This window comes from Isoptericola sp. Y581, from assembly GCF_059445475.1.
In genome coordinates, this window is record NZ_JCAIUK010000004.1 from 213,544 (window position 1) to 271,214 (window position 57,671).

At 73.7% G+C, this 57,671-nt stretch carries 43 protein-coding genes and 3 tRNA genes (2 of these 46 only partly in view); 14 read left to right on the forward strand and 32 right to left on the reverse strand.

What is annotated here, in order from left to right; genetic code table 11:
• The 8 genes from AC1C2W_RS09605 to AC1C2W_RS09640 all read left to right on the forward strand — a co-directional run.
• On the forward strand, positions 1-822 hold the 3' portion of the coding sequence (locus AC1C2W_RS09605) for an ABC transporter permease (protein WP_495412967.1). The gene continues 102 nt to the left of window position 1, outside the view; the window shows 822 of its 924 coding nt (coding positions 103-924); its start codon lies beyond the left edge, outside the window; its stop codon occupies positions 820-822.
• Positions 809-2,113 carry a sensor histidine kinase gene (locus tag AC1C2W_RS09610; protein WP_495388644.1) on the forward strand — a complete coding sequence of 435 codons (1,305 nt, stop codon included), beginning with the start codon at positions 809-811 and terminating at the stop codon, positions 2,111-2,113. The genes AC1C2W_RS09605 and AC1C2W_RS09610 overlap by 14 nt, the downstream gene beginning before the upstream one ends.
• Positions 2,110-2,757 carry a response regulator gene (locus AC1C2W_RS09615; RefSeq protein WP_495388645.1) on the forward strand — a complete coding sequence of 216 codons (648 nt, stop codon included), beginning with the start codon at positions 2,110-2,112 and terminating at the stop codon, positions 2,755-2,757. The genes AC1C2W_RS09610 and AC1C2W_RS09615 overlap by 4 nt, the downstream gene beginning before the upstream one ends.
• A gap of 170 nt (positions 2,758-2,927) precedes the next feature.
• Entirely contained in the window at positions 2,928-4,001 is a 1,074-nt protein-coding gene (locus tag AC1C2W_RS09620; protein ID WP_495412968.1) for an adenosine deaminase, read from the forward strand.
• Positions 4,002-4,117: 116 nt separating this feature from the next.
• A complete protein-coding gene (locus tag AC1C2W_RS09625) occupies positions 4,118-5,347 on the forward strand; it encodes a sensor histidine kinase (RefSeq protein WP_495388647.1) in 1,230 nt (409 codons plus the stop codon).
• A complete protein-coding gene (locus AC1C2W_RS09630; protein WP_495412969.1) occupies positions 5,344-6,009 on the forward strand; it encodes a response regulator in 666 nt (221 codons plus the stop codon). The genes AC1C2W_RS09625 and AC1C2W_RS09630 overlap by 4 nt, the downstream gene beginning before the upstream one ends.
• 142 nt (positions 6,010-6,151) lie before the next feature.
• Positions 6,152-6,448, forward strand: coding sequence for an SHOCT domain-containing protein (locus AC1C2W_RS09635; protein ID WP_495412970.1), 297 nt, complete (start codon positions 6,152-6,154; stop codon positions 6,446-6,448).
• Between the two features lie 256 nt (positions 6,449-6,704).
• Positions 6,705-7,724, forward strand: a complete 1,020-nt coding sequence (locus tag AC1C2W_RS09640) for a L,D-transpeptidase family protein (protein WP_495412971.1) — start codon at positions 6,705-6,707, stop codon at positions 7,722-7,724.
• A 19-nt stretch (positions 7,725-7,743) separates the two neighbouring features.
• Here AC1C2W_RS09640 and AC1C2W_RS09645 read toward each other — a convergent pair whose 3' ends face one another.
• On the reverse strand, positions 7,744-8,988 hold the full coding sequence (locus AC1C2W_RS09645) for a UDP-N-acetylmuramate dehydrogenase (protein WP_495413054.1): 1,245 nt from the start codon (positions 8,986-8,988) through the stop codon (positions 7,744-7,746).
• A gap of 2 nt (positions 8,989-8,990) precedes the next feature.
• The gene (locus tag AC1C2W_RS09650) at positions 8,991-10,271 is read right to left on the reverse strand and encodes an MFS transporter (RefSeq protein ID WP_495388651.1); all 1,281 of its coding nucleotides are present in this window, start codon (positions 10,269-10,271) and stop codon (positions 8,991-8,993) included.
• Positions 10,272-10,371: 100 nt separating this feature from the next.
• Here AC1C2W_RS09650 and AC1C2W_RS09655 point away from each other — a divergent pair, with 100 nt between their 5' ends.
• Both AC1C2W_RS09655 and AC1C2W_RS09660 read left to right on the forward strand, forming a co-directional pair.
• Positions 10,372-11,586, forward strand: a complete 1,215-nt coding sequence (locus tag AC1C2W_RS09655; RefSeq protein WP_495412972.1) for a LacI family DNA-binding transcriptional regulator — start codon at positions 10,372-10,374, stop codon at positions 11,584-11,586.
• Between the two features lie 201 nt (positions 11,587-11,787).
• A complete protein-coding gene (locus tag AC1C2W_RS09660; protein ID WP_495412973.1) occupies positions 11,788-13,107 on the forward strand; it encodes a C39 family peptidase in 1,320 nt (439 codons plus the stop codon).
• Between the two features lie 48 nt (positions 13,108-13,155).
• On the opposite strand, the gene AC1C2W_RS09665 is transcribed toward AC1C2W_RS09660, so the two are convergent.
• The 9 genes from AC1C2W_RS09665 to AC1C2W_RS09705 all read right to left on the reverse strand — a co-directional run bounded on the left by AC1C2W_RS09665 (position 13,156) and on the right by AC1C2W_RS09705 (position 17,871).
• The gene (locus tag AC1C2W_RS09665) at positions 13,156-13,473 is read right to left on the reverse strand and encodes a GNAT family N-acetyltransferase (RefSeq protein ID WP_495412974.1); all 318 of its coding nucleotides are present in this window, start codon (positions 13,471-13,473) and stop codon (positions 13,156-13,158) included.
• Positions 13,470-13,775, reverse strand: coding sequence for a hypothetical protein (locus AC1C2W_RS09670; protein WP_495412975.1), 306 nt, complete (start codon positions 13,773-13,775; stop codon positions 13,470-13,472). Before AC1C2W_RS09670 ends, AC1C2W_RS09665 begins: the two co-directional genes overlap by 4 nt.
• Positions 13,776-13,915: 140 nt before the next feature.
• Positions 13,916-16,141, reverse strand: coding sequence for an N-acetylmuramoyl-L-alanine amidase (locus AC1C2W_RS09675; protein WP_495412976.1), 2,226 nt, complete (start codon positions 16,139-16,141; stop codon positions 13,916-13,918).
• A gap of 98 nt (positions 16,142-16,239) precedes the next feature.
• The gene (locus AC1C2W_RS09680) at positions 16,240-16,674 is read right to left on the reverse strand and encodes a MaoC/PaaZ C-terminal domain-containing protein (RefSeq protein WP_495388655.1); all 435 of its coding nucleotides are present in this window, start codon (positions 16,672-16,674) and stop codon (positions 16,240-16,242) included.
• On the reverse strand, positions 16,674-17,144 hold the full coding sequence (locus AC1C2W_RS09685) for an FAS1-like dehydratase domain-containing protein (RefSeq protein ID WP_495388656.1): 471 nt from the start codon (positions 17,142-17,144) through the stop codon (positions 16,674-16,676). The genes AC1C2W_RS09680 and AC1C2W_RS09685 overlap by 1 nt, the downstream gene beginning before the upstream one ends.
• 29 nt (positions 17,145-17,173) lie before the next feature.
• Positions 17,174-17,344 (reverse strand): 50S ribosomal protein L33, encoded by a 171-nt coding sequence (rpmG, locus tag AC1C2W_RS09690; RefSeq protein ID WP_495388657.1) that lies wholly within the window; start codon positions 17,342-17,344, stop codon positions 17,174-17,176.
• Positions 17,345-17,434: 90 nt separating this feature from the next.
• Positions 17,435-17,508: transfer RNA gene (locus tag AC1C2W_RS09695), tRNA-Met, on the reverse strand.
• 64 nt (positions 17,509-17,572) lie between these two features.
• Positions 17,573-17,645 (reverse strand) — tRNA-Thr (locus tag AC1C2W_RS09700).
• A 144-nt stretch (positions 17,646-17,789) separates the two neighbouring features.
• Positions 17,790-17,871 (reverse strand) — tRNA-Tyr (locus AC1C2W_RS09705).
• Between the two features lie 135 nt (positions 17,872-18,006).
• Between AC1C2W_RS09705 and rarD the strand changes: the two genes are divergently transcribed.
• The 3 genes from rarD to AC1C2W_RS09720 are packed head-to-tail and all read left to right on the forward strand — an operon-like array spanning position 18,007 to position 20,431.
• A complete protein-coding gene (gene rarD / locus AC1C2W_RS09710) occupies positions 18,007-18,945 on the forward strand; it encodes an EamA family transporter RarD (protein WP_495388658.1) in 939 nt (312 codons plus the stop codon).
• Positions 18,946-18,966: 21 nt separating this feature from the next.
• The gene (locus AC1C2W_RS09715) at positions 18,967-19,464 is read left to right on the forward strand and encodes a YajQ family cyclic di-GMP-binding protein (RefSeq protein ID WP_495388659.1); all 498 of its coding nucleotides are present in this window, start codon (positions 18,967-18,969) and stop codon (positions 19,462-19,464) included.
• A gap of 7 nt (positions 19,465-19,471) precedes the next feature.
• Positions 19,472-20,431 carry an HAD family hydrolase gene (locus AC1C2W_RS09720; RefSeq protein ID WP_495388660.1) on the forward strand — a complete coding sequence of 320 codons (960 nt, stop codon included), beginning with the start codon at positions 19,472-19,474 and terminating at the stop codon, positions 20,429-20,431.
• Here the strand turns inward: AC1C2W_RS09720 and AC1C2W_RS09725 are convergent.
• From AC1C2W_RS09725 to AC1C2W_RS09825, 21 genes are all read right to left on the reverse strand, one after another.
• Entirely contained in the window at positions 20,404-21,291 is an 888-nt protein-coding gene (locus AC1C2W_RS09725) for a potassium channel family protein (RefSeq protein ID WP_495412977.1), read from the reverse strand. The genes AC1C2W_RS09720 and AC1C2W_RS09725 overlap by 28 nt on opposite strands.
• 90 nt (positions 21,292-21,381) lie before the next feature.
• Positions 21,382-22,275: a zinc metalloprotease HtpX gene (gene htpX, locus AC1C2W_RS09730; protein WP_495388662.1), complete on the reverse strand. Its 894-nt coding sequence runs from the start codon at positions 22,273-22,275 to the stop codon at positions 21,382-21,384.
• Between the two features lie 142 nt (positions 22,276-22,417).
• On the reverse strand, positions 22,418-23,836 hold the full coding sequence (locus AC1C2W_RS09735) for an FAD-dependent oxidoreductase (protein ID WP_495388663.1): 1,419 nt from the start codon (positions 23,834-23,836) through the stop codon (positions 22,418-22,420).
• Between the two features lie 154 nt (positions 23,837-23,990).
• Complete coding sequence (locus AC1C2W_RS09740) at positions 23,991-24,572, reverse strand: hypothetical protein (RefSeq protein WP_495412978.1); 582 nt, start codon at positions 24,570-24,572, stop codon at positions 23,991-23,993.
• Between the two features lie 117 nt (positions 24,573-24,689).
• Positions 24,690-24,986, reverse strand: a complete 297-nt coding sequence (locus tag AC1C2W_RS09745) for a WXG100 family type VII secretion target (RefSeq protein ID WP_495388666.1) — start codon at positions 24,984-24,986, stop codon at positions 24,690-24,692.
• Between the two features lie 123 nt (positions 24,987-25,109).
• On the reverse strand, positions 25,110-25,406 hold the full coding sequence (locus tag AC1C2W_RS09750) for a WXG100 family type VII secretion target (protein WP_495388666.1): 297 nt from the start codon (positions 25,404-25,406) through the stop codon (positions 25,110-25,112).
• Positions 25,407-25,558: 152 nt separating this feature from the next.
• Entirely contained in the window at positions 25,559-30,031 is a 4,473-nt protein-coding gene (locus AC1C2W_RS09755; RefSeq protein ID WP_495412979.1) for a type VII secretion EssC family protein, read from the reverse strand.
• Between the two features lie 44 nt (positions 30,032-30,075).
• Positions 30,076-30,336, reverse strand: coding sequence for a hypothetical protein (locus AC1C2W_RS09760; protein ID WP_495388668.1), 261 nt, complete (start codon positions 30,334-30,336; stop codon positions 30,076-30,078).
• A complete protein-coding gene (locus AC1C2W_RS09765) occupies positions 30,333-31,046 on the reverse strand; it encodes a hypothetical protein (RefSeq protein ID WP_495388669.1) in 714 nt (237 codons plus the stop codon). The genes AC1C2W_RS09760 and AC1C2W_RS09765 overlap by 4 nt, the downstream gene beginning before the upstream one ends.
• Positions 31,043-32,647 (reverse strand): serine/threonine-protein kinase, encoded by a 1,605-nt coding sequence (locus tag AC1C2W_RS09770; RefSeq protein ID WP_495412980.1) that lies wholly within the window; start codon positions 32,645-32,647, stop codon positions 31,043-31,045. Before AC1C2W_RS09770 ends, AC1C2W_RS09765 begins: the two co-directional genes overlap by 4 nt.
• 4 nt (positions 32,648-32,651) lie before the next feature.
• Entirely contained in the window at positions 32,652-34,445 is a 1,794-nt protein-coding gene (locus AC1C2W_RS09775) for an FHA domain-containing protein (RefSeq protein ID WP_495412981.1), read from the reverse strand.
• Positions 34,442-35,278, reverse strand: coding sequence for a PP2C family protein-serine/threonine phosphatase (locus AC1C2W_RS09780; RefSeq protein ID WP_495388672.1), 837 nt, complete (start codon positions 35,276-35,278; stop codon positions 34,442-34,444). The genes AC1C2W_RS09775 and AC1C2W_RS09780 overlap by 4 nt, the downstream gene beginning before the upstream one ends.
• Positions 35,275-36,873, reverse strand: coding sequence for an RDD family protein (locus AC1C2W_RS09785; RefSeq protein ID WP_495412982.1), 1,599 nt, complete (start codon positions 36,871-36,873; stop codon positions 35,275-35,277). The genes AC1C2W_RS09780 and AC1C2W_RS09785 overlap by 4 nt, the downstream gene beginning before the upstream one ends.
• On the reverse strand, positions 36,870-39,431 hold the full coding sequence (locus AC1C2W_RS09790; protein ID WP_495412983.1) for a transglutaminase-like domain-containing protein: 2,562 nt from the start codon (positions 39,429-39,431) through the stop codon (positions 36,870-36,872). The genes AC1C2W_RS09785 and AC1C2W_RS09790 overlap by 4 nt, the downstream gene beginning before the upstream one ends.
• Positions 39,424-40,794 (reverse strand): DUF58 domain-containing protein, encoded by a 1,371-nt coding sequence (locus AC1C2W_RS09795; RefSeq protein WP_495412984.1) that lies wholly within the window; start codon positions 40,792-40,794, stop codon positions 39,424-39,426. The genes AC1C2W_RS09790 and AC1C2W_RS09795 overlap by 8 nt, the downstream gene beginning before the upstream one ends.
• Positions 40,795-40,821: 27 nt before the next feature.
• Complete coding sequence (locus AC1C2W_RS09800) at positions 40,822-41,796, reverse strand: AAA family ATPase (protein WP_495388676.1); 975 nt, start codon at positions 41,794-41,796, stop codon at positions 40,822-40,824.
• Positions 41,797-41,859: 63 nt separating this feature from the next.
• Positions 41,860-47,874, reverse strand: a complete 6,015-nt coding sequence (locus AC1C2W_RS09805) for an Ig-like domain-containing protein (RefSeq protein WP_495413055.1) — start codon at positions 47,872-47,874, stop codon at positions 41,860-41,862.
• Positions 47,875-48,057: 183 nt separating this feature from the next.
• Entirely contained in the window at positions 48,058-54,048 is a 5,991-nt protein-coding gene (locus tag AC1C2W_RS09810) for an Ig-like domain-containing protein (RefSeq protein WP_495412985.1), read from the reverse strand.
• 190 nt (positions 54,049-54,238) lie between these two features.
• Positions 54,239-55,264, reverse strand: coding sequence for an NAD(P)/FAD-dependent oxidoreductase (locus tag AC1C2W_RS09815; RefSeq protein ID WP_495388678.1), 1,026 nt, complete (start codon positions 55,262-55,264; stop codon positions 54,239-54,241).
• Positions 55,261-55,809 (reverse strand): isoprenylcysteine carboxyl methyltransferase family protein, encoded by a 549-nt coding sequence (locus AC1C2W_RS09820; RefSeq protein WP_495412986.1) that lies wholly within the window; start codon positions 55,807-55,809, stop codon positions 55,261-55,263. The genes AC1C2W_RS09815 and AC1C2W_RS09820 overlap by 4 nt, the downstream gene beginning before the upstream one ends.
• The gene (locus tag AC1C2W_RS09825) at positions 55,806-56,945 is read right to left on the reverse strand and encodes a type III polyketide synthase (protein ID WP_495388680.1); all 1,140 of its coding nucleotides are present in this window, start codon (positions 56,943-56,945) and stop codon (positions 55,806-55,808) included. The genes AC1C2W_RS09820 and AC1C2W_RS09825 overlap by 4 nt, the downstream gene beginning before the upstream one ends.
• Before the next feature lie 148 nt (positions 56,946-57,093).
• Between AC1C2W_RS09825 and AC1C2W_RS09830 the strand changes: the two genes are divergently transcribed.
• Positions 57,094-57,671 carry the 5' portion of a UbiA family prenyltransferase gene (locus tag AC1C2W_RS09830; protein ID WP_495412987.1) on the forward strand. 289 nt of this gene lie beyond the right edge of the window, so only the first 578 of its 867 coding nucleotides appear in the window; its start codon is at positions 57,094-57,096; its stop codon lies beyond the right edge, outside the window.

The following is a 57,671-nucleotide window of genomic DNA, read 5'->3' on the forward strand; positions in this document are numbered from 1 at the left end:
TCAGCCGGCGGGCGCCTGCCCGGCATCGTGCGGCTCGCTCTCGTACGCGCCGGGGTGGAGCTGCGCCAGTTCTGGCGGGAGCGGGACGCGGTCGTCTTCGTCTTCGCCTACCCGATCCTCATGCTGGCGATCTTCTCCTCCGTGTTCAGCGGCGAGAACCAGGGCGACGCCGCCGCCTCGGTGGACTTCGCGCGGTACTTCCTGCCGGGCATGATCGCCACCGGCATCATGCTCACCAGCTTCCAGTCACTGGCCATCTCCATCGCGGTGGAGCGGGACGACGGCACGCTGCGCCGGCTGCGCGCCACTCCCTTGCCCGCGACCTCGTACTTCGGCGGCAAGGTGCTGCTCACGCTCACGACCTCCCTGGTGCAGACGGCGCTGCTGCTCGCCGTCGCGGCGCTCGCCTTCGACGTGCCGATGCCGTCGGACGTCGGGGACTGGGCCACGTTCGCCTGGGTCTTCGTGCTCGGCACCGCCACCGGGACGGTGTGCGGCGTCGGGTTCTCGTCCCTGCCCCGCTCGGGCCGGTCCGCGAGCGCCGTCGTGACGCCGGTGGTGCTGGTGCTGCAGTTCATCTCCGGGGTGTTCTTCGCGTTCTACGCGCTGCCGTCGTGGATGCAGTCGATCGCGTCCGTCTTCCCCCTGAAGTGGATCGCGCAGGGCATGCGGTCGGTGTTCCTGCCCGAGGAGATGGTGGTGCTGGAGCCGAGCGGGTCGTGGCAGCTGGCGGCCACCGCTGGTGTACTGGTCGCATGGCTGCTGATCGGGCTGGTCGTCGGGGTGCGGACCTTCCGCTGGCGGCGCCGTGACGACGGCTGATGGCGCCCGCGAGGACGCCCCGGGCGACCCCGGCGAGCCGTACGACGCCGAGGACGTCGCCGCGTGGGACCGGCAGGTGGTCTGGTGGGACCGGACGTTCGTCGCGATCGTCCTGCTGACGGCCGTCGCCCTCCCGCTCGCGGGCCAGCGCGGCGCCGAGCTGTGGGTGGCCTACGCCGCGATGGCGGCGATCCTGCTGGCGTACGCCGTCTGGGGCGGCCCGGCGACGCGGTCGCGCGACCAGCGCAAGGCCGCCGCGTACGTGGTCGTCCTGATCGCGGGCACCGCGGTGACGGTTGCCCAGAACGGCATCGCGACGCTGCTGCTGTTCGGCGCGTTCACGCAGCTGTGGATGCTGCTCGAGCCGTCGCGCCGGGCGATCGTCGCCTCGGTGGTCCTCGCCGCCGCGACCTCCTTCGGCATCGCCTTCCAGGAAGGCTTCGACCTGCCGACGCTCCTGGAGGCCGCGCCCCAGATGGCGGTCGCGCTGGCCTTCGCGATCGTGCTGGGTATGTGGGTCGCCACGACGATGCGACGCTCCGACGAGCGCGCCCGGCTGCTGCGCGAGCTGCGCGACGCGCAGGCGGAGCTCGCCGAGTCGCACCACGCCGGCGGCGTCGCCGCGGAGCGCGAGCGCATCGCCCGCGAGATCCACGACACGCTGGCGCAGGGCTTCACGAGCGTCGTGACGCAGGCGCAGGCGGCGACCGCCGCGCTCGACCGCGGCGAGCAGGACCGTGCCCGCGAGCGCCTGCTGCTGGTGGAGCAGACGGCGCGGGACAACCTCGCCGAGGCGCGCGCCCTGGTGGCCGCGTTCGCCCCCGTGCCGCTGCAGGGCTCGACCCTGGCCGAGGCGTTGCGCCGGCTCGCCCAGCGGTTCACCGCCGAGACCGGCACCCGGGTGCTGCTCGACGTGAGCGGCGTGACCGACCCAGCCGACTCCGGCGCCGCGGCGACCGGCGTCGCGGCCACCGACGCGGCCACCGACGCGGCCGCCGACGTGGTGCTGCTGCGCGCCGCGCAGGAGGCGCTGGCCAACGTGCGGAGGCACGCGGGGGCCGGCGCGGTGACGATCCGGCTGGAGCGGACGGGCGCCGGCGCGGGTTCCGCGGACGTGCGGCTCGAGGTGACCGACGACGGACGCGGCCTGCCGCCCGACCACACCGACGGCATCGGCCTGGCCGGCATGCGCGAGCGGGTGTCCGCGGCGGGCGGCACCCTGGACGTCGTGCCGGGCGATCGCGGCGGCACCCGCGTCGAGGTGCACCTGCCGGCCGGGAGCGCGTCGTGACCGGTCGGGCGGCGGACGGCACGGCGAGCGGCACTGTGCGGGTGCTCGTCGCCGACGACCATCCCGTGGTGCGCTCGGGGATCATCGGCATGCTCGACGGCGAGCCGGACCTCGAGGTCGTGGGCGAGGCCCCGGACGGCGAGGCCGCGGTGGCGCTCTCCGAGGAGCTCGCACCCGACGTCGTGCTCATGGACCTGCGCATGCCGCGCCTCGACGGGGTGGGCGCGACCGCCCGGATCGTCGGGACGGGCCCGTCCGTCGTCGTGCTCACCACCTATGACACCGACGCGGACATCCTGCGCGCCGTCGAGGCGGGGGCCACCGGGTACCTGCTCAAGGACACGCCGCGCGACCAGCTCGTGGCCGGGGTGCGCGCCGCCGCACGCGGCGAGACCGTGCTGGCCCCGGGCGTCGCGACGCGGCTCGTGAGCAGCGTGCGCACGGCGTCCGACCGGCCCACCGCGCGCGAGGCCCAGGTACTCGCGCTCGTGGCCCGCGGGCTGTCCAACGCGGCCGTCGGGCGGGAGCTGTTCATCGCGGAGGCCACCGTCAAGACCCACCTGCTGCGGGCGTTCGCCAAGCTGGGGGTCGACGACCGCACGGCCGCGGTCACCGTCGCCCGTGAGCGCGGCTGGCTGACCTGACGCCCTCCGCTCCCGAACTACCTCGCGAGAATCCGCACTACCTCGGCGATCTCGGCACTACCTCGGCCAGATCCGAACTACCTCGCGGAAATCCGCACTACCTCGCGAGATCTGGGACTACCTCGGCGGCTGCCGGGGTGTCGGCGGCCGTGGCGGGGCAGACTGGCGCCGTGCGCGATCTGGCGAAGCTCCCCAAGGCACACCTGCACCTGCACTTCACGGGCTCGATGCGGGTGCCCACGCTGCGCGACCTGGCGACGCAGCACGGGCTGCGGCTGCCCTCCGCCCTCACCGACGGCGACCCGCTGCGGGTGCCCGCGGACGAGCGGGGCTGGTTCCGGTTCCAGCGCCTGTACGACGCGGCCCGCGCCTGCGTGCGGTCGGAGGCGGACATGCGCCGCCTGGTCGACGAGGCGGCCGCGGACGACGCCGCGGAGGGGTCGCGGCGCCTCGAGATCCAGGTGGATCCCACGTCGTACGCCCCGTTCGTGGGCGGCATCACGCCCGCCGTCGAGATCGTGCTCGACGCGGCGAAGGCCGCGAGCGCCGCGCACGACGTCGAGGTGGCGGTGGTGGTCGCCGCGTCGCGCACCCGCCACCCGCTCGACGCGCGCACGCTCGCCCGCCTGGCCGCCCGGTACGCGGGGGACGGCCCCGGCGAGGTGGTCGGCTTCGGGCTGAGCAACGACGAGCGGCGCGGCGACACCACCGAGTTCGCCCCCGCCTTCCGGATCGCGCGGCGCGCGGGCCTCGCGTCGGTGCCGCACGGCGGCGAGCTCCTCGGACCGGCGCACGTGCGGGAGGTCGTCGACGCGCTCCACCCGGACCGCCTCGGCCACGGGGTGCGCGCCGGAGAGGACCCGGCGCTGCTGCACGAGCTCGTGGACCGCGAGGTCGCCCTCGAGGTGTGCCCGGCGTCCAACGTGGGGCTCGGCGTGTACGCCGACACGGCCGCGGTGCCGCTGCGCCCGCTGGTCGACGCGGGCGCGCGCGTGGCGCTGGGCGCCGACGACCCGCTCCTGTTCTCCTCACGGCTGCTCGACCAGTACGTCGCCGCGCGCGAGGTGCACGGGTTCACCGACCCCGAGCTCGCCTCCCTCGCGCGCTCCTCGGTGCTGGCGAGCCGGGCGGCCGACACGACCAAGGCCCGCGCGCTGGCCGACGTCGAGGCCTGGCTCGCGACACCGGACCCGGTGCCGGGCGCGGAGTCCCTCTCCTCTGCGTCTCATCCGCCCGCGGGATGATGGGGTCAGGCTGATCGGACGTGCGGCGCCGGTGGCGCGCCGTGGTCCCCCAGGACCACCCACGACGGCACCACGGGCGGACGCGGTCGCGCTCGGCGCGGCGTAGCGTGCCGGACATGGACCGCGGGCCCCTCGACCGATGGCGTCCCCGGCTGTTCCTCGCCGCGACGCTGGCCGTCGTGGTCCTGGTAGGCACCGCCGGCGCCTCGCACTGGCAGCCCGGCGCCCGCGACCTCGACCTCCTCGGGCTGGCCCTGGCCCTCGTGGGGCCCGTGGTGCTCGCGACCCTCCCGCGCCGCCCCGTGCTCGCCGTCCTGCTGGCCGTCGGGGCGATCGGCACGTACCTGCTGCTCGGCTACGCCTGGGGGCCGGCCCTCGCGGGGCCGGGCGGCGTGCTCGTCATGGTGCTGCTCACCGGGCCCGCCGGGCGCGCGCGGGTGCTCGCGTGGTCCGGCGCCGCCCTCATGTGGGGGGTCGTCCTGGCCTCGGCGGCGTTGCGGGACGACGCCCCGGGCCCCGCCGGGCTCATCGGCGGCGCAGCGTGGACCGCCGTCGCGCTGCAGATCGCCACCGGGATCCGCGAGCGCCTCGCCCGCTCGGCCGCGTGGCGGGCCGCCCGCGCCGAGCGCGAGCGCACGGCCGTCGCGACCGAGCGGCTGCGCATCGCGCGCGAGCTGCACGACGTCCTCGCCCACTCGCTGTCCGCCATCAACGTGCAGGCCGGGGTGGGGCTGCATCTGCTCGACCGGGACACCGAGCAGGCCCGGTCGGCGCTCGCGTCGATCAAGACCACGAGCCGCGACGCGCTCGACGAGGTGCGCGCGGTGCTCGGCGTCGTGCGGGGAGAGGACGTCTCCGGCGGCTCCGGTCCCACGGGTGAGCCGCGGACGCCCACCTGGGACCTCGCCGCGCTCCCCCGCCTGGCGGACCCGCTGCGCGCCCGCCACGTCGACGTGCGTTTCGATGTCGACCCGGCGCTCGAGCCGGACGGCGCGGTGCCGGCCCACCTGGCAGGCGTCGCGTACCGGGTGGTGCAGGAGGCGCTGACCAACGTGGGCCGGCACGCGCCCGACGCGCGCACCGTCGTCGTGCGGGTGCGGCGCGACGGGCCCGCCCTGCGCGTGCGGGTGACCGACGACGGCACGCTCGCCGCCGGCGTCCACGAGCACGGCCCCGGGTACGGGCTGCGTGGCATGCGCGAGCGGGTCGAGGGAGCGGGCGGCACGCTGCGTGTGGGGCCCGGCGCCCCCGGGTTCGTCGTCGACGCCACCATCCCGCTCTCGGGGCCTGCTGCCACCCCACCCGACGCACCGGACCGCCACCACGACGAGGGAGACCACGCATGATCCGCGTGCTGCTGGCCGACGACCAGGCCCTGGTGCGCGGCGGGTTCCGCGCACTGCTGGACGCCGAGGACGACATGACGGTCGTGGGCGAGGCCGCGACCGGGGACGAGGCGGTGCGGCTCGCGCTCGAGCTGCTGCCCGACGTCGTGCTCATGGACGTGCGCATGCCCGGGCTCGACGGGCTCGAGGCGACGCGGCGCATCGTGGCCGAGCCGCGCGCCGCCGGGGTGCACGTCGTGGTCGTGACGACCTTCGAGCTGGACGAGTACGTGGCCGAGGCCATCCGCGGCGGCGCCACCGGCTTCCTCGTGAAGGACACGGAGCCGGCCGACCTCATCCGGGCTGTGCGCGTCGCCGCGGCGGGCGACGCGCTGCTCTCCCCCGGCGTCACCCGGCGCCTGCTGGCCCGGGTCGCCGCCGCCACCCGCGACGTGCCGCCACCGCCCGGCCTCGACGACCTGACCGCCCGCGAGCGCGAGGTGCTCGTCGAGGTCGCGGGCGGCCTGTCCAACGACGACATCGCGCGGACGCTGTACCTGTCGGAGTCGACCGTCAAGACTCACGTGTCCCGCGTGATGGCGAAGCTCGGCGCCCGCGACCGGGCGCAGCTCGTCGTCGCCGCGTACGAGGGCGGCGTCGTGCGGCCGGGCTGGTCCGCCTGACCCCGCCGCACAGGCGCACGAGTGCAGTACGAGGGGACGACACAGGTCGGTACGGCGGGCTGACGACGCGCCTGCCCCCGGCGGGCGACCGTGGTGGTCGAGGGCCCGCACCGGGCGGACCCACCGTCACGAGGAGTCCACGATGCTCACCACCGCCACCGCGATCGCCGTCCCCGCGGTCGCCTCTGCAGCCGCCATGGGGCACCCGTACGCCGGCGGCGGGGGGCCGGGCTGGTGGATCGTCTTCCCGATCCTGTGGTTCGCGCTCTTCGCCACCGTCGTGTTCCTCATCGCCGGCCGTGCCCGACGGTACGGCCCGCCGTGGGCTCGCGGGGGCGCCGGCGGCGTCGACGTCCTGGGCGAGCGCTTCGCCCGCGGCGAGATCGACGAGGCCGAGTACCGCCAGCGCCTCGCCGTCCTGAAGGCGGACCGGCGCTGACGCACCCCGTCGAGAACGCGATCCGTCCCGTCATCCTCCGGGTTGGCGGGACGGATCGCGTTCTCGACCGTGCTGACCCGAAGGTGCTGACCCAACGATTCGGCGCCGTCGCACGTCAGGAGTCGTGACAGGTCACGAGACGGTGACGATCAGGACACGACCGGAGTGCTGCGGTCGCGGTCGGGGCGACAGCGGGGCACGGTGGTACCTCGCAGCGCGCCCCTCCGCACGCTGCCGCCGGCGCGAAAGGGACGCGATGCGTACGGTTCCCAGCTCGTCGCGACGCCGTGCGGCGTCGCTCGTCGCCGTGCCGGTGGCGCTCGCGCTGCTGCTCGCCGGGTGCGCGCCGCTGTCGGACGACACCGAGCCCACTCCCGGCGCCGCGCCCACGGCGTCCTCCCCGGACACGTCCGACGAGGCCACCGCCTCGCCCGGGTCGACCGCCTCGGACTCCGAGGACTCCGAGGACTCCGACACCGAGGCCCAGGCGCGCGCCGACCAGGAGGCCACGGAGAAGAAGGCCGCCGCGAAGAAGGCGAAGAAGGAAGCGGCGGAGCAGAAGGCCGCCGAGGAGAAAGCCAAGGAGAAGGCCGAGGAGAAGGCCGCCGCGAAGGCGGCGCAGAAGGAAGCCGCCGAGCAGGAGGCCGCGGAGAAGAAGGCGGCCGAGGAGCGCGACAAGATGCTCGAGTACGGCGACGCGGGTGACCGGGTCGTCGCGCTGCAGGAGCGCCTGCAGGAGCTGGGGTACTTCCTCCAGGACGCGGACGGGAGCTTCGGGCCCGCGACGCAGCAGGCCGTGTGGGCGCTGCAGAAGGTGGCGGGGCAGTACCGCGACGGCGTCGTCGGGCCGAAGACGCAGGCCGCGCTGGACGACGGGATCCGGCCCCGGGCGCAGTCGTCGTCGGGCAAGGCGATCGAGATCGACCTCGACAAGCAGCTCCTCATGACGGTCGAGGGCGGGAAGGTCACCCGGATCGTCAACGCCTCGTCGGGCAACGGCGAGACGTTCGAGGCGAAGGGCCGCAGCTACCACGCGTCGACGCCGCGCGGGTCGTACGCCGTGTACATGGAGCGCAACGGCATGCACTCCTCGACGCTCGAGCTCGGCGAGATGTGGCGGCCCAAGTACTTCACCGGCGGTTTCGCGGTGCACGGCTCCGGGTCGATCCCGCCGTACCCGGCGTCGCACGGCTGCGTGCGCGTGTCCAACGCAGCGATGGACTGGCTGTGGGACACCTGGGGCATGCCGACGGGCACGCCCGTCGTCCTCTACTGAGACCGCGCGCTCACACGGGTCAGAGGGCGGTGCCGACCAGCACGGGCTCGGGCTCCAGCTCGATGCCGAACGTGTCGCGCACGCCGTCGCGCACGGCGCGGGCGAGCGCCACGAGGTCGGCCGCCGTCGCGCCGCCGCGGTTGGTGAGCGCCAGGGTGTGACGCGTCGACAGGCGAGCCGGGCTGTGCTCGCCCGCGAGGCCGAAGCCCTTGGTGAACCCGGCGTGCTCGATCAGCCATGCGGCGCTGGTCTTGACCAGCGCGGGGTCGACCACGCCGAGGCTCGGGCCGGTCGTCGTCTCGGGCGCGGGCGAGCGCACGGGGAAGCGCGGTGCGTCCGGGGGCAGCAGCTCGTCGGCCGCCTCGACGGGCAGCACCGGGTTGGTGAAGAACGACCCGGCGGACCACCGGTCGTGGTCGGGCACGTGGTCGGGCACCTGGCCGGGCACCTGGCCGGCGGCAGGGGCGACGCCGACGCCGTCGAGCAGCATTCCCTTGCCCCCGCGCAGCTCCAGCACGGCCTCCCGCACCGCGGCGGACGGCGCCCGCTCGCCCACCTCGACGCCCAGACGCCGCGCCAGCTCGCCGTACCCGATGGGCGCCGACAGGCTGCCGAGGCGCATCTGCAGGTGCACCTCGAGCACGACGAACCGGGGCGTCGGGTACCAGGGTGCGCCCTCGCCGCCGTCCGACCGCATGGTCCGCTTGAGCAACGACGTGCGGTAGCCGAAGCCGAGCTCGCTCAGCGGGAAGGTGCGCCGGCCGCCCGTGGCCCGGTCCCAGGTGCGCACCGCCGCGACGACGCCGGCGACCTCCTGGCCGTACGCGCCGATGTTCTGCACCGGGGCGGCACCGACGGTGCCGGGGATACCCGACAGCGCCTCGACGCCCACCCACTCGTTGGCCACGGCCTCGGCCACGAAGGCGTCCCAGTCCTGCCCGGCCGGCAGCTTCAGGCTCGCGCCGCCGCACGCCCCGTCGGTGCCGCAGGAGTCCTCGAGGTCGGCGTCCAGACCCTGGCGCGCGTCCCGCACGACGAGCCCCGCGAACCCCTCGTCCGCGACGAGCAGGTTGGAGCCGCCGCCGACCACCAGCACCGGCTGCCCGGCGTCGTCCGCGGCCCGCACGGCGTCGATCAGCTCGGCCTCCGACTCGGCCTCCACGTAGGCGTCGACGGGGCCGCCGACGCGCAGCGTCGTGAGCTCGGAGAACGCTGGGGGCGACGAGGTGTTGTCGTCGGCGGACGAGGTGGGCAGGGTCGACAGGCTCACTCGCCCAGCGTACGCGCCGGGTCAGGGGCGGCCGGCAGCGGGCGGGCGGCCCCGGCCACCAGCAGCCCCACCGCGACGGGCACGGCCAGCACCAGCAGGGCGCCGCGGTAGCCCACGTGCTCGGCGAGGAAGCCGATGAGGGCCGGGCCGACGAAGAAGGCGGAGTAGCCGATGGTCGCGACCACGGACACGCGCAGGGCCGCCTTGCGCGGCTCGTCCGACGCGGCGGACATGCCCAGCGGGAAGCCGAGCGCGGCGCCCGCGCCCCAGATCGCGACGCCGACCAGGGCCGCCCACAACGACGGCACGAGCGCGAAGAGGCCGACGCCCACGAGGGCGGCCACCCCGCACGCGCGCAGCATCGGCACCCGCCCGTACCGGTCGATCAGGGAGGTCCCGGCCAGCCGGGTGAGCGTCATGGCGCACAGGAAGACGGCGAGGGCGACCGCGCCCATGGCGTCGCCGGTGCCGAACCCGTCGACGACGGCGAGGCTCACCCAGTCGTTCGCGGCGCCCTCGGTGAGCGCGGCCGCGAGCACGACGAGCCCCACGAGCAGCGTCCGCGACTCGCGCCAGGTGGCCAGGGTGTCGCGCAGCGAGTGCCCGGTGCCGGCGTCGACCGCCGTGGCCGGGTCGGCCTGCGTGTCCGCGCCGTGCGCGCCCTCCGCGGGCGCGCCGGCACCGTGCGCCGTCGGCTCGAAGAACCGCACGCAGACCACGACCACCAGCAGGTCGATCACCATCACGGTGATGACGTGCCCCGACAGCGACGCCCCGGCATGGGCGGCGAGCGCGCCGATGCCGGCACCCACCACCGTGCCGAGCGAGAACCCGGCGTGGAAGCGCGGCATGATCGAGCGCCCGAGCCGCTGCTCGACGACCGCGCCCTCGAGGTTCATCGCGGCGTCCCAGATGCCCACGCCCATGCCGCCGAGGAACAGCCCGACGCGCACCAGCAGCGAGTGGTCGGCGTCGACGGCGAGGGTCGTGACGGCGAACCCGGCGGCCGCCAGCGCGGCGAACGACACGCAGGTGCGGGCCGCCCCGATGCGCGAGGCGATCATCCCGGACAGCGGCAGCGCGACCAGCGACCCGATCGCACCCGTGAGCAGCAGCACCCCCATCTGCGACTCGGAGTAGCCGAGCCCGTCCCGGACGGCGGGGATACGCGACGCCCAGGTGGCCATGCCGACCCCGGCCACGACGAAGACGAGGAAGACGGCCCAGGCGGCGCGCACGGCGTGCGGCGGCGCGGGCGGGCGCGGGGCGGGGGTCACGGTCCGACGCTTCCCGCTCCCGGCCCACCGGTCAAATCGTTTCGGGCGACCGCCTCGCCCCGCAGGTAGGCTGGCGCCCCTCATCGCCGGAAGGAGCCCCATGGGTCGCAGCCACGGCACCCGACCGACCCTCGCACGGGTGGCCGGGCTCGCCGGCGTCTCGATCTCCACCGCGTCGCTGGCGTTCTCCGGCGCCGGGCCGATCACCGCCGAGACCCGCGACAAGGTGCTCGCCGCGGCCGCGGAGCTCGGCTACTCGGGTCCCAACCCGCTGGGGCGCCAGCTGCGCTCCGGCCGGTCCGGGATCGTGGGGGTCGTCATCGGCGACCAGCCGGGCCGCGCGTTCCGCGACCCCGTGGCGGTCAAGCTGCTCGACGGGCTGGTCGGCGTGCTCGGCGCCGAGGGGCTCGGGGTGCTGCTCATCCCGGGCGTCCGGGCGGCCGCCGTCCCGCCCGCGTCCGCCGTCCCGCCCGCCTCCGGCGACGCCTCCCACCTCACGACCGACGCCACCTCCCACGACGACACCGCCGCCCGCCTCGCGCCCGTGCCCGCCGTGGACCCGCTGCTGGAGTCCGCCGCCATGGACGTCGCTGTCCTCGTGTGGGGCGTGCTCACCGACGACGCGACCCTCGCCGCGCTGCAGCGGCGCGACGTGCCCGTCGTCGTGGGCGAGGGCGGCCGGGTCGATGGCGCCCCGCTCGTGGCGCTCGACGACCGGGCCGGCACCGCGCAGGCCGTGCGGCACCTGCGCGAGCTCGGGCACACCCGCATCGCGGAGATCACGCTCCCCCTCGACGCGGCCGAGCGGTCGGGCCCGATCGACCCGGCCCGCCTCGCGCAGGCGGACCGCACCTCGACGCGGCACCGGCTCGAGGGCGTGCGCGACGAGATCGAGCCGGTGATCTCGTGGGAGACGCCCGCCTCCCTGGTGGAGCACGGGCGGGACGCCGCCACCGAGATCCTCGGCGCCTGGGTCCCGGAGACGGAGCGGCCGACGGCGATCATCGCCCACTCCGACCTGCTCGCCGCGGGCGCGGTCATCGCCGCGCGCGAGCTCGGGCTGCGCGTACCCGACGACGTGTCGATCGCCGGGTTCGACGGGATCGACCTGCCGTGGCTCTCCCCCGACGTGCTCACCAGCGTCCACCAGCCGCTCCAGGCCAAGGGCGCGGCGCTCGGCCGCGCCGTGCTGGGCGTGCTCGCCGGCGCCGAGCCCACCCGCACCACGCTGCCCGTCGAGCTCGTGCCCGGCACCACCACCGGTGCGGTGCCGGACGTCGTCCGGCCGGCACCGCCGAGCGGGCCGCAGGAGTAGGGCAGCCGCCTGCGGCCGACGCCGACTGGATCCGTGACTTCAAACGAGATCCCGGAGCGCGCCGAGATGCCGCAAAGTCGTGACATGCACCACAGGATCTGGGAATGTCGTCGCCATCAGGGCGGTGGGACCGTCCACCGCCCCCGCCTGTGGGGAGGACCCATGAGAGGCACGACGAGTGGCATGGTGCGAGGGAGCTGGATGCGAGCGACGACGGCAGCCCTGGCAGCGGGGGCGGTGATCGCCCCGACCGCGGGCGCGGCGGGGGCCACGCCCCCGGACGACCCGGCGCCCTCGGGCAACAAGATCACGGCCACCCACTGGGAGGGCACCTCCGACCTGCGCAAGGGCGACCTGCAGAACTTGCGCCCCGGCGCCGGCGGGTCGCTCGTCGTGCGGGGGCACGGCGGCCCGACCACCGAGTACACCGACCCGTTCGGCGACGGCACCCCGGTGGAGTACGAGACGGGCACGTGGACGTCGCCGGTGGTCGAGACCGGGTACGCCGTCGACGAGTCCGTCACGTCGTGGAACGCGACCACGCCCACCGGCACCTGGGCGGAGATCGAGTTCCGCGGCCGCAAGGCCGACGGCGCGTGGACCAAGTGGTTCGTCATGGGCAGGTGGGCGTCCGGGGACGACTTCGCGCCCGCCGACGGCTCGGTCGGCGACATCCACCGCACGTCGGTGGACGGCCAGGGCGACGACGACGCCGCCCTGTACACCGACACCTTCGTGGCGAAGACCGGCCACGAACCCGAGGCGTTCCAGACCCGCGTCACCCTGTTGCGCCCGGCCGGGTCAAGGGCGACCCCGCGGCTCGAGGGCGTGACCACCATGACCAACGAGTACCTGCCCGACTCGGCATACCAGGGCACGAGCGCCTTCACCCTCGGCCGGCATGTGGAGCTCGACGTACCGGGATACTCGCAGCTGGTCCACATCGGCGAGTACCCCGAGTTCGGCGGGGGCGGGCAGGTGTGGTGCTCGCCGACGTCCACCACGATGGTCCAGTACTCCTACGGCCGCCGGTTCCAGGTGCCGCAGCGCGAGCTGTCGGACATCGTGGCGCCGAACGGCGACCCGCAGGTCGCCTACGCCGCGATCAACGCGTGGGACTACACGTACGAGGGCGCGGGCAACTGGCCGTTCAACACGGCGTACGCCCACCGGTTCGGGCTGGAGTCGTTCGTGACGCGGCTGCGGTCGCTGGCCGAGGCGGAGCGCTTCGTCGCGGCGGGCATCCCGCTGGTCGTGTCGATCAACTTCGCCGAGGAGGAGATGCCGGAGGCGGGCTACGGCACCGACGGCCACCTCGTGACCATCGTGGGCTTCACCGCCGACGGCGACCCGATCATCAACGACCCCAACAAGGCCACCGACGCCGACGTGCGAAGCATCTACACCCGCGAGAACTTCGAGCGCGTCTGGCAGACCTCCACCGACGGCCTCACGTACGTCGTCCACCCGCACCACGTGAAGCTGCCCCGCAACGTCCCGGGCGCCACCCCCAACTGGTGACCACCCGCGAGATAGAGAACCCTTCGCGCCGAGATAGAGAAGGGTTCTCTATCTCGCTCTGACCGAGGGCCAGTCACGGCGCAGCACGCCCAAGACGACGGAGTCGTAGCGGCGCCCGCGCACCTCCCGCGCGGCGCGGAAACGAGCCTCTTCGACGAACCCGAGCCGGCGCCCGACGGCCAGCATCCGCTCGTTGCCGGACCAGGTCGCAAAGTCCAGCCGGAACGCGTCGGTGGTGGCGAAGAGGTGGTCGGTCCAGATGCTGAGTGCTGCGGTTCCGACGCCGCGGCCTCGGGTGTCCGGGTCGTAGACCGAGATACCCATGCGGCGCCAGCCGGAGACCTCGGACTCCCAGTACCAGCTCACCGTACCGACGAGAATCTCAGGGTCGTCGGCCAGCGCGATGACAGCCCGGGGGGCGATGTCTGCGCATGCACCGTGCCGTCCTCGAGCGCGCTGCGAAGCCGCGCGGTCGCGGCGTCGACCTCCGCCGCCGTCGGCCGGGGGAAGTACGACCCGTCCCAGCGATGCCACTCCCGCTCGGGGTGCAGCCAGTAGCGATACCGCTCGACGTCCGACGGCGTGAAACGGCGGACGACCACCTGGCCCTCAAACCCGATCACGCCGGTCCCCGCGGGCGAGATGTCGTTCAGGGCGGGAGGTGTCACGGACACATCCTGCCCGACGACCGGGCCTGCGAGATCGAGAGGCTCGGGCGAGGCCGCAGCCAGGTGCGGCCTCGCCCGAGCTTCTCTATCTCGCGCTGAGGGGTTCTCTATCTCGCGCTGAGGGGTTCTCTATCTCGGCGTCAGTGCGAGCGCACCGGGCCGACGGTGTCGGAGACGAACGTCGCCGACGAGTACCCGCGGGCCGAGACGGTCACCTCGACCGAGACCTCGGCACCCCGGTCGCGGCCGGTGAGGTGGTACCGCTTCCCGTCCGCCCCGCGCACGGGCTCACCGTCGCGCAGCCACTGGACCTCGACGTGGAGGCGGCGCGAGTCGGGCAGGTACTCGCCCCGGTCGACGGTGAGTGTGCGGCCGATCTTCGCCTTCCCCTCGATCGTCGGCCCCTCGACGTCGGTGACCACCGGGTCGTGCAGGGTCAGCTCCGCGGCCCGGGCGAACACCTGCCGGTGGGCGTACCAGAGCTGGTAGTACGGGTCCTCGCCGCGCACGTCGGTCCGGTCGTCGGCGACGGAGCCGTCGAACGACGTGGCGTAGTAGTAGTCCGCCTGCACGTCGTCGTCGGACACCACGTAGCTCTGGTCGGCGCCGACGGTGTACTCGATCGGTGTGACGGCCTGCGGGGTGATGCCCGGGTAGGGCTCGTACGCGGCGGCCTCGGGGTACGCCCGGCCGTAGATGCCGGCCGCCTCGTCCCCGCTCACGGTCACCGTCTGCCCGGTGCTGGGCACGACGACGGGTCGCGAGGCCGGGTTGTGGATCCAGGCCAGGGAACCGGCCCACCACACGCCGAGCCACTCGCCCTCGACCTGCGCCACGACGAACTTGTGTCCGGACAGCACGCGTGCGCTGACGTCGCTCGCGTACGTCGTGCCGTCGGCACCGTCGGGCTTCCAGCCGGGGTCGCGGGCATACGACGCGTCGAGCGACGGCCCCTGGTAGGCGAGCGTGAAGTTGGTGCCCGCCCCCGCGACGCACTCGCCCGAGCCGGGCGACGCCTGCTCGCACCCGGTGACCGGGTTGGCGTTGCCGTCGTAGCCCGCCACGACCTCGACGACGTCGCCGGGTGCGACGTCCGTCGTCGGGTCCAGGCCGTCGCCGATCGGCTCGCCGAGCAGCTCGAAGTAGTGCTCCCAGTCCCAGTAGGGCCCCGGGTCCCAGTGCACGCTCTTGGTGTAGCCGGGCAGGATGCCGGGAACCTGGTCGTGCCCGATCACGTGGGCGCGGTCGAGGGGGACGTCGTACTTCTTTCCCAGGTACCGCACCAGCTCCGCCGACGACTGGTACATCGACTCCGTGAACCACCCCGACGAGCCGGCCCAGCCCTCGTGCTCGATGCCGATCGAGTGCATGTTCACGTACCAGTTGCCCGCGTGCCAGCCGACGTCGGCCGGCTCGAGGTGGTTGGCGACGTGTCCGTCGGACGAGCGCAGCGTGTAGTTCCACGCCAGGTAGGTCGGGTCCTGCACCAGGTTCACCGTCGGCTCGTACGCCGTCTCCGTGTCGTGGATGACGATGTAGTCGATCGACGGCCCGCCCTTGCCCGTGCGGTCGGCCTGGTCGTGGTTGCCGTAGCTGCCGGTGTCGTCCGGCAGGTCGGCGCTCGCCTTCTCGTACGGCGCGGGCAGCCACTCGCAGCTGAGGCCGCGCGGGCAGTCGGCCGCTGGGTCGCCGGCGGAGTCACCCGCGGCCCGGGTCGTCGACTCCGGCAGGACGGCGTCCGGCCTTGCGGCGAGGGTGACGCTCCCGCCGTCGTCGGTGGTGCTGGCCTCGCCCTGGCGCAGGGTGGTGAACACCCGGTCGGCGAACGTCGGGGCGTCGCTCATGCGGGCGACCGCGGTGCTCCAGGTCACGAGGGCGCCGTCGGCGCCGCCCCCGGCCGCCTCCTGGTACGAGGCGAGGAGCGCGGCGCCGCCGCACGTGTTGGCCGCGGCGTCCGACCTCAGCTCGGCGACCGTGAGCCCGGTCAGCGCCGCGGCACGGTCCAGCTCGCTCACGCCTGTGCGCGACCCGGTGTCCTTGCCGGCCCCGTCGGGCGTCTCGGGGGCGTGGTCGAGCAGGTTGAAGAGCCCGTAGCCTCCGTCCGCGCTGGGCTCGCCGGCGTGCTGGTCCCAGCGGGACTCCATGTAGGAGACGGCCTTGAGCAGGTCCGCCGGCACGCCGGTGGCCTCGCTCGCGGCCGTGAACGCGGACTCGCGGTCGGGGGCCGCGACGACGGTGTCGCAGGCCACCTCGGACGTGGGCGCGGTGGAAGGCCCGGCGCCCGCGGTGATGGCGGGGACCGTGACCAGGGGGATGAGGAGGCCGGCTGCTGCCAGGCCGGTGGTGCGTCGTCGTACGGATCTCACGGGGAGTGCTCCTCTCGAGGACGGTGTACGTCATGGCGTACAGCGTCATCGAACCGTGAAATCCCCTTTCAGGGGAAGTGGAAGAGCGAAAGTCTCCGTCAGATGCGGACGACGGCCTGGGCGCGGCCGAGCACCTTCACGCCCTCGTGGGTCACCGTGAGGTCGACGCGGGCCGTGCCGGCGGCGGGGTCGATCGCGCCGACGGTGGCCGTGACCTCGACGGACGCAGCCCCGCGGGACGGCACCGGGACCGGCTTGGTGAAGCGGGCCTGGTACTGCACCACCGCGCCCGGGTCCCCCGCCCAGTCGGCGACGATGCCGACGACGGAACCCATGGTGAGCATGCCGTGCGCGATGACGCCCGGGAGGCCGACCTCGGTGGCGAAGGACTCGTCCCAGTGGATCGGGTTGAAGTCGCCGCTTGCCCCGGCGTATCGCACGAGGCGGGCGCGGTCGAGCTCCACCGTGCCCGTGGCGACGACGTCGCCGACGGACAGCTCCGCGAGAACGGGCCGGGTCTGCTCGTGCGGCATCAGGAGCCCTCCCCGCGGATCACGAGGCTGGAGGTCACGGTGGACACCGGCTCGCGGGCACTCTCGTCGGACCCGTCGTCGAGCACCGCGAAGATCTCGCAGCGGGTGGTCACCATGGCGATGCCCCCCCGCGCGGTCACCGAGTCCACGTGCAGCACCGTGACCAGCTCGTCGCCGGCGACGATCGGGCGGTGGTGGGTGAACTTCTCGTCCGCGTGCACCACGCGGGAGAAGTCGATGCCGGCCTCCGGGTCCTGCACGTACTGCGCCTCGGCGCGCTGCGCCACGACGACAGCGAACGTGGGGGGCGCGACGAGGTCCGGATAGCCAGAACCCCGCGCCACCACGATGTCGTGGTGGGCGGGGTGCATGGCACCGACGGCGGCGGCGAACTCACGAATCTTCTCCCGGCCCACGCTGTAGGGAGCCGTGGCCGGGTACTCCCGGCCCGCGAAGTCGGCGTTCGCCACGTCGGTGTGAAGCTCTCGAGCGGCCGCGGTCAGCGGGTCTCGCGGTGCGCCGTGTGCTTGCCGCAGCGCGGGCAGAACTTCGCCATCTCGAGCCGATCGGGGTCGTTGCGGCGGTTCTTCTTGGTGATGTAGTTCCGCTCCTTGCAGTCCACGCAGGCGAGCGTGATCTTCGGGCGGACGTCCGCGCTCTTGGAAGCCATGGTGTGTCACCTCTCGCGCCCCCGGAAGGCGCAACGTGCGTCAAGGAACAGGCCGGTCCGACGCCGGCCGTCGAACCGTGATGGTGTCGGTAGCGAGGGCGGGGCTCGAACCCGCGACCTCACGATTATGAGTCGTGCGCTCTGACCAGCTGAGCTACCCCGCCGCGCGTGACTGAACACGAGACCGTTCTTTCGAACTACGAAGAACGTTCCCGCGTCGCGTCACAGAGCCCCGAAAGGGAATCGAACCCTTGACCTTCTCCTTACCATGGAGACGCTCTGCCGTCTGAGCTATCGGGGCGGCGGGCAAGACTCTACACGGCTCCCGACACCTGGCGAAATCAGCGGGATACCCGCCCGATCGCGCCATGCACCGGGGTCGTGAAGACCTTCCCCAGACGTCGGGCGGGGCACCATCCGAAAGATGGTGCCCCGACCGTCGATGTGGCAGGTGAGGGATTCGAACCCACGAAGGCTGTGCCGTCTGATTTACAGTCAGATCCCTTTGGCCGCTCGGGCAACCTGCCGTGCGGGCTCGCGGACGAGCTCGCGGGTAGAACAATAACGCCCCGGACACCCTCCCGGGAAATCCAGTCCGCGTGGCCCCGGTCACGGCCGCCGGGCGCCGCAGCCGAGCCCCGCCGCCGACCTACAGTGAGGCCGTGACGACCCCTTCCTCTCCCGATCGCTGGGGCCTGCCGCTCGGGCTCTCCGCGTTCGTCCTGTGGGGCGCGATGCCTCTGTTCTTCCCGCTGCTCGTACCGGCGGGGCCGGTGGAGATCATCGCGCACCGGGTCGTGTGGAGCCTGTTGTTCTGCCTGCTGCTGCTCGTCGTCACCCGGACCGTCGGCTCCTTCGTCGCCGTGCTCCGAGACGCCCGGACGATGGCGGCCCTCGCCCTCGCATCCGTGCTGATCGTCGTGAACTGGACCACGTACGTGTACGCGGTGCTCGCCGACCATGTGCTGGACGCCGCGCTCGGCTACTTCATCAACCCGCTGCTCACCGTGCTGCTCGGCGTGCTCGTGCTGCGCGAGCGGCTGCGCGTTGCTCAGTGGATCGCGCTCGGCTTCGGCGCCGCGGCCGTCGTCGTGATCTCCACCGGCGTGGGTGGGCTGCCCTGGATCGCCCTCGTCCTCGCCGGGGCGTTCGGCCTCTACTCGCTGGTGAAGAACCGCGTGGGCCGCGGTGTGGGCGCCCTGCCCGGCCTCGCCGCCGAGACCGCGGTGGCGACGCCGTTCGCGCTCGCCTACCTCTGCTGGCTGAGCGCCACCGGGGCCGGGACGTTCACCACCGACGGCGTCGGGCACGCCCTGCTCCTCGCCACCTGCGGGGTGGTGACCGGCCTGCCCCTGCTGCTCTTCTCCGGCGCCGCGCGGCGTCTACCGCTGACCGTGCTAGGGATGCTGCAGTACCTGACCCCGGTGCTGCAGTTCCTGCTCGGCCTGCTCGTCTTCGGCGAGCACATGTCGCCGACCCGCTGGGCCGGCTTCGCCCTGGTCTGGGTCGCCCTCGTGATCCTCACCGCCGACGGCACCCGGCAGGCGCGGGCCGCGCGTCTCGTCGCGCGCGCACGCACTACGGTGGTTCCCGAACCCTGACCCGAGCCGAAGGAGACCGTCATGGCCGACTCGTCGTTCGACATCGTGAGCAAGGCGGACCGCCAGGAGATGGACAACGCCCTCAACCAGGCAGCGAAGGAGATCTCCCAGCGCTACGACTTCAAGGGCGTGGACGCCTCGATCGCCTGGAGCGGGCAGGACACCGTCGTCATCCAGGCGAACTCGGCCGAGCGCGTGCTCGCGGCGCTGGACGTGTTCCAGACCAAGCTGATCAAGCGGGGCGTATCGCTCAAGGCCCTCGACACGGGCGAGAACGAGCCGCAGGCGTCCGGCAAGCTCTACCGGCTGGCCGGCACCGTCAAGGAGGGCCTGGCCGGCGAGAACGCGAAGAAGATCACCAAGGTGATCCGCGAGGAGGGCCCCAAGGGCGTCAAGACCCAGATCACCGGCGACGAGGTGCGCGTGACGAGCAAGTCCCGCGACGACCTGCAGGCCGTGATGGCTCTCCTCAAGGCCGCGGACCTCGACATCGCGCTGCAGTTCACGAACCGCCGGTGACGGACCGGTGACCGACGGCGGCGCGGCGCGCACGTCGGGCGCGCTGCCGCGCGTGGTGGCGACGGACCTCGACGGCACGCTGCTGCGCTCGGACGGGTCCGTCTCCGTCCGGACCCGGCGCGCGCTGGCCGCCGCCGAGGCCGCCGGCGTCGAGGTCGTGTTCGTCACGGCGCGCCCACCGCGCTGGCTGCACGCCCTCGCGGACCTCGTCGGCGGGCACGGGCGCGTGATCTGCCTCGGCGGGGCGGCGGTCTGGGACCTCGCCGGCGACGGAGCGCTGGAGGTGTGCGGGTTCGACGACGACGTCCTGCACGCCATGGTCGCCGACCTGCGCGCTGCGGTGCCCGGCGTCGCGCTCGCCGTCGAGACCGTCGCGGGGCCCGCCTTCGACCCCTGGTTCCCCGACGGCGAGCCGGACCTGAGCCGGGACCTGCGCGCGGCCCCGATCGAGGAGTCCCTGCGGACGTCCGCCGACCGCGCCGCCAAGCTCCTCGCCGTACGCCCGGACACCCCGCGTCAGGGGTTCGGCGTCGTGCAGCGCGGCGCCGTGCGCGACGCCGCACAGGACGCCTTCTTCGACCGCGTGCGCGCCGCCGTGGACGGCCGGGCCGAGCTGCACTACTCGGGCGCCGCCGGCCTGGCCGAGCTGCTGCCGCCCGGGGTCACGAAGGACGTCGCGCTCGCCCGCTGGTGCGGGCGGCTCGGCGTGGACGCACGCGACGTGTGGACGTTCGGCGACATGCCGAACGACCTGCCGATGCTGCGCTGGGCCGGGCGCGGGCACGCCGTCGCCAACGCGCACCCCGACGTGCTCGCGTGCGCGGACGCCGTCGTCCCCGGCAACGACGAGGACGGCGTGGCGGCGGCGCTGGAGCATGTGCTCGAGGCCGCGCTCGAGCCCCGGTCCGAGGACGCGGTCGAGGATGCCGCGCGGCGCCCTCAGGCGCCCGTCGAACCGCCCCGCTGACGCCGCTCCTCGCGCCGCCGCGCGGCGACGAGCTCCGCGCGCAGGGCCTGCACCTCGGCGGTCAGGAGCGTCACCTGCTGCGGTGACGCCACCGTGCCGAGCGGCACGTCCCCGGGCGCGAGCGCGGCGGCCGCGTCCTCGGCGCCATCAGGGTCATCGGCGTCGTCCGGGATCCTGGTGACCCGCTCGACCAGCACCGACGCCAGGGTCGCCGTCACGACGCCGAGCAACGCCACCCCGCCGAGCATCAGGCCGACCGCGATGACCCGGCCCGCGGGCGTCACCGGCGCCATGTCCCCGTAGCCCACGGTCGTGATGGTCACCATCGCCCACCAGAACCCGTCGCCGAGGTTCACGATGCTCGCCCCGGGCGCCCCCCGCTCGGCCTGGGTCACGGTCAGCGCCCCGACGAGCACGAGGAGCGCCGTGCCCGCGACGGCGAAGCGCACCACCTTGCCACGCAGCCGCATCGCGTTGAGGCGGTTGAGGCGCGCCACCACCGAGATCAGCAGCAGCGGGCGCAGCACGGGGAGCACCACGACCGCCAGCTCGAGCGGGTGCCGGCGCACGTAGTCCCAGGTGCGCGGGGCCAGCCGCGCGCGCACCACGTAGTCCACGACGAACACCAGCCACGTGACCGCGAGGACGGCGGTGCACGCCGCCCGCACGCCCGCGGACGCCTGGGGGAAGGCGATCGGCACCCCGTAGGCCACCAGGAACAGCACCCCGATCGCGGTCAGCGGCCACTCCGTCGCGGCCTGCCAGCGCCGCAGGCGCTCCCTGCCGGCGTCCGGGTCCGGCGACGCGGACGGCGGGCGCTCGGGCGCGGCAGGCGCGCCGTCGGGCATCGGCTGGGACATCGCTGGTCAGCCTGCCAGAGCGGCCCCGCGCCCGCGCGTGCTGCGACCGGTGCCGACGAAGGGTGCCGAGCCGGGTGCCGGGCGGGGCCATCAGTACCGGGTGATGCCCCCGGGGCCGAAGCCGCTGCCGCCGGCCATCTTCTCGAGGCGCGCGATGCGTTCGGCCATCGGCGGGTGGGTGGAGAACAGCTTGGCCATGCCCGCGCCGCGGAACGGGTTGGCGAGCATGAGGTGCGAGACGTTCTCGAGCTCGCGGGTCTGGGGTAGCGGCGCCTTGGCCGTGCCGGACTCCAGCTTCCGCAGCGCCGAGGCGAGGGCCATCGGGTCACCGGTGAGCTTGGCGCCGTCCTCGTCCGCGTCGTACTCGCGGGTCCGGGTGATCGCCATCTGGATGAGCATCGCCGCGAACGGCGCCAGGATCGCGAGCGCGAGCGCCGCGAGCGGGTTGCCACCGTTGCGGCGGTCGCCGCCGCCGAAGATCAGCAGGAACTGGGCCAGCGACGTGATGACGCCCGCCATCGCCGAGGCGACCGACGACGTGAGGATGTCGCGGTTGTACACGTGCATGAGCTCGTGCCCGAGCACGCCGCGCAGCTCCCGCTCGTCGAGCAGGCGCAGGATCCCCTCCGTGCAGCAGACGGCCGCGTTCTTGGGGTTGCGCCCGGTCGCGAAGGCGTTCGGCGCCTGGGTGGGCGAGATGAACAGCCGGGGCATGGGCTGGCGGGCCGCGGTGGAGAGCTCGCGCACGATGCGGTACATCTCCGGCGCCTCGAGCTCGGTGACCGGATACGCGTGCATCGCGCGGATCGCGATCTTGTCCGAGTTCCAGTAGCTGACGAACGTCGTGATCAGACCGATCGCCACGAAGATGAACAGCATGCTCTGGCTGCCGCGGAAGAAGATCGCCCACAGGCCGAGGACGACGGCCCACATGACACCGAAGAGTGCCGCCGTCTTGAGACCGTTGAAGTGCTGATGGCCCATGTGTCCTGCTGTCTCCTTCCGCGCGTCCCCGACGCGTGCGCGCCCGACGGGATCCCACGGGTGGAACGCACCGGCGCCCCGCCCGGTTCCCGCGCGACGCTGGTTGAGCCTGTCGAAACCGTCGGACAGGGTTTCGACAGGCTCAACCAGCGGAGGAGGCGCGACGCTTGGCGACGTCCAGCATCTCGGTGCGCGGCACGACCTTGATGCGCTCGCGGCCGTGCGGCTCGCCGAGCGCGCGCTCGTGCGCGTCGAGCACCTCGAAGTCGGCCCACTCGACGACGTCCACGCCGCGGTCGGCGAGGAAGTCGAGCACGGCCTGTGGGTCCCCCTGCGGGGCGGTGCGGCCGCCGCCGAGGTCGCCCGTGGACACGTCACCGGCGTCGCCGACGCCCGTGACGTCCTCCACCAGGTGGCGGATCGTCTCGGAGGCGTCGGACTTGGTGTGCCCGATGAGGCCCACCGGGCCGCGCTTGATCCAGCCCGTGGCGTACACGCCCGGCAGGTGCTCGCCGTCCAGGTCGACGACGCGGCCCTCGCGGTTGGCAATGACGCCCTTGCGCTCGTCGAACGGGATCTCCGACAGGGGCGACCCGAAGTAGCCGACCGCGCGGTAGACCGCCTGGACCGGCCAGTCGTGGAATTCGCCCGTGCCCTTGACGGTGCCGTCGCCCTGCAAGGCGGTGCGCTCCGTGCGCAGCCCGGTCACCTTCCCGTCGGTGCCCGTGATCTCCACGGGCGAGTGCAGGAAGTGCAGGTGGATGCGCCGGGACGCGGACTGCGTCGACGGGTCGACGAGCGTCCAGTCGGTGAGCGTCTTGACGACCTGCTTGGTCTGGTTGGACGACTCGACGGCGGCCATCGAGCCCTCGTCGAAGTCGTAGTCCTCTGGGTAGACGACGATGTCGACGTCCGGCACGTGCCCGAGCTCGCGCAGCTCGAGCGGGGAGAACTTCACCTGCGCCGGGCCGCGGCGGGCGAACACGTGCACGTCCGTGACCGGCGAGGCCTTGAGGATGTCGTAGACGTTGGCCGGGATCTCCGTGGGCAGCAGGTCGTCGGCGTGCTTGGCGAGGATCCGGGCCACGTCGAGGGCGACGTTCCCGGCGCCCAGCACGGCGACCTCCTTGGCCTCGAGCGGCCAGGTGCGCGGCACGTCGGGGTGCCCGTCGTACCAGGACACGAAGTCCGCAGCCCCGTACGAGCCGTCCAGGTCGACGCCGGGCACCGTCAGCGCAGAGTCCTTGATCGCGCCCGTCGAGAAGACCACCGCGTCGTAGAACTGGCGCAGGTCGTCGAGCTTGAGGTCGATCCCGTAGACGACGTTGGCCAGCAGGCGGACGTCACCGCGAGACAGCACCTTGTGCAAGGCGCTGACGATGCCCTTGATGCGCGGGTGGTCGGGCGCGACGCCGTAGCGCACGAGGCCGAACGGCGCGGGAAGACGCTCGAAGAGGTCGATGCTCACGTCGAGGTCGGTCTTCGACAGGATGTCCGCGGCGTAGGTGCCGGCGGGGCCTGCGCCGACGATCGCGACGCGCAGAGGTCGGATGCTGCTCACTGCGAGGTACGCCTTCCGGATCGGGGGTGCGTGGCGTTCGATTCTAGGAGAATTCTCCTGCGAACTGGTGAGGGTTACCTCACTACTCAGGGTCCAGCCTTACCCAGAATGCCACAACCGTCTCATCAAACGAACGGCCCGTCTCGCCTATCGGTCAAGGCGCGAGGGTGAGCTCCTGCACGGCGCGCGCGACGTCCTCGTCGACCATGCCACCGGTCGCGCGCAGGGGCCGGTACGCGGGCACCACGGTGACGGCCGCGGCGTCGTCGGCCACCCGCAGCGCCGCCGTCTCGCGGGATCCGTAGACGGCGCGCGTCTCGGCCACCCCGCCCGGCACCCGGCGCACCGCCCAGCGCGGAGACTGCTCGCGGCGTACCCACACCTCGACCTGACCGCCCGCGACCGCGAGGGCCGCCGGGCTCCCGCCCATCGCCGCGATCCCCTGCACGTGGGCACCGACGGACCGTGCCTCGTCGAGCGTCTCGGACGTCGTGAACACCGGGACGACGCGGGCACCGGGCCGCTGACGCGCGACGTGCGCCGCGACCGCACCGGCGCGCCGCACGACCACCGCGAGCGTCACCACCACGATCAGCGCGACCACCAGGAGCGCGATCCACAGCGTGGCGTCCTCGAACCCGTCGCGCTGGACCGTGATCACCAGGCGCGCCACGGAGATCACGAAGAAGGCAACGAGAATGCCGAGGTACAACCTGCGGCGCGAACGGGGTTCCATGTCAGCCTCCCGGCCGGACGTCGGGGTGGAGGGACAGCACGACAGCGTCGAGGGGCGGCCCGGAAACCGGACCGCCCCTCGAGACACCAGCCCTAGGGCCGGCACAGCTGACCGACGTCAGCCGCGGATGCCCTGCGCCAGCTGCGAGTCCGCGTCGGACAGCGTCTGCGCAGCCTGCTCCAGGAACGACGCCATACCCTCGAGGCCCTCGATGGCCTGCGTGGTACCCGTCGTGAACTCCTGGTAGGAGGTCTGGAACGCACCCGACGCCTGATCGGTCACGAAGCCCGACGACACCAGGTTGTCCACCTGCGACTGCAGGTTGTGCAGGATGTCCTGCATCTGCTGCTGACCGTTGCGCAGCTGACCCGCCTGCGACCGCAGCTCGTCGTACGTGACGTTCATGTTCGCCATGAAAAGCTCCTCAGCTCTCGATCCATCGGCCGGCCCCCTTGCGGCCGATCCGTCGTCCTCGATGAGGACCCTACTGGGCGCGCCGACACCCGTCGATGGGGACTAGTCCCCATCGGTGCGACGTCAGCCGCGGATGCCCTGCGCCAGCTGCGAGTCCGCGTCGGACAGCGTCTGCGCAGCCTGCTCCAGGAACGACGCCATACCCTCGAGGCCCTCGATGGCCTGCGTGGTACCCGTCGTGAACTCCTGGTAGGAGGTCTGGAACGCACCCGACGCCTGATCGGTCACGAAGCCCGACGACACCAGGTTGTCCACCTGCGACTGCAGGTTGTGCAGGATGTCCTGCATCTGCTGCTGACCGTTGCGCAGCTGACCCGCCTGCGACCGCAGCTCGTCGTACGTGACGTTCATGTTCGCCATGAAAAGCTCCTCGACTCATCAGTGGTCCGGCCGGCCCCCTAGCGGCCGATCCGTCGTCCGCGACGACCCTAGCGGGCGCCCCGAGCACACGTCGATGGGGAGTCCTCCCCATCGATCGGCGTCCGTCTCGGTTGGTCGGCTCGTCGCTCGGCTCAGTCCTCCAGCACCAGCGGCAGCTGCACCCGCGCCTGCTTGCCCCGCGCGACCCACACGCCGCGGCCGACGGGGAACTCGCCCTTGCCCGAGCGCGGCAGCGACGTCTTGAGGATCGTGTCGCCGTCGAGGTTCTCCGGCTGCAAGATCAGGCCGCGGCGGCCGTTCTTCACCTCGCCGAGCAGGGGCCAGGTCGCCGACCAGCCCGCCGTCTCCGCCTCGGCGACGAGCAGGTGGTCGCTGCCGCGGATCGCCTTGGTGAGGTCCTGGATCGGCTTGTCCGCGGGCGACTGCAGGTACTCGTTGATGCCCTCGATCAGGACCACGATGCCCGGGTCGACGTCCTCGTCCTGGACGGCGGCGAGCAGGTCGGTCGCGAGCGCCTTGACCTTCTCCGCCCCGGTCGCCACCTCCGTCCACGGCAGCTTGTCGGCGATCGCCGAGCGCCCCTGCGCGAACAGGTACATCCGCGCGTCGGGGTTGGCGCGCAGCACCGCTCGGGCGATCGCGACGAGCGCATTGCTGCGCCCCGACCCGGGCGGGCCGGCCACGACCAGCGTGCCCGACGCCTCGAAGGGCACCGCGTCCAGGGTGATGCCGTCGAGGCCGAGCACGGGCCGCCCGTCGACGTGCGTCGGGAGCTGGTCGGCCCCGTACTCGGTGGGCAGCACCTGCACCGCAGGCGCAGGACGCACCCCGGCCTGCAGCATCGACTGGCCGAGCTTCTCGGTCGCGGCCGCCTGCGTCGAGACGGAGGTCGTGCCGCCGATGACGGCGACCTGGACCTCGAGCCCGTCGAGGATCGCGCGCCCGTTCGGCGAGTCCGCCGTGATGATGTCGCGCGGCGCGTTGAACGCCAGGTACCCGTCGTCGGTCATCCGCAGCAGCAGGTTGCGCTGCACCATCGAGCGCACGTACGTCGGTACGGCGCCCGAGCGGTCGGCGGTAAAGATGACGTGCATGCCGAGTGCGCGGCCGTCGCCCAGGATGTCGCGGAAGACATCGAACCACTCGGAGCGGCCCGCGCCGACCTCGAAGTCGTCGCGGAAGCCGGGGAACCCGTCCACCAGCAGCAGGATGCGCGGCACGTCGGCCCGGCCGCTGAGCTGGCGGTACTCGCTGACGCTCGACGCCGAGACGGCGGCGAACGCCTCCCCGCGCCGCTGCAGCTCGTCGCGCAGCATCCGCATCAGCCCGACGACGCGCTCGACATCGTCCCCGCGCGCGATGGTGCCCACGTGCGGCAGGGCGGACAGCATCCGCAGGGCACCGGCGGCGAAGTCCAGGCCGTACACGTGCACGGGGCCGCCGCGCGGGGTGATGCCCGCCGCAGCGGCGATGGTGCGCAGCGCGGTGCTCTTGCCGGCGCCGCCCGTGCCGTACACGCCCAGGTGGCCGTCGGTGTCGGGGTTGAAGTACAGCGGGCGCTGCGCCTGCTGCTCGGGGATGTCCGCGACGCCGATCAGCAGCTCGGTGTCCGTGCGCTGGTGCAGGCGGGTGAGGTCGTAGGCGTCGGCCATGGAGTCGAGCCACGGGCGACGCGGCGTGGGCAGACGCCCTGCCTGGAACGCCTCGCCGACCCGGGCGACGAGCCGCTGCTGGTCGTTGGGTCCGAGGTCCATGTCGTCGTCGACGGAGGCCGCCGGGTCGATCGGCTCCTCCCACTTCTCCTCGCGGCCGAAGTGCAGCCCGGCGACCTCGATCGCGGTGTTCTCGGGGGCGCGGGTGCTCCAGGCGCCCGCGTACCCGGACTGGAAGGCCTGCAGCCGGCCCGGACCCGTCTTGACCACGCCACGGCCCGGGATCGCGGGGTCGATGTGCGCGGCATCCTTGATGTCGACGACGTCGCTGGAGTCCGACTCGTCCGCCATCCGCAGCGCGACGCGAAGGTTCGTGTTGGCGCGCAGGTTGTCCTTGATGACGCCCGCCGGGCGCTGGGTCGCCAGGATGAGGTGGATGCCGAGCGACCGGCCGCGCTGCGCGACGTCGACGACGCCGTCCACGAACTCGGGCACGTCGCCCACCAGCGCCGCGAACTCGTCGATGACGATGACGAGCGCGGGCGGCGTCTCCGGGTCCCCGCGCTTCTCCAGCTCGAGCAGGTCCTTGGCCTTCTTGCGATTGAACAGGTGCTCGCGGTGGTGCAGCTCGGCCCGCAGGGACGTGAGGGCGCGCAGCACCAGGTGCTGGCTGAGGTCGGTGACCAGGCCGACGCAGTGCGGCAGCTGGACACAGTCCGCGAACGCGGAGCCGCCCTTGTAGTCCACGAACAGGAACGTGACGCGGTCCGGGCTGTACTCGGCCGCCATCGCGAGCACCCACGCCTGCAGGAACTCCGACTTGCCCGCACCCGTGGTGCCGCCCACCAGGGCGTGCGGGCCCTGACTGCGCAGGTCGAGGTGCTGGGCGTCCAGGCCGGCCGAGCCGACGATGGCGCGCAGGGACCCGGCGCGCTTGCGCGGCACCGCCTGCGTGCGGTCGTAGACCGACAGGTTCTGGCGCCAGCGCTCCAGCACGGCATGCGGGTCCTCGAACAGCTCGTGCCCGAGCAGCGCGGGCATCGTCACCGAGCGCGGCAGGTCGGACGAGTCGGCGACGATCGCGCCGGCGTCGAAGACGGGGGCGAGCCGCCGCCCGTAGTCGAGCGCCGTCGTGCCGTCGATCTCCTCGAGCTCGACGTCGTCCACCCAGCGACCCAGCCGCACCATCCCGACCCGCGGCCCGTGCTCGCCGAGGTCCACGAACGTGCGGCACGCCGCCGGGAGGTACGCCGTGTCGGGGGAGATCCACAGCACGTAGACGCCCGCGTCGGGGCCCTGCTCGGCGAGCTGCACCAGGCGGGCCCGCTCCACGTCGATGTCGTCGGAGACGACGACCACCACGGCGGGCACCGCGGACTTCGTCCCGGCCTCCGCCTTCTTGCCGCCGACGTCGCCGCCGCGCTCCAGGGCGGCGTCGTCGTCGTCGATCGCGCCGCGCCGCTGGGTGCCGCCGCGCGCGACGCGCAGGCGCGTGGTGACGAGCTCCTCGAGCTCGGCGACCAGACGCGCCGCGCCGCTCGCCGAGTCGGCCAGGTGGTGGCCCTCGATCGGGCTCTGCGGCGACGACGTGTGCGGGATCCACGTGAGCCACTGCAGGTGCTTGGTCCACACCGGGCTGACCATGCCCGTGACGACCAGCTCCGCCGGCGAGTGCAGGCCGGTGAGCTGCAGCAGCGTGGCGTTGAGGCTGCCCGCCACCTTCGCGGGCGGCCCGGCGAAGCCGAGCGCGCCCGCGTCGTACAGGTTCTCCACCACGGGCACGCCCGGGATGTTCTCGTGCTTGTCGACGACGGCGTCCAGACGCTCCTGGTACTCCTTGATGAGCTGTCCCTTGCCCGCTGACTTGACCGAGTTGCGCGACGGCATCGTGCCGATGCCGAACCGCACGTTGAGGAAGCTCCAGTGCTCCGGGCGGCGTGTCCACAGCATCGGCCCGTGCCGCATCGCCTCGGCGAAGACGTGCGGCGTCGCCGGCGCCTCGCGCAGCCGCACCGAGCGCTCCGTCTCCTCCTCGCCCCCGAGCGCGTCGCGCAGCGCGTCGAGACGCTCCTCGAAGCGCGCGATGTCGCGCTCCTTGCGCTTGCGGTTCTGCATGTTGCGGGTGAGGAAGTTGCCGACGAGCATGATCGGCGACAGCAGGATGAACATCATCCCCATGGGGCCGCGGCCCATGGCGAGCATGAATCCGCCCATGAGCGCCGGCGCCAGGAGTGCGAGGAACGGGAACGGCTGCGGCTCGGTCTCGGTGGGGACGTCCGGCGACTCGAACTCCTGGCCCTTGTACCGGGCCTCGACGCGCGGCGAGCGCGTGAACGGCACGGGCCCCGCCTTGGGCGCCACGCCCGTCAGGGTCTGCGGTTTGCGCCGCTCGATCGTCATCACGGTGTCGCCGACGGTGACGCGCTGGCTGCCCTCGACGCGCAGGCGCTGCACGTGGTCGCCGTCCACCAGCAGGCCGTTGGCCGAGCCCAGGTCGATGACGTCGACGACGTCCGAGACGTCGAGGCGCAGGTGCCGCTTCGACACGAGCGAGTCGCTCAGCACGACGTCGCAGCCGGGCGCGCGCCCGAGCGTCCAGCTGCCCTCGGGCAGGTCGATCACGCTGCCGTCCGCGAACCGGAGGGTGGCGCGCACGTCCCGGGAGGGCTGGTAGTCGAACCCCGGGCGGTCGAGCTCGACGAGCGCGACCTCCGCGCCCGAGCCGATCCACGCCTCGCCGAGCGCGGCGTCGACCGGCAGGCGGGTGGGCCGGTCCTGGCCGGGCAGCCGCGCCTCGATCGTCCGCCTGCCGGCGCCGACCGCGCCCGCCCCGCCCGGGTCCACGCGGGCCAGGGTGGACGCCACCTCGCCGATGGTCGCCCCCGCGTCTGCGGTGACGACGACGTCGTCGTGCGTGGTGTCGGGGCGTCGGAGCGTCACTTTGACGCGCATCGCTCTCCTCGGTTCGTTTCGTCTGGGTCAGATGGTCGGTAGCGCTACTTCGCACCGCGGCGTGCCAGGACGCCGACGACGGCGGTGATCGCGGCGCCCGCCGCCGCGCTCAGGGCGATCACGCGCCAGTTGCCGGCGTCGGTGAGCTCGCGGCCGATCGCCCGCCAGTAGTCGAGCGGGTCCCCGGTGCCCACGCCGTCGCGCAGCACGCCCGCCGCCATGAGGATCACGAACGCGATCGCCGCGGCGCCGACGGCGACCACCACGACGAGCTGCCAGAGCTCCGGGCGGTGGCGACGAGTCACTCCGCGTCCTTCCCGTCGGCAGCCGTCAGGTCGAGCAGCGGCAGGTCCTCCGCGGCGACGAGCCGCGACGCGACGGCGTACTCCACGAGCCGCGCGCGCCGGTTGGTCGCGAGCCCGCCGGAGCCGCCGCCGCGCAGACCCTTCACGCCCACGCGGTCGAGCTTCTCGCAGACGTTGTCGAGCTTGCGGTTGAACCGCGTCGTCGTCCACCCCAGGCGCGCCGCCGCCTCCGCGGACGACGGGAGCTCGGACAGGCCCGTGCCGTCGCGGCGCAGCATCGGCTCGCACAGCGCGACGATGAGCTGCCGCTGGCTCACCGTGAACGGGATCAGGCCGATCGTGGTGGCGCCGCCCTCCGGCTCCTCGGAGCGGATCTCCGCGTACGGGGCCGGGCTGAGCCGGGCGAGCACCTCGTACGTGGTGGGCCCGGCGGTGAAGACGATCGAGGTGGACGGGAAGACGATCGGCAGCGACGTGCCCGGCGACAGCCAGGACTGCACCCCGCCCGCCGCGTCGCAGACGGTCGCCGAGAGCCGGTTGCCGACGTTGCCCAGCCACCACAGCCCCGAGGCGTGCGTGACCTGCAGGAAGCGCCGGTGCAGGTAGGGGTTGTCGTCGAGCGCGAGGTCGCCCTCGCGCCCGATCTCGAAGACCCCGTCCGGGTCGGCGCGGAACCACTCCCCCGCGAACTCCATCGCCAGCTCGCTCACCCGACGCACGCTCCCTTCGAGTCGACGGAGAACGCGCCCGAGCGGACGATGACGACCTCGACGCAGGTCTGCCCGCCGTCGGCCTTGTCCACCGTCACCGAGGGCTGCTCCACCTGCGTGTAGGCCCCCTCCTCGAGCTGCGCGGCGGCGCGCCAGCCGTACGTGTCGCCGTCCTCGGGGTCGGGGTTCTCCCACGTGAACACGACCTTGTCGCCCGTGGCCTTGCCCGCGAGCTCCGTGACCGACGGCACCAGGCCGCTGAGGTTGTCCGCCGGGGGCGCGCCCTCGTTGACGGCTCCCGTCGCGGCCGGGGTGGTCGGGTCGTCCTCCGGGGTCCCGCCGTCGGGCCAGAGCACGAAGGCCAGCACCCCCACGAGCACCACGACCCCGGCCACGAGCCCGCCGACGAGCCCGCGGCGCGGCGCGGCCGAGGGCGCCTCGGCCCCCGAGGTCGGCGGCGCCGTCGTCGTCGGTGCCGCCACGGGCAGCGAGCGGTGCACCGTGTCGCCCAGGTCGTCCTCGGCGAGCGTCGAGGGTTGCGCCGTTCCCGTGGTCGCGGGCGACGGCGCGGACGTCGACCACGAGCGCGCAGGGGCCGCCGGCGCGGCTCCGGCCAGCGCCGGTGCCGTCGCGGCGGGGCCGCGCGGGTCGACGGAGACGACCTCGCGCAGCCGCGTGCCGACCTCGTCCTCGTCCGGGGCGTCCTGCGCGTCGTCGCGCACCTGCCCGCGGTCGTCGAGCAGGTCGATGGGCGTGACGGCGAACGACAGCTCCGTCTGGACCGCCTGCAGCGCGCGGGCGAACTCGAGGGAGGTGGAGTACCGCGCCTGGGGGTTCTTCGCCATCGCGGTGCTCAGCACGCGCTCGAGCGAGGCTGGGATGTCGTTGCGCCCGGTCTGCTGCAGCGGGGCCGACTCGATGCGCGCGACGAGGTCGGCGCTCGAGTTCGTGCCGCCCGGCACCTCGAACGGCGTGCGGGAGGCGAGCAGCGAGTACGTCGTGGCGGCCAGCCCCCACACGTCCGTCCCGATGCTCGTGCCCGGAGGCTCGGCGAAGGACTCCGGCGGCGACCACGGGATCGACATGCCCTCGGCCCGGCCCGCGTCGTCGAGCGTGGAGGAGATGCCGAAGTCCGTCAGCGCCGGGTGCCCGTACTCGGTGACGAGGATGTTCGCGGGCTTGATGTCGCGGTGCAGGATGCCGGCCCGGTGGGCGGTCTCGACGGCTCCGGCGATCTGGACGGCGATCCGCAGCACGTCCGGCACGCTGAGCCGCTCGGCGCGGTACCGGGCACCGAGGTTGGGCCGGGAGCAGTACTCCATGGCGAGGTACGGGCGGCCGTCGGCGGAGACGTCCGCCTCGTACATCGTGACGATCGACGGGTGGGTCGACAGGGTCGCCATCAGGTCGGCCTCGGCGTCGAAGGCCTCGCGCTGGCCCTCGCCGGTCCACTCGTGCAGGAGGACCTTGACCGCCACGCGACGGCGCGGTCGGCGCTGCTGGTACAGGAAGACGTCGGAGAAGCCGCCGGAGCCGATGATCGAGACGTACTCGAACCCGTCGATCTCCGGTGGGGGCGACGGCGGGCGCTTGCGACTCATATGGTCAGAGGATCCCTTCGAACGTGAGCGTCACGCCGTCGCCCAGGTCGACGACGTCCTTCGCAACGACCAGCACGGCCTCGCCCGGGTGCAGGCGCAACGGCGGCTGGCCGGTGCGCAACAGGGTGGTGCCGTTCGTGGTGCTCATGTCGCTGACCAGCACGTGCCAGCCCTCGAGGCGGACCTCGGCGTGCGAGCGGGAGATGTCCTGCTGCGGGCTCGGCACCGTCACCAGCCGCGGCAGGTCGTCGCTCGCGGCGCGCGGCGAGCGGGGACGACGCCCCACCACGACGGGCCGGTCGAGCGTGACGCGCGGCCCGCCCGAGACGGCCATGACGCCCAGCGCCGGGCGCGGGACCTGCCGGGCCTCGCCCAGGAGCGCCTGCCCGCACGTCGCGCAGTCGTCGCGCTGCGGCGGGTTCGGGTGGCCCGCCGTGCAGGAGCGCGCCAGGATCGTCGGCCGCCCGGGCAGCGCCCCGGGGGCGAACGCGGGGCCGGGCGGCGGCGGCAGGTCGGGACCGTCCGCGACGCCACCGACGGAGGCCGCGCCGCCGGACGAGGGCGCGGCGGCCGCACGCAGGTCGGCGATGGCCGACGACATCACGGTGCTGCCCTCGACCTCGTCCTCGAAGCCTCCGGCGTCGTCCGCCGCGTCCTCCGGTTCGCCCGGCTCCAGCTGCGTCGAACCGTCGTCGTCGCCGGGCAGGTCGCCGGGCGGGTCGCCGGGCAGGTCGCCGGGCAGGTCGCCGGGCAGGTCGCCGGGCAGGTCGCCAAGCAAGGTGACCGGCGTCGGGGCGGGGGCGGACGACGGCGGCGGCGCGGCCGCAACCGGCTCGTCCCCGTCCTCCTCGTCCTCCTCCGGCGGGCGCACGGCGGCCGCCTCGACGGCGCGGTGCACGGTCGAGCCCCAGAGGTGGCCGAAGCCGGTGGTCTCCTCCACGGGGAGGTCGGCCGCGCCGTCGCCCGCGGCACCGTCACCCGTCGCGTCGCCCGCGGCGTCGTCGCCACCGTCCGGCGCGACCCGCGGCACGTCGTCCCCCGTGACCGTCAGGCTCGGGAGGACGGTCGACCCGGGCGCGATGGTGGCTTCGGGGGCGACGGTGGCCTCGGGGGCGAACGTCGCCCCGAAGGAGGAGGCCGCCGGCCCGGTGCCGCCGAGCCGCGCGACGCCGATCCCGGATGCCACGGGCGCCTGGTCGACGGCATGGTCGACGGCCCGGGCGGCAGGCACCGCGTCGTCGGCGTCGTCGGCGTCGGCGTCGGCGTCGGCGTCGGCGTCGTCAGCCATCCAGGGCTCGGGCACGGGGGTGGGCCGGTGCGTCGGGGCCGCGGGGGCCGCCTCGTCGGTCAACCGGGACCCGACGGACGCGACCAGCACGACGCCGGCGTCCAGCGGCAGCGCCCGCGCATCCACGAGCTCGCCGGCGGGCTCGGCCACGCCGACCTGCACCGCGAGGTCCACCACGTCCTCGAACGTCCGCTCGGCCCAGGTCGTGACGCCCTCGCCGGACACGTGGTCCCAGCCGTCCGCGCGCGCCACGGTCACCGAGGTCGCGCCCCGGGCGGCGATCTGGACGCGCCGGCCGTCGGCGACGGCCATCGCGAAGGGCGGCAGGGACGCCAGGCTCGCGCCGAAGGCGCCCGTGAGCACCTCGAGCACGGGCACGACGCCGGCACGCTCCCCGAGCGTCTTCCACAGCTCGTCGACCAGCTCCGGGCTGACCCTTTCCGGCAGCACCACGACGGCGCCACCACGCACCACCGCGTAGGCGGGTCCGATCACATAGCGCACGGTCACGTCAGGGCCCCTTTCCACGGCGACCGCCGGGGCACCGTGTCCTCGTTGTCATCGTGGCCCGACCGCCCGTCCCTGGGTGCCGTGCTCTCCAGGGCGTCCGTCAGCCCTGTGGCGTCCACCACGATGACGGTGATGTTATCCCGACCACCCGCGACCAGGGCCTCCCGTACCAGCCGGTCCGCCGCGACCTGCGGATCGGGCTCGACGAGCAGGACCTCGGCGATGCGGGCGTCCTTCAGCTCGTTCGTCAGGCCGTCCGAGCAGACGAGCAGCCGGTCGCCCGCGTGCACGGGCAGGAACCAGAAGTCCGCCTCGGGGTCCTCGGGCGCGCCGAGCGCCCGCGTCACCACGTGCCGGCGCGGGTGGGTCGCCGCCTCCTGGGGCGTGATGGCGCCCGCCTCCACGAGCTCCTGCACCTCGGAGTGGTCCACGCTCACCTGCTCCAGCTCGCCGTCGGCGAGCCGGTACGTGCGCGAGTCGCCGATGTTCACCACGAGCCAGTACGGCTCGCCGCCCTGGTGCGTCAGCGCGACCCCGGACAGCGTGGTGCCCGCGCCGCGGCCGGGCGTCGTCTCGATCGCCCGCACCGCGTCGTGCGCCACCCGCACGCGGCAGCGCACGGCGTCCACCCCGACGACGTCGGACACCGCGAGCGCGCTCAGCGCCTCGACCGCGGCCGCGCTGGCGACCTCGCCGGCGTCGTGCCCGCCCATGCCGTCGGCGACGAAGAACACGGAGCCGCCCGCGAGGAACGAGTCCTCGTTCAGCGTGCGCCTGGCGCCCTGGTGCGTCGACGCGCCCCACAGCAGCCCGAGCGCGACCGGTACGGTCATGCGCTGACGTCCTGCCCGACCACCGTGAGGCGCTGGGCCCCCGCCTGGACGACCCACCCCGCGGTCACCGTCACCGATGCGCCGGCGGTCAGCTCCTGCACCGCCCCGCCGGGGGTGATCGCAGCGCTGCCGTTGGTGCTGCCGAGGTCCGTGACCCGCAGGCCCGCAGCCGACGGGGACAGCTCGAGGTGCGTCTTGGACACGGAACGGTTCGGGTCGTCGATCTTCAGCAGGACCGCCGGCGCGCCGCCGTCCTGTTGCGGGTTGCGCCCCACGAGGGTGCGCGACGCGACGGTGACCCGGCGGCCGGCGGCGACCTCGACGACAATCCGCGGCGGGGCCGTGCCGTCGCCCGCGCTCCGCCGCGAGGAGACGCTGAACCGGGTCGCCTCGATGTCGTCGTCGTCGGCCTCCGCCGCGACGTCGGAGCCCGGGCCCGCGGGCGCCTGTGCCGCGGGCTCGGGCGCTCGGCTCACCGGCTGCGATGGCGGCACGGGCCGCGGCGCCGGCGCCGGCTGCACCGCCGGCGGGGTCGGCGCGACCGCCGTGGGCCGCGTGGGCAGCACCATCGTCGTCTCGGGCGCAGGTGCGGGCGCCGGCGTGGCCCGCGGCAGCGGGGCCGACAGCTGGGTGTCGGCGACCGGCGGGCCCGCAGGCTCCTCCGTCGGCGACGGGTGCGCCGCGGGCGCGCCCGAGCCCGGGATCCCGGTAATGATCCCGCCCCGGTCGCGCTGGCCGGCGGGGAACGCCCACGGGTCGGGCTCGCCGGGCGCCGGCGCGCCCGAGCCCACGACCGGCGCCGCCGGCACACCGGCGACCTGGGGTGACGCGACGCCGGCCGGCCCGCCGGCGGGGGCAAAGGTGCGGGGCGGCAGCCCGCGCACGTCGTGGACGACGCTGCGGGCGGCCTTGTCCTGCCAGCCCTGCCGGCGGCCCGAGGCGTCGAAGGTGGGCGAGACGAGCACGAGGATTGTGCCCACCAGCGGCAGGATGCCGCAGGCGGCGAGCACGAGCCAGCGCAGCAGGCCGCGCCCGACGCCGATCGCGCTGCCGTCCGCGAGGGCCAGCGTGCGGATGCCGAGCAGGCTGTTTCCGATCGTCCGGCCGGTCCGGCCCTCCCAGACCGCGAGCCCGACCCAGCCGAGCAGGCTCACGAGCCCGACCGCGCCGTAGACCGTGGCGAGCGCGCCCGCGATCTCGGCGGCCGCCGCCCGCGACCCCATCGTCGTCGTGGCGTCGCCGGCGCCCGCGAGCTTGCCGGGCACCCCCGAGGCGAGCGCCACGACGACGCCGACGACCCCCGCGAGGAGCGCGACGGTCACCACGTCCAGCACGTAGGCCCCCGCGCGCCGGCCGACGCCCGCCAGCGGCGGCTCGGCGGGCGCGCTCGACTGCGCGGAGGCGGCCGCCGCGCGCAGCATCTGCGCGGACGCGCGGCGGGTGCTCTCCCGCATCTCTGGCTCGGTCGTGACCTCGAGCCTCTCCCGCACGCCGTCGGGCGCCTCGTAGGCGGACGCCACGGTGGGCGTGCCGCACACCGCGCAGAACGCGCCGGACTGCTGCGGGGCACCACAGGCGGTGCACGTCGTGGTCATCGGTTCTCGATCCTCCTACCGCCGGCACGGCGGTCGCGCCGCCGGCCACGGGTCGTCCTGTCACTGATCGCGCGCCACGCGGCGCGCGCCCACCGGCCCAGGGTGGCCGGCACGGCGGCAACCCGTCGCCGGATCACCGTACGGAATGGTGGGGCGTCGCCGCCGCGCACCGAGCGCAACGAGAGCCGGGCCGCCACGCGCTTACGCCACGGCAGTCCCTCTCGCAGGGAGCCGACCAGCGAGTCCACCTCGGACCAGTACTGGTCGACCTCCTCCAGGGTCGGCTCGCCCGTCCCGAAGACGGTGGCGTCCGCGCGGTGCGCGAGCGTCGAGGTCTCGGGAGTCGCCGCCGTGGGGAGCTGCTCGGACACCAGCTTGGCCCCCTCGCGTCGCGTCGCGCCGCGGGGCACCCCGGCCCCGAGGTCGGTGGCGGCGTCGACGACCTCGCGCCAGCCGCCGCTGACCCGGTCCACGGCCTCGGTGGCCGTGCGTCGGCGGCCGCGCCGGCGCGACTTGAACCCGAGGATGAGCAGCACCGGCACGGCGAGGATCGCCAGCGGGACGACGACGGTGATGACGATGATCGCGACCTGACGCCAGTCGATGTCGAACGCGTCCTCGTCGTCCTCATCCTCGTCCTCGACGTCTCCCGCCTCGGCCTGGGGCGGCTCCTCCGGGGACTCCGGGTCCTCGAGCACCGGCGGCTTCGGCACCTGCTTGGAGCGCGGCAGCGGCTCCACCTTGTTGTCCTCGTCCGGGATGGCGTCGAACGGCACCCAGCCGTACTCCTCGAAGGGCACCTCGACCCAGGCGTGCACGTCCGCCCCGGTGACGACGTAGGGGGTGCCGGCCTCCCAGGTGTCGTCCTCCGGGTAGAAGCCCATCACCACGCGCGCGGGGACGCCGGCCTGCTGCGCCATGAGCGCCATGGCCACGGCGAACTGCTCGTCGTCGCCCACCATCTCGTCCTGCGCGAGCAGCGCGTCGATCCGTGCCGCCGAGTGCCCGGGCCGCGACGGGGGCTGGTTGTCCAGGCCGCTCGAGTAGACGCCCGTGGCGATGAGCATGTTCTGGATGTTCGTGAGCTTCTCGAACGGCTCCGTGGCGTCGGCCGCGAACTGCGAGGACTTGGCGTCCACGGCGTCGGCGACGTCCTTCGGGCTGGGCATGTCGACGTCGAGGATCGGGGTCTTCGCGAGCACCTCGTCGTCCGGCCGCGGCGAGACGATCGCGTCCAGCTCGTACGAGTCCCCCGGCCGCAGGCCGGACGTGACCAGGCCCGTGCCCGAGGTGGCGTTGTAGTACGTGGACGCCGCGAGCTCGGTCGCCCGCTCCCCCGTGAACCGGACGCCCCCGAGCTGGCCCACGTCGGGCAGCCAGAAGCCCGTGTAGCCGGTGACGGTCACGTCGACCGGCGCGCGGGTGCCCGCCGCCGTGGTGTCGATGACCTCGCCCGCGCGGTTGAAGACGCCGGCGTCGCCGCCGCTCGACGCGTCGTAGACCGTGCCCGCGTACGTGTCGAGCGTCGCGAGCCGCACCCGGCCGTTCTCGGGCAGCCCGTCGACGGTGAAGAGCTCGGTGTCCGTCTCGTCCTTGGCGTAGGTGCGGAACCCGACCAGCGGGCTCGTGTACTCGTGCAGGTCCAGGGGCGGCGTGACCATCTCACGCAGCGCCACCCGCCCGTCCGTCACCATCATCGGGGCAAGGAGCACGGCGGCGACCCCGCCGACCACGAGCATCACGGCGCCGCCGCGCACGCGCTGCGCCCGCAGCCGCCGGGTCGCGGACCGACTCGCGTCGGAGAGCAGCGTGTTGGCGCCCATGCGGGTCTCCGCCGCGCGCCACGACGCCCAGAGCAGGCCCACGACGGCGACCACGAGGCCCTGGACCAGCGGCAGCGCCGCCAGGATCGTCCCGAGGAGCGCGACCCCGGCCAGCGCCACCACGACCGGCAGCAGCGCCCAGGCGGCGACGCGCGCACGCCAGGCGATCGTGCCCGCCAGCACGCCCGCGACCAGCAGGAGCAGGTACGGCACGAGGGCCAGCTCCGGGAACGAGGCCAGCGGCGGCACGGTGGTGACGAACGCCTTCCACCCCTGCACGGCGCCGACGGCCAGCTCGTTCAGCGTCTCGAGCGAGGGCACGACGCCGCCGATCGAGGCGCCGGGCAGGGCCAGCGCCCCGCCGAACAGGAAGTAGCCGAGCACGGTGGCCCCGGCCACGAGCAGCACGGGCCACCGCCGCCAGGCTCCCAGCCAGGCGATGACCAGGCCGACGACCGCGCCGCCGAGCGCCGGCACGAGGTACCCCGTCGTGCCCCACACCGGGGCGAAACCGAGCGCCACCACGGCGAGCAGCGCGACGAGCACGGCGCCGTCGACGGCGCCCGCCCAGGACAGCGCGCGCGGGCCGTCGCCCGGGCGCCGGCGGGCGCGGGTGGTGCCGGCGCGCAGCGACGTGCGCGACGTCCCACCCGTCCGGCCGGTGCGCCCGGTGCGGCCCGTGCTGCCGGAGCCGCTCGTGTGGCCCTCGGGCGCCGGGTTCGACGCGTCAGTCATGCATCCTCCGCAGCGCGTGGGGCAGGTCGGCCAGCTCGCCGATGGTCAGCACCTGCATGTCCGCGACCCGCCCACGGCTCACGGACGCGCCGGGGGCGCACCGCAGCGCGACGAGGCGCGCGTCGACCGGCAGCCGCACCGCCGCGCCGCGCAGGTCCGTCGGCGTCACCCGGGTGCCGACGGCGAGCACGACCACGGACGCGTCGGAGACCGTCGCCGAGGCGACCCGGGCGATCTCGGACAGGCTCGTGCGGGCGGGGGCGAGCTGGAGTCGGGTCAGGTCGTCGAGCAGGCGCGTGCGGTGGTCGCCGCGCACCCGCCCTTGCGGGACGAGGACCGCGAGGCCGCCGTCCTCGCGGATCGCCTGTAGGCCGAGGGAGCCGCAGGCCGAGACCGCGAGCTCGAACTCCTCGGGGTCGGCGTAGTCCTCGGCCCGCGTCGAGAGGATCACGGCGAGCCGGGAGCGGCGCGTCTCCTCGAACTGGCGCACCATGAGCTGGCCCGTGCGCGCCGTGGACTTCCAGTGGATGTGACGGCGGTCGTCGCCGGGCACGTAGTCGCGCAGCGCGTGGAACGACACGTCGGAGTCGGAGATGTCGGGGGTCACGCGGCCCTCGAGGTCGTGCAGCAGTCCCGTGGCGGAGCCCGACAGCGGCAGCGTGCGCGGGTGGACGAACAGCTCCTCGGGCTCGGTCCAGACCAGCTCGCGGCGCAGCAGACCCAGCGGGTCGGCGCGCACGGAGCGCACCGGGCCCAGGGGGATGACGGCGCGCTGGTGCGTCGGGACGGCGAAGATCTCCTCGTGCTCCGCCCCGGAGCGCAGGCGCGGCACAGGGAACGAGGCGATGCCCTGCCCCACCTGCAGCTCCATCACCGCGGGCAGCATGGACCGCGGCGAGTCGTTGCGGACCAGGAGCCGCCCGACGGCCCGGTCCCCGACGACCACGCGGCGCGAGGCGACGTCGAGCGTGACCGCGTAGCGCAGCCGGCCCAGGACGAAGGCGATCGCGGCGAGCAGCGCGACGGACACCGTCACGGCCAGGACCGCCCACTCCTCCCAGCGCAGCACGAGCGCGGCCACCCACGCCCCCGCGGCCAGGACCAGCACGACCCAGCCGAAGGGCGAGATCACCCCGAGCACCGGGGCGACGCGCGCCCAGGCGCGCGCGAGCACCCCGCCGGTCGCGCGGCCGGTCGCCCGCGAGGCCGTGGCGAGCCGCCCGCCGACCCCGCTCAGCGCGGCCGACGCGCGGGCGCGGACCCGCCGGGTGGCGCCGCTACGGCGGCGGCCGCCCTCGGGCTCCGGGGCAGGCTCGGGCGTCGCGGCCTCGGCCGCGGTCTCCCGCTCGGTCGTCGTGGTCATGAGTCTCCTGGTCTCGCGGTCAGGCGGTCAGGCGGTCCGGCGTTCCTGCGGCGCTGGGACGTCGGTCAGCAGCCGGGCGATCGTCCCCTCCGCCGTGGCCCCGCCGAACTCGGCCTCGGCGTCCAGTACCAGGCGGTGGGCCCAGACCGGCTGCACGAGGTCCTTGACGTCGTCCGGCAGCACGTAGTTGCGCCCGTGCGCCGACGCCCACACCTTCATGCAGCGCACCAGCGCCAGCGCGCCACGCACGGAGACGCCGACGTGCACGTCCGCGGCCGCGCGCGACTCCTCCGCCAGGCGGGAGATGTACTCGAGCACGGCCGGGTCCACGTGGGTGGACGCGGCGAGGGCCGCCATGTCCACCACGGCCTGGCCGGTGATGACCGGCTGCAGCGCCGCGCTGCGGTCGCGGACCGCGGAGCCCGCGAGGATCTCCACCGTCGACGCGAGGTCGGGGTAGCCGATCGACGTCTTCATGAGGAAGCGGTCGAGCTGCGCCTCGGGGAGCTTGTACGTGCCCGCCTGCTCGATGGGGTTCTGCGTGGCGACGACCATGAACGGGTTGCCCACCTCGTGGGACACGCCGTCGACCGTGACCCGGCCCTCCTCCATGACCTCGAGCAGCGCCGACTGCGTCTTGGGCGACGCACGGTTGATCTCGTCGGCGAGGACGATGTTCGCGAAGATCGGGCCCTTGTGGAAGTCGAAGGTCCCGGTCTTCTGGTCGTAGATGGTCACGCCCGTGACGTCCGACGGCAGCAGGTCCGGCGTGAACTGGATGCGGTGGTTCGTGCCCTGCACGCTCGCGGACATCGCGCGGGCGAGCATCGTCTTGCCGGTGCCAGGGGCGTCCTCCAGCAGCAGGTGGCCCTCGGCCAGCATGCACGTCAGCGCCAGCCGGATCTGGTCGTCCTTGCCGAGCACGGCCTGCGCGACGTTTCCGACGATGCGGTCGAAGGTCTGGGCGAACCAGCTCGCCTGCTCGGGGGTCATCGTGCTCATGAGTGGTGTCCTCGTCCTGTCCTGACCGCGAAGGTCGCGGTCGTCGTCGTTTCTGCGTGCGTGTCACCAGGTGATGCGGTTGGTCGACCCGATGCTCGTCTGGATATAGGCCGGGTTGCCCGGCTGGCCGTAGTAGCACCAGGCCTCCACCGGGCCTAGGTTGCCGTTCCCGTCCGTCTTGGCCTGGGAGCCGTTGTGCATGTTGGTCTGCGTGTACGTCGAGAAGTCACCGTCCTGGTCGCGGCAGGTGTACGTGAAGCTGGTGTTCGGCGCCGCGTCCCGGATGGTGAGCGTCAGCCACGCGCACGACGTGTGGGCGCAGTCCTTCTCCCCGTTGGCGTTGCTGCCCTTGCCGACCGTGAAGACGGGCTGGGGCTTGGCGGCCGAGGTCGCGCTCTTGCACGTCTGCTTGGTCTGGCCCTCGCTGTCCGTCGCCGTCACGCAGATCTCCTTGGACTGGGAGTAGCCCGCACTCACGCTCTGCGCGCTCGCGGACTTGGCGGTGCTCGAGATCGCGCCGGAGACCTTCACCGAGATGTCCCGGCCATTGGCGCTGGTGGACCACCCGAACGTGACCTTCTGGTCGCCGCCCGTCGCGGTCACGGCCGGGGCCGGCACCGGCCCGTAGGGCGTGACCGCGCCGGTGTACGACGTCCAGTCGGAGCAGCCCGCGGCGTTGCACGCCTGCACCCGGAACTTGTACGCCGTCCCGTTCGACAGGCCCGAGTACGTGGTCGACGTCCCCGTCGCGGTCTTCGAGCCGCCCTTGTCGGTCTGGATCGTGTACATGACCGCGTCGCCGTTGTCGTCCGAGCCGCCCCACGACACGTTCGCCTGCCCGCTCGCACCGCTCACGCTCGCGCTCGCGGCGCCGGGCTTCGTCGGCTTGCCGTAGGGCTTCACGGCGTTGGACTGGGCGCTGGTGTCGCCCTTACCGGCCTTGTTCTCCGCCGTGACGGCGAACGTGTACGTCGACTTGGTGTCGAGGCCCTCGAAGGTGGTCGAGGTGCCCGACACCGTGGTGGCGTCGACATTCGAGCCGCCCTTGAAGACGTCGACGTGGTACTTCTTCACCGCGTCGCCGTTGTCCTTCGGGGCCGGCCACGACACGTCGACCTGTCCGCCGTCGGGCGCGATCTCCGAGCTGGCGCGCGTCGCCGTGGGTGACACGGGCGCGTCCGGCGGGCCGGCCGGGATCTCGCTGGCAGACCACGCGCCCCACTCGGACGGGTCGGGCGCCTGGTTGATCGCCTGGACCCGCACCTTGTAGGCCGCGCCGTTGGTGAGGCCCTCCCACACGACGCGGTTGCCGGTGCGCCCCACCTTCTGCACCTCACCGTTGCCCGGCGCGGGCGAGATCTCGAGGTTCACCGAATCGATGGGCGAGCGGTCCGTGTAGGTCGCGTTCTTCCACGTCACGGTCAGCGAACCGTCGCCGAACTCGAGGGTCGGCGCGGCCGGCGGGTCCGGCTTCTGGTCCGGGCGGGCCTCCTCGGACGCCGCGGACGGCTCGGAGTCGCCGACCACGTTCGTGGCCTGCACGGTGAAGGTGTACGTGACGTTGTTGGTGAGCGGGGCGAGCGTGCAGGTGGTCGTGGAACAGTCGAAGGTGTCGCCCTGGCTGGAGGTCACGGTGTAGCCCGTGATCTCCGCGCCGTTGTTCTGCGGCGGCGTCCACGACAGCACGACGGTCTCCGAGCGGACCTCCTCGACCTGCGGCGTGGACGGTGCCTCGGGCACGCCGAGCACGTTGATCGTGATGCGGCCCTCGACCTCGCGGTCCGGGTCCCGCGTCGCGTCCTGGATCGTGTACCGCACCACCATCGTGCCCACGAAGTCGTCCTTCGGGGTCACCACGACGGTGTCGCCGTCGACGACGGTGCCGCCCTGGCCGGTCTCGATGATCGGCTGCCCCACGATCTTCAGCGGTCCACGGTCGGAGAACGGGTTGGAGTCGTTCGCCAGCACCGGCACGGAGACGGCCTTGCCCTGGTGGGCGTCGTCCACGCGGTCCTCGACGGCGCGCGCGAGCGGGCGCGTGGACGCCACGACGGTGACGGTCAGCTCGCCGTCGACCGGCGGGTGATCGTCGTCCGACACGGTGTACGGCACGGTGAGGACCGTGCCCTTCGGCACGTCCGGCGACGCCTCGAGCGTCACCCGGGAACCGGCGAGGGTGGCACCGAGCCCGCCGGGCAGGCTGCCCAGCTCGAAGCGCAGGTCGTCCTCGTCGGGGTCCGTGGCGAAGCGGCCCAGGTCGACGACGCTCTCTTCCCCCGCCGCGACCTCGCCCGACGGGCGGCCCGGCTCCGGCGGCAGGTTCTCCGGCGGCAGCACGGTGATCGGCAGCGTGAGGAGGGCGACGGCGCCTTCGGGGTCGTCGACGGACGTGCCGTCGGTGACCTCGAAGGTCACGCCGGCGGGTCCGTCGTAGTCCGCCTGGGGGGTGTAGGTCATGGTGGTCGCGCCCGTGACCTTCGCCGTGCCCTCGGTCGCCGTGACCTGGTCCTCGGTGGTCAGGCGCGGGCTGCGGCCCTCGACCACGAGCACGTGGTCGGTGATGTCGATGTCGAGGGTCTCGCCGGACAGTACCTCGAGCGGCGCCTGGCCGGGCTTGAGGATCGGCTTGGTGGACTCCATGCCCGGCACCACGACGAACGCCTTGCCGGCGAGGCCGTCCACGTCGGTCACCGTGTAGGTATGCACCTGGCGCGAGCGCTCCAGCGGGATCTCGAGCTCGCCGTCCTCCGTGACGGTGACGGCCTCGGAGTCGACGGTGACCGTGAGGTCGTCCGCCGCACCGTCCGGGTCCTCGTCGTTGGCGAGCACCGGCACGGTGATCGCCGTCTTGCCGAGGATGTCGGCCACGGGCACGGAGTCGTCGCGCGCGATCGGGCGCTGCAGCGGGGCGTCCGCGGCCACGGTCACGCTCACCGAGGCGGAGGCGCGTGCGGCGTAGGTGTCCTCGATCGAGTAGAAGAAGGTGTAAGTGCCCTCGTCGCCCGGGGTCTGCACGACGATGCGGTCCTCGGCGACCTTCGGGTCGAGCTCCTCGCCGCCCTCGGTGGCCCCCGGCACGAGGCCGATGACGTCGCCATCGGGGTCTGCGTCGTTGGCGAGCGCGGGCACCGCGACGCGGCGCTCCGGCCGGACGGTGACCTCGTCGTCCGCGGCGACCGGCGGCTGGTTCGTCTCCGGCGGCTGCGCGATGCCCACCCGCACGATCCCCGTGGCGACCTCGCCGCGGGCGTCCTGCACGGTGTAGCGGAACGTGTCGCTGCCCTTGGCGTTCTTGCCCGCCTCGTAGTCGATGTACCCGTCCACGACCTCGGCGCGGCCCTGGGCGGGGCCGGTCGCGAGCCCGGTGAGCTGCACGGAGTCGCCGTCGGGGTCGATGCCGTCCAGCGGGATCGGGATGCGGGCCGTGCCGCCGGACAGCACGCGCGCGTCCACGTCCTGCGGGACGGGCGCCGCGTTCTCCTTGCCGCCACGGATGTGGATCGTGACCTGGGCCGAGTCCTCCTGCCTGTTCGGGTCGCGCACCTTGTAGATCGCGTAGGCCGTGCCCTGCTCCGCGCCGGCGCGGAACCGCAGCCTGCCCTCGGAGACGAACAGGTCGCCCTGCGCCGGGTCCACCGTCTGCTCGAGCTCCTCGTCGAGGGTGAGCTCGAGCCCGTCCGGGTGCGTGTCGTTGCCGAGCACGTCGATGTTCACGTAGTCGCCCACGCGCACCGTGACCTCGTCGGCGGCGGCGTTCGGTGGCTGCAGCCGGTCCGGCGGCGGCACGGGCAGCACCCGCACCTCGCCGGTGGCGGTCTCGGTGCCGTTGGAGACGGTGTACTCGAGGACCACGGCTTCGGCCATGCGGCGCGTCTCGGTGAGGCGCAGCATCTGGTGGCCGAGGACGGCCACGCTCAGCCCCGCGTCGTCCGGCACGTCGACCGACTGCACCACCAGCACGCCCCCGGCCGGGTCGGTGTCGTTGGCCAGCACGTCCACGAGGGTCGAGCCGCCCGCGGGCAGCAGGGCCGTGTCGGAGACGACGACCGGCGCTCCGGTGACGGCGTCCGGGTCCTGCACGTCGACCCGCACGACACCCGTAGTGGACGACGGGCCGTCGGTCACCTGGTACAGCACGTCGTAGGACTTCGGCTCCTGCGCCAGGAAGGTGAAGCTGCCCGCGTCGTAGTTCCGGGTGATCTCGGCCGGGGCCGCGTCGGCCACCTTCGTCAGGCGCAGGTCGTCGCCGTTCGGGTCGGAGTCGTTCTTCAGCGGCTCGACCGTGATCGGCTGCCCGGCGGTCACGACCACGTGGTCGCCGACCGCCACGGGCGGCTGCTGGCTGGTGCTCACGTCCACCCAGAGGGTGCCCTCGACGACGCCGCCAAGGCCGTCCCCGACCGTGAGCATGACCTTCTTGCGCCCGGTCCCGGACCCACTGTCGCGGAACTCGACCGTGCCGTCCGGGTAGGCCCGCACCTCGTCGCCCTGGACGGTCGGCGCCGCGGTGGCGAGATAGACGTCGTCCCCGTCCGGGTCGCGGAAGAACGGCAGCACCTTGATCTGCGCGCTCTTGCCCTGCTCCACCCGCAGCACCGGCTCCCCGGACTGCTCCGGGTCCTCGTTCTGGTCCGGCGGCACCACCTTCACCGTGACCTTCGCCTGGTCGTGGCCGCCGCGGCCGTCGGTGACGTCGTACGTGAACCGCACGGTGCCGGTCGCGTCCGCCGGCACCACCGCCTGCAGCGCCTTGCCACCCAGCACCCGCTGGATGGCGACCTCCTCCGGCTGGTCGCCCTCGAGGGTGGCGGTGATGACGTCGCCATCCGGGTCGAGGTCGTTCGCCAGCACGTCGAGCACGGTGGTGCGGCCGGGCCGGACGCCGAACGTGTCGTCCTCGGCGACCGGCGGGTCCTGCTTCTCGCGGTCCACGACGGTCTGGTCGACGAGCTCCGGCTTGGCGTCCTCGGCGTCCTCGTCGTCGCCCTTCTCCTGCTCGGGGAGCTGGACGTCCCAGTCGTCGACCTTCTCGTACTCGTCGAGCGCCATCCACAGGATGCCGGCCGTGAGGTCGTTCAGGACGACGTTGTTGCGGTTCTGCCGATACTCGAGCTTCGTCGACTGGTCGATGCCCTCGAGCACCTTGTCCACGTCCCGGTCGGTGCCCTCGCAGTCGCGCACGATCTGGCCCGTGCCCGACCACGCCCCGTACAGGCAGCCGCCGAGCTGCACCGGCGCCGCCGGCGACCCGGACGCCTGGCGGGAGGTGGCCGCGCCGCCGTCCAGCGGCTGGCGCACCAGTGCCGACGACGTCGCGTAGGCGACGGTGTCCGACATGGCGCCGGCCTGCTGCAGCCGGGCGCCCTGCGCGTCGGCCACGTCCATGACGTCGCCGCCCGGCAGCCGGAGGTCGCCGCTGGTGCGGTCGAGGACCACGAGGTCGTCACCCACGGTGGTGAGCACGACGTCGTCGTCCGAGGCGAGCCCCTCGAGCTTCGTCGTCGCCGGCTGCTTGCCCGGCTCGACGGTGTACAGCACGTTGCGCGACGGGACGACGACGAACGTGGTGCCGCCCGACGAGACGGCCACCTCACCGGAGCCGTCGAGCTCCACCGTCGGGTCGATCTTCTCGGTGTCGAGGCCCGGCAGCTTCTCCACCGTGGTCACCCACAGCGAACCCGTCTCGTCGTCGACGACGGCCACCCGGCCGCCGCCCATCGCGACCTGGGCCCCGGCGGGCAGCTTGGTGGTGGACTCGAACTTCGACATCGCGACGTCCACGACACTGGCCTGGTGGTTCCCGTCGTCCGCCACGAGCACCTGGCCGGCCTGCTGGTCGACGTCGAAGGCCGAGCTACCCGCCAGCAGCGTGCTGTCGAGGGCCTTGGCCTCGGTGTTGAAGCGCCCGACCAGCCCCGCGGACTGCTTGGTGACCCACACGCCCGAGTCGTCGAGGTCGACGTCGGCCGTGGCCTCGCCCGGATAGAGGACGGCGGCAGCGACCACGCCCGCGGACAGCGCGAGCACGACCGCCGTCGAAAGGGTCGCGCGGCGGTCGCCGCGCAGGCGCGTGAGCACGCTCAAGATTCCCCCGATGTGATGGCGACGGCCGGCCGAGGCCCGTCGTCGGGCCCGCGCATCGCCAGCACAGGATAGCCAGAGTTCGCCCGTCCGGGGCAACGATTCCCGCCCGTCGGGCATGGGGAGAGGTACCCATGCCCGACGGGACTCAGAACGAGCACGCCGATCCCGAGCGGTGGGTCACCACGTGCGCTTCTCGTACATCTTGCCGTCGATCTTGACCGCCACGTCCTTGCCGGGATAGCCGAAGACGCAGGGCAGCTCCAACGACGTCGTCCCGCCGAAGCTCTTGGTGTACACGGAGCCGTCGTTCAGCACGGGCTCCCAGCCGTGCGACCCGTCGCCCCAGCACTCCACCTTGTGCGAGCCCTTCTTGAAGTTCTCCACGTGCACGTTGAACTGGCGGCAGTCCGAGGATTCGCAGCCGTCAGCCGTCTTCCGAGAACCGGGTGTCACCCAGGCGTTGGCGGCGAGCGCCGCCGCGCTGTCGCACGTCTGCTTCGACTGCCCCGCGGTGTCCGATGCCGTCACGCAGATCTGCTTGTTCTCGCCGGGGTTGGCGGAGACCGACTCGTTCCCGCTGCCCGCCGACTTTGTGATCGCTCCCGTCACCTTCACCGAGATGTCCCGACCGTTGCTCTTGGTCGACCAGACGAACTTCACGGCGTTGCTCTGCCCGGTCGCGGTCACGCTGGGCGCGGGCACCGGGCCGTAGGGCGTGACAGCGCCGGAGTACGACGTCCAGCCGGAGCAGCCCGCCGCGTTGCACGCCTGGACCCGGAACTTGTACGCCGTCCCGTTCGCCAGGCCGCCGTACGCCGTCGACGTCCCGGTGGCCGTGGTCGAGTCGCCCTTGTCGTTCGCGACGGTATAGATGACGGCGTTGCCGTTGTCGTCGGCCGCGCCCCAGCTCACGTCCGCCTGGCCGCTCGTGCCGTTGACCTTGGCGGACGGGCTGCCCGGCTTGCCCGGTGTGCCGAACGGGGTCACCGCGTTCGACTTCGGGCTGGTCTTCCCCTCGCCGGCCTTGTTCTCGCCCCGGACGGCGAACGAGTAGCTCGACTTGGTGTCCAGCCCCTCGATGACCGTCGAGGACTTCGTGGCCGTGCGGGTGTCCACCAAGGAGCCGCCCTTGAAGACGTCGACGTAGTACGTCTTCACCTCGTCGCCGTTGGATGCCGGCGGGGTCCACGAGACGTTCACCTGGCCGCCCAGGGCGGTGTCGACGCGGGACGCAGTCGGCGCCGCGGGCGCGGCCGGCGGGCCGGCCGGGATCTCGCTCGCCGACCACTCACCCCACTCCGACGGGTCGGGCGCCTGGTTGATCGCCTGCACCCGCACCTTGTAGGCCGCGCCGTTGGTCAGGCCCTCCCACACGACGCGGTTGCCCGTGACGCCGACCTTCTGCACCTCGCCGTTGCCCGGCGCGGGCGAGATCTCGAGGTTCACCGAATCGATGGCCGACCGGTCCGAGTAGGACGCGTTCTTCCACGTCACCGTCAGCTCACCGTCGCCGAACTCGAGGGTCGGGGCCGTCGGCGGGTCGGGCTTCTCGTCCGGCCGGGCCTCGGCCGACGGCGGGGACTTCTCCGACGGGCCGACCTCGTTGATCGCCTCGACGGTGAACGTGTAGGTCACGTTGTTGGTGAGGGGCTTGAGGGTGCACGTCGTGGTGTTGCAGTCGAAGGTGTCGCCCTGGCTGGAGGTCACGGTGTACCCCGTGATCTCCGCGCCGTTGTTGGACGGCGGCGTCCACGACAGCACCACTGTCTCGGAGCGGACCTCCTCGACGACCGGGGTCACCGGCGCCTCGGGCGCGCCCAGCACGTTGACGGTGATGCGGCCCTCGACCTGGCGGTCGGGATCCTGCGTCGCGTCCTGGATCGTGTACCGCACCACCATCGTGCCGACGAAGTCGGCCTCCGGCGTGACCACGACCTTGTCGCCGTCCACCGTGGTGCCGCCCTGGCCCGTCTCGACGACCGCGTCGCCGACGAGCTCGAGCGGCCCGCGGTCCTCGAACGGGTTGGAGTCGTTCGCCAGCACCGGCACGGACACCGCCTCGCCCTGGTGCGCGTCGTCGACGACGTCGTCCACCGCACGGGCGAGCGGGCGGGTCGAGGCGACGACCTCGACCTTCATCTCGCCGTCGACCGGCGGGTGCTCGTCGTCCGTGACCGTGAACGGCACGGTGAGCATCGTGCCCTTCGGCACGTCGGGCGACGCCTCGAGCGCGACCTTCGAGCCGGAGATCGTGGCGCCGACCCCCTCGGGCAGGCTGCCCAGCTCGTAGCGCAGGTCGTCCTCGTCGGGGTCCGTGGCGAACCGCCCCAGGTCGACGACGCTCTCCTCCCCCGCCGCGACCTTGCCGGACGGCGAGCCCGGCTCGGGCGGCAGGTTGTCCGGCGGCAGCACCGTGACGGGCAGCGTCAGCACGGCCTTGTGGCCCTCGGGGTCGTCCGGGCTCTCGCCGTCGGTGACCTCGAACGTCACGGCGGCGGGGCCGACGTAGTCCCCGCGCGGCGTGTAGGTCATGGTCGTCTCGCCGGTGACCTGGACGTCGCCCTCGAGCGCCGTGACCTGGTCCTCGGTCGTCAGCCGCGGGGTGCGGCCCTCGACCACCAGCACGTGGTCGGTGATGTCGACGTCGAGCGACTCCCCGGACAGCACCTCGAGCGGTGCCTGGCCGGGCTTGAGGATCGGTTCGATGGAGGTGAGGCCCGGCACCACGAGGAAGGCCTTGGCTTCCAGCCCGTCCACGTCCGTCACGGTGTAGGTGATGACCTGCCGGTTCTCGGTCAGGGTCACCTCGACCTCCCCCTCCGGGGACACCACCACGGTGTCGGACGACGTCTCGACCGTGAGATCGTCGGCCGCACCGTCCGGGTCCTCGTCGTTGTCGAGCACGGGGACCGTCACCGACGTCTTGCCCAGCAGGTCCGCGACGGGCACGGAGTCGTCGCGCGCGATCGGGCGCTGCAGCGGGGCGTCCGCGGCCACGGTCACGCTCACCGAGGCGGAGGCGCGCGCCGCGAACGTGTCCTCGATGGCGTAGAAGAACGTGTAGGTGCCCTCGTCGCCCGGGGTCTGGACCACCACCCGGTCCTCCGCCACCTTCGCGTCGAGGTCGTCGTCCCCCTCGAGCGAGCCGGGCACGAGCCCGATCTGGTCGCCGTCGGGGTCCGAGTCGTTGAGCAGGGCCGGGATCGACACCCGGCGGTCGGGCCGCACCGTCACCTCGTCGTCCGCGGCGACCGGCGGCTGGTTCGTCTCCGGCGGCTGCGCGATGCCCACCCGCACGATCCCGGTAGCGACCTCGCCGCGGGCGTCCTGGACCGAGTACCGGAAGGAGTCGACGCCGCGGGAGCTCTCCGCCGCCTCGTAGTCGATGTACCCGTCCACGACCTCGGCGCGCCCCTGCCCCGGCCCGGTGGCCAGGCCCGTGAGCTGCACCGAGTCGCCGTCGGGGTCGATGCCGTCGAGCGGGACCGGGATGCGGGTGGTGCCGCCAGACAGGACGCGGGCGTCGACGTCGTGCGGCACGGGGGCGGCGTTCTCCTTGCCGCCGCGGATGTGGATCGTCACCTGGGCCGAGTCCTCCTGCCCGTTCGGGTCGCGCACCTTGTAGATCGCGTACGCGGTGCCCTGCTCCGAGCCGGCGCGGAACCGCAGCCGGTCCTCGGAGATGAAGACCTCGCCCTGCTCGCGGTCGACGGACTGCTCCAGCTCCTCGTCCAGGGTCAGCTCGAGCCCGTCCGGGTGCGTGTCGTTGCCGAGCACGTCGATGTTCACGTAGTCGCCCACGCGCACCGTGACCTCGTCCGGGGCGGCGTTCGGCGGCTGCAGCCGGTCCGGCGGCGGCACCGGGAGCACGCGCACCTCGCCCACCGACGTGTCGTTGCCGTTCGAGACGGTGTACTCGAGCACGATCGGCTCGGACAGCCGGCGCGTCTCGGTGATGCGCAGCATCTGGTGACCCAGCACGGCCACGCTCACGCCCGCGTCGTCGGGCACCTTGACCGACTGCACCACGAGCACGCCGCCCGTGGGGTCGGTGTCGTTCGCGAGCGCGTCCACGAGGGTCGACCCGCCGGCCGGCAGCATCGCGGTGTCCGCCACCGCGATCGGGGCTCCCTTCGCGTCCTCCGGGTCCTGCACGTCGACCCGCACCACGCCCGTGGTCACGTTCGGCCCGTCGGTCACCTGGTACAGCACGTCGTAGGACTTCGGCTCCTGCGCCAGGAACGTGAAGGTGCCCGCGTCGAGGTTGGGCGTGATCTCCGCGGGCGCGGCCTCGGCCACGTTGGCCAGGCGCAGGTCGTCGCCGTTCGGGTCGGTGTCGTTCTCCAGCGGCTCGACCGTGATCGGCTGCCCCGCCGTCACGACCACGTGGTCCCCCACCGCGACCGGCGGTTCCGGGCCGTCGCCCAGGACCTGGACCCACAGGGTGCCCTCGACGACCTCGCCCTGGCCGTCCCCGACGGTGAGCGTGACCTTCTTGCGCCCCGTGGCGGACCCTCCGTCGCGGAACTCGATCGTGCCGTCGGGGTAGGCGCGCACCTCGTCGCCCTGCACCGTGGCCGCCGCCGTCGCGAGGTAGACGTCGTCCCCGTCCGGGTCGTTGAAGTAGGGCAGCACCCTGGTCTGGGCGCTCTTGCCCTGCTCCAACCGCAGCACGGGCTCGCCGGACTGCACGGGGGTCTGGTTCTCCTCGTCGGGCGGCGCGATCCGCACGTCGACCTTGGCCTTGTCGTGGCCGCCGCGGCCGTCCGACACGTCGTACGTGAACGTCACGGAGCCCGTGGCGTCCGCGGGCACGACGGCCTGCAGCGCCTTGCCGCCCAGCACCCGCTCGATCCGCACCGGCGACGGCTGGTCGCCGTCGAGCGACGCGGTGATGACGTCGCCGTCCGGGTCCAGGTCGTTCGCCAGCACGTCGAGCACCGTCGCGCGGCCCGGCCGGACGCCGAACTTGTCGTCCTTCGCCTCCGGCGGGTCCTGCTTCTCGCGGTCCAGCACCGTCTGGTCCACCAGCTCCGGCTTGGCATCCTCGGCGTCCTCGTCGGAACCCTCGGTCTGCTCCGGGAGCTGGACGTCCCAGTCGTCGACCTTCTCGTACTCGTCGAGGGCCATCCACAGCGTGCCGGCCGTGAGGTCGTTGAGCACCACGTTGTTGCGGTTCTGCCGGTACTCGAGCTTGGTCGTCTGGTCGATGCCCTCGAGGGTCTCGTCCACGTCGTGGTCGGTGCCCTCGCAGTCGCGCACGATCTGGCCCGTGCCCGACCACGCCGCGTAGAGGCAGTCGCCGAGCTGCACCGGCGCCGCAGGCGACCCGGACGCCTCCCGCTCCACCGCCGTCCCGCCGCCGAGGGGCTGGCGCACCAGCGCCGACGACGTCGCGTACGCGACCGCGTCGCTCGACTCGCCCGGCTGCTGGAGCCGGGCACCCTGGGCGTCGGCGACGTCCACGACGTCCCCGCCCGGCAGCCGCAGCTTCGCGCTCGTGCGGTCGAGGAGCACGACGTCGTCGCCGACGGTCGTGAGCACGACGTCGGCGCCCTCCTTGAGGAACCCACCCAGCTCGGACGTCTCGGGCTCGGAGCCCGGCTCCACGGTCCACAGCACGTCCCGGCCGGGGACGACGGCGTACGTGGTGCCGCCCTGCGACACCACCGCCTGCGCGGCCCCGTCGAGCTCCGCCGTCGGGTCGACCTTCTCCGTGTCGAGGCCCTGCAGCTTCTCCACCGTCGTGACCCACAGGGAGCCCGTCTCGTTGTCGACCACCGCGACGCGGTCGCCGCCCATGGAGACCTCGGCGCCGGCCGGCAGCTTGGTCGTGGACGCGAACTTCAGGCGCGCGACGTCGACCATGCTGGCCCCGCTGCTACCGTCGTCCGCGACGAGCACCTGGCCGGCCTGTTGGTCCACGTCGAACGCGGAGCTGCCCGCGAGCAGCGTGCCGTCGAGCGCCTTCGCCTCCGTGTTGAAGCGCCCGACCAGCCCCGCCGACTGCTTCGTGACCCAGACGCCCGAGTCGTTGAGGTCCACGTCGGCCGTCGCCTCGCCGTCATAGAGCACGGCTGCGGTGACCACCCCCGCGGACAGCGCGAGCACGACCGTCGTCGAGACGGTCGTGCGGCGGTCGGTGCGCAGGCGCGAGAACAGGCCCAAGACTCCCCCGAGTTCGATTCGTTCGACCGACGAGACATGCAGCGCTGCTGCTCACGGGGCTGCGTCGGCCCCCGTCGGTCGCCCGGACAGGATACCGAGACGACACCCGCCCGAGGCAAGGGTTTCTCCCCTCGGGTCATGGGGAGAGGTACCCGTCGGCATCCCGTCGGCACGGTGACTGCCCCCTCCGTCAGCGGGCGAGGCGCTCCACGACCGCCCCGTACAGGCGCGGAGCGCGGCCGGCGGCCGGGACCACCCGCCGTCGCAGCGGGGACGCCGCGGCCGCGACGAGCCCGGTCGTCAGCACCCGGTAGTCCCGCGTCGCGCGCGCCCACGCCCGCTCGTACGCGGCCGCGTCGTCCAGGTGCTCGACGGCGGCGCGCGCCTGCGCGAGCCCCACCCGCAGCCCCTCGCCCGTCAGGGCGTCGACGTAGCCGGACGCGTCGCCCACCAGCCGCACCCGGCCGGCCGTGCGGGCCGCGGAGCGCACCCGCAGCGGCCCGGCCCCGCGCACCGGGCCGTCCGCCGCGGCCCCCGCGAGCCGCTCGGCCAGGCGGGGCAGCGTCGCGAGCTCGGCGTCGAAGTCCGCGCCGGCCGGGCCCAGCAGCGCCACGCCGACGAGGTCGTCCGCCACCGGGGTCACGTAGGCCTCGACGCGGGGGCCCCAGTGCACCTCGACCAGGTCGGTCCAGGGGGCGACCCGGTAGTGTCGGCGGAGCCCGAACCGGCGCGTTCGTCGGTCGCGGCTTCCCCGCTCCAGCCCGAGCTCCCTGCGCACCCGGGAGTGCAGGCCGTCGCAGGCCAGGAGCCATCTCGCGCGCACGCCGCCGGCGACCACCTGCTCGTCGTCCTGCTCGACCGCCGACGCGCGGCGAGGCAGCAGGACCGCCCCGGCCGCCAGCGCGGCGTCGTGCAGGCCGGCGTGCAGCGTGGTGCGGCGCACGCCCCGGCCGGGCCCGCGGGCGAACCGGTGGTCCGCCACGACGTCGCCCTGGCGGTACGAGATCCCGGCCAGCGGGTGCCCCGGCGGGTCGACGCCGAGGCGGCGCACCGCCGCCAGCGCGCCGGGCAGGAGGCCCTCGCCGCAGGCCTTGTCGATCGGCGCGCCGCGCGGCTCCAGGACGACGACGTCGAGGCCCGCGCGCCGCGCCTCGATCGCCGCGGCCAGCCCCACCGGCCCGCCGCCCACCACGAGGACGTCGGCGTCGGGCGTCACGGGCGTCGCAACGGGTCCGCGGGGGCGCCGTCGGCGAGCCGGAGCGCGCGCTCCTCCGCGGGGATGCGGAAGCCGAGCAGCAGCCACGCGTTCAACGCCGTGAACGCGAGCGCGGTGATCCAGGCCGTGTGCACCAGCGGCAGCGCGATGCCCTCCACGACGACGGCCACGTAGTTGGGGTGCCGGATCCACCGGTAGGGCCCGCGGCGCACCAGCGACAGGCCCGGCACCACGATGACGCGCGTGTTCCACTGCTCGCCCAGCGTGGCGATGCACCACCAGCGCAGCGCCTGGCTCGCGAGCACGAGCGCGAGCATCGGCCATCCGAGCCACGGCAGGAACGGCCGGTCCGCCGCGACCACCTCCACCACGCACGCCACGAGCAACCCCGTGTGCAGCGCGACCATCGCCGGGAAGTGCCCGCGCCCCGACTCGACGCCACCGCGCGCGAACGACCAGCGGGCGTGGCGCGTCGAGACCACCAGCTCGGCCACCCGCTCCAGGCCCGTCGCGAGCACAAGGGCCACGTAGAGCGCCACGCTCATGCCGCGCCCCCGTCCATGCCCCCGTGCGTGCCCCCGTGCATGCCGCCATGCACGCCGCCTTGCATGCCCCTATGCGTGCCCCGCAGCAGCACCAGCTCGACGGCGACGCCCGGCCCGAAGGCCATGAGCACCGCCCACCCGCCGGGAGGCGGCGCGCCGTCGTCGAGCGTCGCGGCGAGCACGTGGAGCACCGACGACGACGACAGGTTGCCCTCGGCGGCGAGGGTCGCGCGGGAGCGGGCGACGGCGTCCTCGGGCAGGCCCAGCGCGTCGCGGACGGCGTCGACGATCTTCGGGCCCCCGGCGTGCACCACCCACGTGCCGACGTCGTCCGGCTCGAGCCCGTGGCTCGCGAGCAGGTCCTTGACGTCACCGGCGAGGTGGGCGCGCAGCAGCCGCGGCAGCTCGGGCGACAGGACGATGCCGAACCCCGTGTCCCGCACATCCCACCCCAGGTGCCGCGCCGTGCCCGGGTACAGGTGGCTGCGCGTGCCCACCACCTGCGGCGCGGACCGGCCCACCGGGGGCGCGACGTCGTCCCCGGCGACGACCACGGCGCTCGCCCCGTCGCCGAACAGGCCGGAGGAGACCAGGTTCGCCGTCGAGTCGTCGTCCCGCTGGAACGTGAGCGAACACAGCTCGACCGAGACGAGCAGCGCGACGCCGTCCGGGTGCCCGACGAGGTGCTCGTGCAGGTGCCCCAGACCGGCGGCCCCGCCCGCGCAGCCGAGCCCGAACGACGGGACCCGACGCACGTCGGCCCGCAGGCCGAGGCGACCCACCAGCACCGCGTCGATCGACGGCGCCCCGATGCCCGTCACGGACGTGAAGAAGAGGAGGTCGACGTCCTCGGGCACCACCTCCGCCGCGGCGAGCGCCGCCCGGCAGGCACGCTCGGCGAGCTCCGTTCCCTGGGTCGCGAAGTGCGCGTTGGCGTCCGCGAACCCCGCGAGGTGGGCGTAGTCGTCGAGCGGGAGCGCGAGGTGCCGCGTGCGCACCCCGGAGGCCGCGTGCAGCCTGCGCGTCAGCTCGCGCCGCGGGCCGGCCGCGAGCAGGGGCGCGATGACGTCGGCGATCCGCCCTTGCGGAAGCGCCGGGCCTGGCAGGACGGGTGCGACGGCGAGGACGCGCGACATGCTTCGCATCGTGGCACCGCGGGAGCTCCCCCGCGCGGGCGCCACCCTGCCGAACAGGCGGTTGACGCCGTATTGCGGGGTGAATGCGGGGTCATTTCGACAGCAACCGCCTGTTCGGCACTCGCTGTGTCGGCGTAGGTTGCCTGGCATGGGCGACGACGCACGGGTGCGCGGGATGCTGGTCGCGACGCACGCCGCCCCCGCGGCGGTCGTCACGGTGCTGGCGCTGGTGTTCGCCGTCGGCGTCGGGCTCCCGGCGGGCCGAGCCGTGCTCGTCACAGCGGCGGTCGCGGCCGGGCAGCTCTCCGTGGGGTGGAGCAACGACTGGTTGGACGCCGCGCGCGACCGGCGCGTGGGGCGCGCGGACAAGCCGACCGTGACCGGCGCCATCACGCCCAGGATGCTGCGGACGGCCGCCCTCGGCGCGCTCGGCGTGTGCGTCGTGCTGTCCCTCGCGACCGGGGTCGTGCCGGGCCTGCTGCACCTCGCCGCCGTCGCGAGCGCCTGGTCGTACAACGCCTGGCTCAAGGCGACGCCCGTGTCGTGGCTGCCCTATGCGGTCTCGTTCGGCCTGCTGCCGGCGTTCGTCGTCGCGGCGGCCGACGACGGGCGGGTCGTCGCGGGCTGGACCGTCGCCGCGGCCGCGCTGCTCGGCGTCGGCGCGCACGTCGCCAACGTGCTGCCCGACCTCGAGGACGACCGTGCCACCGGCATCCGCGGCCTGCC

Bases quoted from the DNA above. Each gene is read 5' to 3' on its own strand.
- AC1C2W_RS09745 (WP_495388666.1), bottom strand. From the start codon at position 24,986: ATGGCGAACATGAACGTCACGTACGACGAGCTGCGGTCGCAGGCGGGT.
- AC1C2W_RS09725 (WP_495412977.1), bottom strand. From the start codon at position 21,291: ATGTCCCAGCCGATGCCCGACGGCGCGCCTGCCGCGCCCGAGCGCCCG.
- AC1C2W_RS09820 (WP_495412986.1), bottom strand. From the start codon at position 55,809: ATGAGCGTGGCGCTCTACGTGGCCCTTGTGCTCGCGACGGGCCTGGAG.
- AC1C2W_RS09755 (WP_495412979.1), bottom strand. From the start codon at position 30,031: ATGCGCGTCAAAGTGACGCTCCGACGCCCCGACACCACGCACGACGAC.
- AC1C2W_RS09635 (WP_495412970.1), top strand. From the start codon at position 6,152: ATGCTCACCACCGCCACCGCGATCGCCGTCCCCGCGGTCGCCTCTGCA.
- AC1C2W_RS09660 (WP_495412973.1), top strand. From the start codon at position 11,788: ATGCGAGCGACGACGGCAGCCCTGGCAGCGGGGGCGGTGATCGCCCCG.
- AC1C2W_RS09795 (WP_495412984.1), bottom strand. From the start codon at position 40,794: ATGACCACGACGACCGAGCGGGAGACCGCGGCCGAGGCCGCGACGCCC.
- AC1C2W_RS09780 (WP_495388672.1), bottom strand. From the start codon at position 35,278: ATGACCGTACCGGTCGCGCTCGGGCTGCTGTGGGGCGCGTCGACGCAC.
- AC1C2W_RS09750 (WP_495388666.1), bottom strand. From the start codon at position 25,406: ATGGCGAACATGAACGTCACGTACGACGAGCTGCGGTCGCAGGCGGGT.
- AC1C2W_RS09785 (WP_495412982.1), bottom strand. From the start codon at position 36,873: ATGACCACGACGTGCACCGCCTGTGGTGCCCCGCAGCAGTCCGGCGCG.
- rpmG (WP_495388657.1), bottom strand. From the start codon at position 17,344: ATGGCTTCCAAGAGCGCGGACGTCCGCCCGAAGATCACGCTCGCCTGC.
- AC1C2W_RS09790 (WP_495412983.1), bottom strand. From the start codon at position 39,431: ATGACTGACGCGTCGAACCCGGCGCCCGAGGGCCACACGAGCGGCTCC.
- AC1C2W_RS09770 (WP_495412980.1), bottom strand. From the start codon at position 32,647: ATGAGTCGCAAGCGCCCGCCGTCGCCCCCACCGGAGATCGACGGGTTC.
- AC1C2W_RS09800 (WP_495388676.1), bottom strand. From the start codon at position 41,796: ATGAGCACGATGACCCCCGAGCAGGCGAGCTGGTTCGCCCAGACCTTC.
- htpX (WP_495388662.1), bottom strand. From the start codon at position 22,275: ATGGGCCATCAGCACTTCAACGGTCTCAAGACGGCGGCACTCTTCGGT.
- AC1C2W_RS09630 (WP_495412969.1), top strand. From the start codon at position 5,344: ATGATCCGCGTGCTGCTGGCCGACGACCAGGCCCTGGTGCGCGGCGGG.
- AC1C2W_RS09625 (WP_495388647.1), top strand. From the start codon at position 4,118: ATGGACCGCGGGCCCCTCGACCGATGGCGTCCCCGGCTGTTCCTCGCC.
- AC1C2W_RS09655 (WP_495412972.1), top strand. From the start codon at position 10,372: ATGGGTCGCAGCCACGGCACCCGACCGACCCTCGCACGGGTGGCCGGG.
- AC1C2W_RS09715 (WP_495388659.1), top strand. From the start codon at position 18,967: ATGGCCGACTCGTCGTTCGACATCGTGAGCAAGGCGGACCGCCAGGAG.
- AC1C2W_RS09825 (WP_495388680.1), bottom strand. From the start codon at position 56,945: ATGTCGCGCGTCCTCGCCGTCGCACCCGTCCTGCCAGGCCCGGCGCTT.
- AC1C2W_RS09740 (WP_495412978.1), bottom strand. From the start codon at position 24,572: ATGGAACCCCGTTCGCGCCGCAGGTTGTACCTCGGCATTCTCGTTGCC.
- AC1C2W_RS09680 (WP_495388655.1), bottom strand. From the start codon at position 16,674: ATGCCGCACGAGCAGACCCGGCCCGTTCTCGCGGAGCTGTCCGTCGGC.
- AC1C2W_RS09640 (WP_495412971.1), top strand. From the start codon at position 6,705: ATGCGTACGGTTCCCAGCTCGTCGCGACGCCGTGCGGCGTCGCTCGTC.